The organism is Bradyrhizobium sp. Ce-3 (assembly GCF_022835695.1).
Taxonomy (GTDB): domain Bacteria; phylum Pseudomonadota; class Alphaproteobacteria; order Rhizobiales; family Xanthobacteraceae; genus Bradyrhizobium.
This window is the reverse complement of the sequence record NZ_BQUV01000001.1, coordinates 1257253-1314704: the sequence shown is the minus strand read 5'-3', so window position 1 is coordinate 1314704 and position 57452 is coordinate 1257253. Positions and strand designations below refer to the sequence as shown.

Genomic DNA, 57452 nt, shown 5'->3' with positions numbered 1-57452 from the left:
CATGGCCTTGCGGTCGTATTTGCCGTTGGCGTTGCGGGGCAACCGGCTGCGGACGTGCCATCGTCGGGGCACCATGTAGTCCGGCAGCCGGGCGGCGACCGCTGCGCGAAGCGCGTCGAGATCCACCGGGCCGCCTTCGATCAGCACTTCGATGCCGCCATAGCCGCTCGCCGTGATGGGCCAGCCGATCGCCACCACGCCGTCGACGCCGGAGGCCTCGCGCACCACTGCCTCGACCTCGCCGAGCTCCACCCGGTGGCCGAGGACCTTCACCTGGGAATCCATGCGGCCGAGATGGGTGAGGGGGCTATCGCCGGTGGGCCGGCGCACCCGATCGCCGGTGCGGTAGAACACCTCCGTCCGTCCCGGCGGCACGACAAAGGCCGCTGCGGTCTTTGCGGGATCCTTCCAATAGCCGAGCGACATCTGCGGACCGCTCATCAGCAGTTCACCGTCCGCGCCCGGCCCAACCTCGTCCAGCTGCTCGTCGACGACGAGCACGTTCATGCCCGGGAATGGCGCGCCGATCGGCACGATACCCATCTCCGACTCGGCCGACGCATGCTTCGGTTCCCATCGGTAGCCGGTGCACGCGATGGTCAGCTCGGTGGGGCCGTAGATGTTCTCCACGACGCTGTTCGGCGCGGCCACCGTCCAGGCCTCGACGCTGCTGATCGGCAGCGGCTCGCCGCAGAACAGGCTCAGCCTCAGCGAGGGAAACCCTCCCGGCTTCAGCAGACCGCACTGCTTCATCAGCGCCACCATCGAGGGCACCGAGAACCAGACCGTCAGCCCTTGCTCGCGGATGAACCGGCCCGGATTGAGCAGCGTCTTCTGCGAGGGGCAGCACACGCACGCGCCGCGCTCCCACGCCACGAACATGTCGGACGCCGACAGGTCGAACGTCATGTCGAAGGTCTGCGAGACGATATCCTGTTCCGTGATGGCGAAGCGCTCCACGGCATGATCGACATAGGCCGTGACGTTGCGGTGCGCGACCATCACGCCTTTCGGGACTCCGGTGCTGCCGGACGTGAACAGCAGATAGGCGATCGCGTCCCGGCACGCGTCCGGCTCGCGCCAGTCGGCGTAGGCTTCGAGATCGGCGGCCCCGACCACGGCGTGCCGAGGCCATCGTTCGCGATAGGGGCGCGGGTCCTCGAGACCGGGCGCGATCACGAGCAGTGGTTCGTCCACGCCCTCCATGAGCGCGTCCATCTGCGGCAGGGATTCCGCGTCGACGATGATCGAGCGGCATTCCGACCGGACCAACATCGACCTGCTGCGTTCGACCGGGAACGTGCGGTTCAGCGGCACGTAGCCGTGTCCGGCCAGCAGCGATCCGAGTACGCCGGCAAATGCGGTCGTGCTGCGATGCGCGAACACCGCGGTGAGAGGCGTCCATGATGCTTCGCGATGGGCCTGGATGCAGGCCGCGACGCGCACGGCAATCGCGCGAAGCTGCCGGTACGACAGCGATCCGCCCTGCGCCACGACGGCAGGACGGTCGGGAAACAGCGTCGCCGAGCGCAGGAAGCCCGTCCACAACCCCCGCCGTGATCCGTCCGCGCGCAACTCCATCGACCGATCCTCGTCTGGCCTAGCCTGCAAGGCCCGGACGCGCCGGATCGCGAAGCGCGAACGACTTCAGACGCCGGGCCTTCGTCAGCGCCAACCGGAAGACCTCGCCCGTATGGATCAGTTCCTCGCGGCTGGGCGGGATGTCCAGGATGAACGTTTCGTAGCCGACCGCGCCGTAGCGTGCGAGCTCGTCGGAGACGACCTCGTAGTCGCCGACCAGATACGGGCAGAACGTCTTGTAGTTCTCGAACGGCACCAGCCAATAGGGCGTGTCCTGCGCGGCCGTCTCGGCCGCGAGATCGGACATCTGCTTGTGCCACGCCGAATCCGAGACCTTCATGGCGAGCTTGTGCGCCAGCTGCCCCTTCCTGTCGGTCGGGAAGCGCGCATGCGCGACCTGCCAGGCCTCCTCGGCGCTGGCGCGGGCGATGATGCCGACGCGGATGCCCGAGCCGGTGCAGTCGGCGGCATCCGCCTGGCCGTACTCCGCGGCCGGCTTCGGATATCTCACCGGCGTCGCGCCGAGCGCCTTGGCGGCCGCGAGCCCTGCTTCCGAGGAGCCCGACACGAACACGCCGGGCTGCAGCTCCGGCGGCAGCTGTGGCGTCATCCTGAGATTGCGGATGACGTGGGATTCCCCTTCGAATGTCACCGGCTCGGTGTTCTCGAGCAGCAGCTTGATGATGCCGGTGTACTCGACGAGCCTGGCGTATCGCTTGTCGTGCGGCGTCGCATCGCCGAGCGCCGCAAGCTCGGTCGTATACCCGCCCGCGACCATGTTCAGATAGAGCCGGCGTCCGTACATATGCGCGAGCGAACTCACCATCTTGGCGACGCTGTATGGATGCATGTAGACCGGCTGCACTGCGACCAGCGGACAGAGCTCCCTGGTGCTCTGCAGGATGACCTGCGAGACCAGCCAGGGATCGACCAGCGAATTCTCGGTATAGACCAGGATCCCCTTGCAGCCCGCCTCTTCACTCCAGCGGGCGACGGCCTGCACCCGTTCGACATAGTCCGCGGCTGGGACTGCGCTGGATTGCGGGCACGTACTGAAGACTTCGAACCGAACATCGGACAGCGCGTCCATCGTCCACCTCCATGTGAAAGGCGTCCGAACGCCGTGATTTGGCGGAAAACCGTGTCACGGTAGCAGATGCGTTCGGCAGCTCACCCGGCGCAAAGGTGGTACTCCGTCAAGCGGATGGGGATCGATGCGCCGCCGACTATTCCGGGGCGGCGGCACTGCGCTTTTGCGGACCTTGATTTCCCCGGTCTGTCTGCAACGATGCTGCGGAACCTGCTCGAATTTCCCTTGAGCGTGATCCGTCCAGGGGTTGTTGAATATGGCGAATGTAATAGGCATCAGTGGATTCGAGAGCTCGATCCCGTTCAAGAAGACGCACTGGCCGGGTTTGGAAGAACGCGAATACCGGATCTCCCAGGGCCACGATTCCGCGGCGGTGCTGGTGGTCGACGGCAGGATCGTCGCCGGCGCCGCCGAAGAGCGTTTCAACCGCAGGAAACATAGCGGCGACTTCCCGATCGGCGCGATCAATTACTGCCTGGAAAGCGCCGGTCTGAAGCCGGCCGACATCGACGCGATCTCCCACGGCTTCGACTATTCGCCCTACAAAGCCGCGTTCATGCTGGATCCGACCTCCGCGCGACAATACCGGGAAGTGTTCTCGCGCGAAAAACTGCTCTCGCAGGTCGATCAGCACCTGCCCGGATTTCCCGCCGGCAAGGTTCATCACGTCAACCATCATCTGTCCCACGCCGCCAGCGCCTACTACACCTCCGGATGGGACGAATGCCTGGTGGTGGTGCTCGACGGCATGGGCGAGGTCCACGCCGTCACCGTCTATCACGCGCACGACAACGCGCTCGACAAGCTCGCCGAAATCACCGCCCAGGATTCGATCGGCATCCTCTATTCGACCCTGACGCTGCATCTCGGCTTCGATTTCAATTCCGACGAATACAAGATCATGGGGCTCGCTCCCTACGGCGACCCCGCCCGCCACCGTCGCTTCTTCGAGCGGACCGTGGAGCTGCGCGACGACGGCCTGATCAGGATTCCTCTGCTCCGCCTCAACACCGATCGCCGCGATCGCGAGACCTATGGCGCGACGCGACGCCATCTCGACGATAATCTGATCCCGGCCCGCGCGCCCGATCGCGACGTCACCGACAACCATCGCGACGTCGCCGCGGCGTTGCAGGAATGCCTCGACAGGGTCATGCTTCACATCTGCGGCCATTTCGGCCGCAGCACCGGGCTGCGCAGGCTCGCGATGGCGGGCGGCGTCGCGCTCAACTGCACCGCCAACGGCCGCCTGCTCCAGTCCGGCCTGTTCGACGACATCTACATTCAACCGGCCGCCGGCGATGACGGCTCCGCGCTCGGCGCTGCGCTCTGGTCGGCATCGCGCGACGGCGGCGTGGAGAACGTCAGGATGCCGGTCCCGTTTCTCGGCCCCGCGCACGCCCAGACCGAGATCGACCGGGCGCTCGCCGACACCGCCGGACCCATCGAGATCACGCGCTTTGCGGATCTCGAGCAGACCTGCGCGGTGGCGGCCAGGCTGATCGCGGCCGGACGCGTGCTCGGCTGGTACCGCGGACGCATGGAATTCGGCCCCCGCGCGCTGGGACACCGCAGCATCCTGGCCGATCCCGGTCATCCCGACATGCGTGACCGCATCAATGCGATGGTCAAGATGCGCGAAGCCTTCCGCCCGTTCGCGCCGGCGGTCAGTCTCGAGCAGGTGCAGGACTGGTTCGAGGTGCCGAAGGGTCTCGCGCTTCCCTACATGATCATGACCGCCGACGTGCGCCCCGAGCATCGCACAGCGTTGCCGGCGATCACCCATGTCAACGGCTCGGCCCGCGTGCAGACGGTCGACGTCCGCGACAATCCGGAATTCCACACGCTGCTGCGCGCCGTCGGCCGGGTGACGGGCCGCGAAATGGTGCTGAATACGAGCTTCAACGTGAAGGGTCAGCCGATCGTCAACACTCCGCGGGAGGCGATCGATACCTTCCTCGGCACCGGTATCGAGTATCTCTTCCTCGATAATTTGCTGGTCCGCCGCTTGGGCGAAAAAGGGTGAGGGGGCCGAAGCCCCCTCGCGAATGATCAGCGCCGGTGTCCGCCGTGATGTCCGCCGCCGTGATGGCCGCCTCCATGATGTCCGCCTCCATGATGGCCGCCGTGATGGCGGTACCCCTGGTGATGATGGCGATGGTGGAAGTGCGGACGATGATGCCAGCCGTGATGGCGCGGTCCGTAGCCGTAGCCCGGTTGCCAGTAGCAGCGGCCCCAGCGATCGCAGACCTGGCGCACCTTGTCGACATTGGACGTTTCGCCTGCGATGTGGCTGGCCTGCGGAAGCCCGTTCGGCAGCGCCGATGCCGCGCCGGACATCAACGCTGCGCTTCCGAGCGCGGCCAGTCCAATAACGGCAAGCTTGATATTCATTGAAGTCTCCTTGGTTGAAGCCTGAAAACGTCGATGCGGCCACTTCGTTGCTGCGACAAAAAAGACCGGCAGGTGCACCTGGTTTGGCGATGCTCCTTCAACGCAGGAATTGCGGGAGTTGTGAGGTCGCGCATCGCGCCGGTGACAATTGGCCGCGCGACAGAATGGCGACGCATCGTGCGCGCACGCGCCGCATGAGATGCGCAGCCTGTGCGCGAGCCGGAAGGGTCCGTGCTCACGCACAGCGGCGCGCGCGAAGCTCGTTCAGCTCGAGATGCGGCCATGAGGCAATGCCTGCTCGCGACCGCGTAGTCGGAGCGGCGCGCTGCAGCGCTTGCCCGGATCACAAATTTTTGAGGAGCTGTCGCAGTCAAAGAAAAAGCGCTGCCATCGCTGATGGCAGCGCTTCGACATCTCCCGGCCCGACCGGCGCGTGGCGATCGTGGCGACCGGCCTGCGGCCGATCCCTGCGGCATGGTGGATCGCGTTCGCGGCGTCGCGATCCGGTCCGCGGCTCAGTCTTCGTTGGCGGCGATCGATTCCATCAGCGAGACCAGCTGGCGCTGCACGGTCTGATCCTTGATCTTGCTGTAGGCGCGCAGCAACCGGAGGCTGAACGCGCTGTCGAGGAACAGCAGGCTCTCGACTTCGCGGGCCTTGTTGTCGCCGTCGTAGAAGAAGGTGACCGGCACGTCGAGCGCGGTCGCGATCTGCTGCAGGCGGGCGGCGCCGACACGGTTGACGCCCTTCTCGTACTTCTGAACCTGCTGGAAGCTGACGCCGAGCTTGTCGCCGAGTTCAGCCTGCGAGATCTTCTGCTCGACACGGCGCAGGCGAATCCGCTTGCCCAACTCAATGTCCGGCTTGCCGGCACTGCGCTGCTTCATCTTCTTTGCTGCTGATCTGTTCATTCTTGTGACCCGTCCTTCAAATCGAGAATCCCTGGCCCGGTCGGGTCAGGGACACGTTGATGATGTACCGCGTTAAGCTCGAGTGGATCGTCAGTTCATCCGAACAACGAAATCCAGGAAGATCGCGGGATGGTATCCAAACGCAATTGCGCATTGGAAGCACCCTAGTACCGACTCGGACGACTACCTGAAGTCGACCGCGCCGAGGTGTCTATCAACACCCCGCCCTCTACATTTGGCAAAATATTGACCAAACCACAACTAGCGCGAGTTTGATCGACACAGATTTTGCGCGCATGCTTACTGGGCGGCAATGCACTGCGCCCGTAGTTCTACGGGCAGCCAATATTGTACGGGCGTATTAGGATGGATGCAACCCCAGCTAGTGCAGCCAGAGGTCGCGGAGACGCTCTTCGGTTGCTTGACTGCAACGCTGCCGATGCGAAAACTTTGACGTAAGTCCAAGTCGGGCTTTCGGAATGTTGCTGGACAATTGCCCAAAAGTTCTGAATCATCTGGAACAAATCTGTGCCTATTTGAAGCCGGCGAACTCTGGCGGGAGAGGCCAATGAAGCGAAAGAGGGGAAGGCCCCGACTCTACCTCGCGGCTTCGGGAGTGGAAGATATGCCAGTCGCAAACACGGAAGAACGGTTGCTGGCGCTGCTTGCAACCCTGGAGGAATGTCAGGCCTTTCTGACCGACCGGGCGAATACGGAGACGGCGCGGCTGTTATCGCTTGCCATCCTCGAGCTTCGGATGGAGCTGCACAAGGTGACCGATTCCGAGCTGAAGGCGCTGTGTGACATGATCGCGTCGGACGAGCCGCTGCAGGAACCGGCGACGACACGGCAATTGCCGCCGTATCTGAGGCTGGTCAAGTAAGCCTGCGCCCCGCGCCACGCGCGGGACGCATCTGGTCTTGTGCCGCGCGCTTCAGCCCGCGGTGACGTCGACCGCATCGGTGCCCTCGAGCACGCGCCGCGCCTTGTCGCGGTCCAGATCACCTTCCCAAGCCGCGACCACGACGGTGGCGACGCAGTTGCCGATCAGATTGCCGACGGCGCGCGCCATGCCGATGAACCAGTCGACCGAGAGCACCAGCACGAGGCCGATCGCCGGGATGCTCGGCACGGCGTTGAGCGTCGCCGCCAGGATGACGATCGCCGAGCCCGGCACGCCATGCGCGCCCTTCGAGGTGATCAGCGACACGCCGAGCACCAGCAACAGGTCGCCGAACGACAGCGGCGTGTTGGTCGCCTGTGCGATGAACACCACCGCCAGCGTCAGATAGATCGAGAACGCATCGAGGTTGAAGGAATAGCCGGTCGGGATCACGAGGCCGACCACCGAATCCTTGACGCCGAAATGCTCCAGCTTGCGCATGACCTGGGGCAGCACCGCGTCGGAGGAGGCGGTGGCGACCACGATCGTCAATTCCTCGCGCAGGTAGCCGAGGAATTTGAGGATATTGATGCCGGCAAGCGCCATCACGCCGCCGAGCACGCCGAGCACGAAGATCGCGACCGAGACGTAGAACAGCGCGACCAGCGACAGCAGCTGCTTCAGCGAGCCGACACCGTATTTGCCGACCGTGTAAGCGACGGCGCCGAGCACGCCGATCGGCGCGAAGCGCACGATCAGGCCCATGGCGCGGAACAGCACGCTGGAGACCGCGTCGATGAAGGAGGAGATCCGCTCGCCTTTCTCGCCGCCGACCAGCGCCAGGCTGACGCCGAAGATGATGGCGAAGAACAGCACTTGCAGCACGTCATTGCGCGACAGCGCGTCGAACGAGGTGGTCGGGATGATGTTGAGCAGGAAGCTGCCGATGCCTTCGCCCTTCAGCTTCTGCGCGTTGCTGGCGTAGTTGCCGAGCGCCTTGGGATCCAGTGTCGAGGCGTCGATGTTCATGCCGTGCCCGGGCCCGAACAGGTAGGCCAGGATCAGACCGACCACGAGCGCGACCGTCGTCATCGCCTCGAAATAGACCAGCGCCTTGACGCCGACCCGTCCGACCTTCTTGAGGTCGCCGGCACCGGCGATGCCGTGCACGACGACGCAGAACACGATCGGCGCCACGATCATCGAGATCAGCTTCAGGAAGGCATCGCTGAAGATCTTCAGCCCGACCGCGAAATCGGGCGCGGCCACGCCGATGACGATGCCGAGCAGCAGCGCGACGAGCACCTGCACGAACAGTGATGTGTAGAGCGGCTTTCGTGCCACGGTGGCTTCCGCTGCGATGGTCGACATAAACTCCCCCTGTTTCTTGCCGGCGGTCTTGCCGGCCGAACCCGCCCCATCTTAGCAACTTGCGTGCCAAGATGTCGCAGGATTGGGTCCGGTTTGCCCGGTTACTCGCCGGTTTCGAGGCTGCTGGTCACCGTGTAGACGACGCCGTGGGGCAGGAAATCGACCGTGGCCTCGCCGCCGAGCTGGTCGCGGGCGCTGCGCTCGATCAGCCGGGAGCCGAAGCCGCGCTGGACCGGCGCTGTGACCTCGGGGCCGCCGGCCTCGGTCCAGATCATCCGCAGCTTCGGTCCGGGGCCTTCCTCGAGGATCTCCCAATCCAGCGTCACCGTGCCGGTGTCGTTGGACAGAGCGCCGTACTTGGCGGCGTTGGTCGCCATCTCGTGCAGGAGCATCGACAGCACCAGGGCCAGCCTGGGCGACAGCGGCACGCGCGGTCCGAACATCCTGACCCGCTCGGAGGTGTTCAGCAGATAGGGCCGCAGCACGCGGCTGACCACGTCCTGCAGGTCGGAGCCCTGCCATTTGTCGGTCGAGAGCAGATTGTGCGCCTCGGCCAGCGCGCCGAGCCGTCCCTCGAATTTGTCGCGCTCGGCGCGGCTCGCGCTGCGGAAGGTCTGCGTGGCGATCGATTGCAGGATCGCCAGCGTGTTCTTGACGCGGTGGTTGAGCTCCTCGATCAGCAGGTCGTGCAGCATCTCGCCGCGCGCGATCGTGGTCGCCATCCGCACCGCAAAGCCGAGGCCGACCATGAGCAGCACGCCGCCGATCACGCTGGTGATCGCAAGCGACCGCCACAGCGGTGCCACCAGCGAGTTCTCGGCGATCCCGGCGGCAACGGTCCAGCCGGTGACGCGCGAGCGGGTGAAGCCGGTGATCAGCGCTACGCCTTCCAGCGAGACCGTCGGCAGCGTTGCCTCGCCGCTGCGGAACATCTCGGCGAGCAGCGATGGCGAGGCGCGTTGCCCGATGGTCGCCTGCGGATTTGGCACGCGCGCCAGGTTGACGCCGTCGCTGTCGAAGATCGAGATGGTCCAGTCCTGGTTCAGGCGCTGCTTCTCGATGATGGTCTGGAAGACCTCGATCGGCGGACTGAAGGAGATGTCGTAGAGCACCTCACCGTCGCGCATCACCGGCACCTCGACGGTGATGATCAGGCGCTGCTTCACCGCGCCGAAGAACAGGTTGGAATATTGCGGCTGCCGGGTCGTGAACACCTTCTCGAGCATCTCGAGATTGTTGCGCGGCGGCAGGCTCGCGGTGTCCTTGGTCAGCGAGGAGAACGCCTGCCGTCCCGCGCGGTCGGCCACCAGCACCACGCCGTCCTTGCCGTACTGGTCGATGAAGCCGGCCGCGACGCGGCGGAAATTCTCGAACTCGCTGTTGCGCAGCGAGTTGGTCAGCGCCAGCACCTGCAGCCCGCCGGTCATGCGCTGCATTTCGGCATCGAGCAGCAGGCGGATGCTGCGCGCGGTCTCCAGCACGCGCTGCGTCGCGGCCTGGCGGTCCCGCTGATAATTGTGAAACACGATCCCGACCGCGAAAACGATCAGCGGCAACATCGTCCCCGCGACCAGAAGCGCGAGACGCACTGGCAATGTCAGTTTCGGCACAATGTCCCCGGGTCGGTGCCCGTTTGCGGTCAGCTTAGGGGAAGCGGGAAAAGTCCGCCAAAGGAAATGACTGGTAGTCTGAAAGATTCCGCGGCGCACAGAGCGCAATCCGGAAAACTGCGGCGCGGCTTTCCGGATGGATTTTGCTCAGAACGAGTTGTGCGCCGCGGAATGGCGTCGTGTCAGAGATTGCTCTCGGTGATCGCGGCGTAGACCATGGTGCGCAGCTCGCGCCGCAGCGGGTAGGCGCTCGACGGCAGCACCTGGGTCATGAAGATGGTGATCAGCTCCTCGGCCGGATCGATGAAGAACGACGTCGTCGCGGCGCCGCCCCAGTTGAATTCGCCCGGGCTGCCGGCGATCAGCGTCTGCGCCGGGTGCATGGTGACGGCGAAGCCGAGGCCGAAGCCGATGCCGTTATAGGCGGCTTCGGCGAACATCGAGCGCGACATCGCCGGCAGGTCGACGCCGCCGGGCAGGTGGTTCGAGGCCATCAGCTTCAGCGTCTTCGGGCCGAGCAGGCGGACGCCGCCGAGCTCGCCGCCATTGAGCAGCGCCCGGCAGAAGGTCAGATAGTCGGCCGCGGTCGAGCACAGTCCGCCACCGCCCGAGACCAGCGAGGGCGGTGACAGGAACGAGCTGGTGGTCGGATCGTCCTGCAAGGTCAGCGTGCCCTTGCGCTCGGCGGCGAGCGGGTTGAAGCCGCCTTGCGGGTCGGCCGAATAGCAGGCGGCAAAGCGGTGCGCCTTGTCCGAAGGCACGAAGAAGTCGGTATCGTTCATGCCGAGCGGCCTGAAGATGCGCTCCTTCAGGAACTGCTCGAACGGCATGCCGGAAATCTTGCCGACGAGATAGCCGAGCACGTCGGTCGAGACCGAGTAATTCCAGGCTTCGCCCGGCGAGAACTCCAGCGGGATCTTGGCCAGATCCTCGATCATGCTGTCGAGCGTGCCGGCCTTGATGACCTCGCCGATCTTCTTCTCGCGATAGGCGGCGTCGACATTGGAGCGCTGCTGGAAGCCGTAGGTAAGGCCCGAGGTATGACGCAGCAGGTCGACGATCAGCATCGGCCGGCTCGGCGGGCGGGTCAGGAAGGCGGGCGCAATGCCGGCGACGAACACCCCGAGGTTCTTCCATTCCGGAATGTACTTTGCGACCGGCTCGTCGAGCGCGACCTTGCCTTCCTCGACCAGCATCATGAAGGCGACCGACGTGATCGGCTTGGTCATCGAATAGATGCGGAAGATGGTATCGTCCTTGACCGGCACCTTGCGCTCGAGATCGGCAAAGCCCTGGACGGTGGAATGCACGATCTTGCCGCGGCGGTAGATCAGGACCTGGGTGCCGGGAAAGCGGCCGGAGTCGATATAGCGGCTCTTCAGATGTGCTTCGAGGCGGTTCAGCGCTGTGGTCGACATTCCCGCGGATTCGGGCGAGGCAGGCGTGGGGGCTAGCATCAGGCGTTTCTCCGGCTTGCAAGGCAGCCTTGATAGCCGAAAAGTGTCCGTTCCACCAACCGGCCGCCGCTTACCGGCACAGGGCCGGTGGTGTACGGTCGCCGCTGCAATCGCGCCCTAAAGGGCCCTCAAGGGAAACGCCGAGATGACCCAGTTCAACGAAACCGAGCTCACCACAGCCGTCATCCGCAGCTTCGACCAGACGCCCGATCCGCGGGCCAAGTTCCTGCTGCAGGAACTGGTGAAGTCGCTGCACGATTATGTGCGCAGGACGGACCTGACCTTCGAGGAGTGGGACCACGCGATCGGTTTCCTGACCCGCACCGGGCAGATGTGCACCGACATCCGCCAGGAGTTCATCCTGCTGTCCGACGTGCTCGGCGTGTCGATGCTGGTCGACGCGGTCAACCACAGGGATCGCGACGGCGCGACCGAGACCACGGTGCTCGGCCCGTTCTATGTCGGCGAGCACAAGGTGACGCCGCACGGCACCGACGTCTCGGCAAGCCTGCCCGGCGAGCGCATGTTCGTGCAAAGCCGCGTCACCGATCTCGACGGCAAGCCGCTCGCCAACGTGCCGGTCGATATCTGGCACGCCGACGACGACGGGTTCTATGACTCGCAGAAGCCGAGCTATGCCACCGAAGGTCCGTCGTCGCGGGCGCGGTTCGTCACCGATGCCGATGGCCGCTTCTTCTTCCGCACCATCGTGCCGTGCAGCTATCCTATCCCGACCGACGGTCCGGTCGGGCAGATGATCACGCAGACCAACCGTCACCCGATGCGGCCGGCGCATATCCACTTCCTGGTCAACGCCAAGGGCTATGAGCCGCTGATCACGCATGTGTTCGTCGAAGGCGACAAGTACATCGATTCCGATGTGGTGTTCGGCGTGAAGGACGAACTGATCGCCAAGGTCGAGCAGCGCACCGATGCCGTGATGCCGGATGGCCAGCGGTCGGATGGTCCGTGGAGCCTGATGAGCTACGAATTCCGCGTGAAGCCCGGTGGCGGAATGGCGCCGGCGCCGCTCGGCACCAAGGTCGCCGAAGTCGCCTGATCGCGATCATCGAAGGTGCCTGCCCAATTCTTGTGCGGCGCACAAGATTTGAGCGAATCGCAATTTTTGGCAGCGCGCGCAGGCTTTGTGCGCGCTGCGACATGTTGCGCAAGACTTTGCAATAAAATCGATTTTTGCACTGCGGTAGCTTGGCACAAGGCTTGAATAGTCAGCTGTCGACGCCATTGAAGCCGTCCCTCGAGGCCACCCCATCGGATTTCTGACGCCGCCAGTCCGGGGCCTCCCCGGTGCATGCCCTTTTGCGCCCTGCGCGCGTCGCCACCCGACTGACGGTGCTCGACGCACAGACGCAACACCGCAACGACGCAAAGGACGACCGATGACCAAGCCCAGCAACACGCCCCCGAGCCGTGCGATCAGCCGTCGCCGGCTGCTGAAGGCAACCAGTGGCGCCGCAGCGCTGCTCGCCGCGGCCAAGCTCAACTTTCCCGCTGGTGCATTCGCGCAAGGCGCAGGGCCCGAGGTGAAGGGCGCCAAGCTCGGCTTCATCGCGCTCACCGACGCCTCGCCGCTGTTCGTCGCCAAGGAGAAGGGCATCTTCGCCAAATACGGCATGCCCGACGTCGAGGTGCAGAAGCAGGCCTCGTGGGGCACCACGCGCGACAATCTCGTGCTCGGCTCCGAGGGCAACGGCATCGACGGCGCGCACATCCTGACCCCGATGCCGTACCTGATCTCGGCCGGCAAGGTGACGCAGAACAATCAGCCGACGCCGATGTACATCATGGCGCGGCTCAATCTGAACGGCCAGTGCATCTCGGTGGCCAAGGAATATGCCGATCTGAAGATCGGCGTCGACACCACGCCGTTCAAGGCGGCGCTTGAGAAGAAGAAGGCCGGCGGCAAGGCCGTGAAGGCTGCGATGACCTTCCCGGGCGGCACGCATGACCTCTGGATCCGCTACTGGCTCGCCGCCGGCGGCATCGATCCCGACAAGGACATCGAGACCATCGTGGTGCCGCCCGCGCAGATGGTGGCCAACATGAAGGTCGGCACGATGGACTGCTTCTGCGTCTGCGAGCCCTGGAACCTGCAGCTGATCCATCAGGACATCGGCTACACCGCGATCACCACCGGCGAGCTCTGGGACAAGCATCCGGAGAAGTCGTTCGGCCTGCGTGCCGCCTGGGTCGACAAGAACCCGAAGGCCGCGAAAGCGCTGCTGATGGCTGTCATGGAAGCCCAGCAGTGGTGCGAGAAGGCCGAGAACCGCGAGGAGACCGCCGCGATCTGCGGCAAGCGGCAGTGGATCAACTGCCCGGTCGAGGACATCACCGACCGCATGAAGGGCAAGTTCGACTACGGCACCGGCCGCGTGGTCGAGAACTCGCCGCAGCAGATGCGGTTCTGGAAAGACAACGCGTCCTATCCCTATCAGAGCCACGACCTCTGGTTTCTCACCGAGGATATCAGGTGGGGCAAGTATGAGGCGGGCTTCGACACCAAGGCGCTGATCGCCAAGGTGAACCGCGAGGATCTCTGGAAGGAGGCCGCCAAGGAGCTTGGCGTGTCTGACATTCCGGCCTCGACCTCGCGCGGCAAGGAGACCTTCTTCGACGGCAAGGTGTTCGATCCGGCCGATCCTGCCGCCTACCTGAAGTCGCTGTCCATCAAGCGTGTCGATGTCTGATTTGAGCGAACCGCGCCTCGCGCGCGGTTCTCCCTTTTCCACGGAGATTGTTTGTCAATGTCGATGCCTGCCATGAATACCGAAGTATCGGCGGTGGTGATCCCGCCGGCCGCTGCTGCGGCGCCGGTCGTGATCATGACGCCGAAGCGCACTCCGCGCGCCGAGACCTATGCCAGGATGGCGAAAGAGACCGCGGCGCGCGTGGTGCCGCCGCTGATCGTGATTGCGCTGCTGCTGGTGGTGTGGGAGCTGATCTGCCGGCGCGCCGGCTCCAGCCTGCCGCCGCCGTCAAAAGTGTTCACGGACACCAGGGAGCTGATCCTCAATCCGTTCTTCGACCATGGCGGCATCGACAAGGGGCTGTTCTGGCATCTCTCCGCCAGCCTGCAGCGCGTTGCCTACGGCTATTCGCTGGCGGCGATCGCGGGCATCGCGCTCGGCACGCTGGTCGGACAGTCGGTCTGGGCGATGCGCGGGCTCGATCCGCTGTTCCAGGTGCTGCGCACCATCCCGCCGCTGGCCTGGCTGCCGCTGTCGCTCGCCGCGTTCCGCGACGGCCAGCCCTCGGCGATCTTCGTGATCTTCATCACCTCGGTGTGGCCGATCATCATCAACACTGCGGTCGGCATCCGCAACATCCCGCAGGACTACCGCAACGTCGCCGCGGTCGTGCAGCTCAATCCGCTGGAGTTCTTCACCAAGATCATGATCCCGGCGGCCGCGCCCTACATGTTCACCGGCCTGCGCATCGGCATCGGCCTGTCGTGGCTTGCGATCGTCGCCGCGGAAATGCTGATCGGCGGCGTCGGCATCGGCTTCTTCATCTGGGATGCGTGGAATTCCTCGCACATCAGCGAGATCATCCTGGCGCTGTTCTATGTCGGCATCATCGGCTTCGTGCTCGACCGGCTGATCGCGGCGCTGGGCAAGATCGTCACCCGCGGCACGGCTGCGAACTGAGGGGACAAGTCATGCAGGCTTATCTGAAGCTCGATCACATCGACAAGATCTTCACCCGCGGCAATGCCAGCACGGAGGTTCTGAAGGACATCAACCTGACGATCGAGAAGGGCGAATACGTCTCGATCATCGGCCATTCCGGTTGCGGCAAGTCGACCCTGCTCAACATCGTGGCCGGTCTCACCGGCGCCACCAATGGCGGCGTGCTGCTGGAGAACCGCGAGGTCAATTCGCCGGGGCCGGATCGCGCCGTGGTGTTCCAGAACCACAGCCTGCTGCCGTGGCTGACCGTCTACGAGAACGTCAAGCTCGGCGTCGACAAGGTGTTCGCCAGGACCAAGAGCAGGGCCGAGCGCGACGCCTGGGTGATGCACAATCTCAGCCTGGTGCAGATGGCGCATGCCAAGGACAAGCGGCCGAGCGAGATTTCCGGCGGCATGAAGCAGCGCGTCGGCATCGCGCGTGCGCTCGCCATGGAGCCGAAGGTGCTGCTGCTCGACGAGCCGTTCGGCGCGCTCGATGCGCTGACCCGGGCGCATCTGCAGGATTCGGTGATGGCGCTGCACCAGAAGCTCGGCAACACCATCCTGATGATCACCCACGACGTCGACGAGGCCGTGCTGCTGTCGGACCGCATCGTCATGATGACCAACGGCCCGAGCGCGCGGATCGGCGAGGTGCTCGAGGTACCCCTTGCGCGCCCGCGCAAGCGGCTCGAGCTCGCGACCAACCCCGGCTATCTGAAGTGCCGGCAGCGCGTGCTCGAATTCCTCTACGAGCGCCACAGCTTCGTCGAGGCGGCATGAAGATCATGTAGATGTCGGGCGCTGCGGCCTTGAACCGGAGCGCAGTGATCCACGACCAATGCTCGCATTTTCCAAAGTCGTTTCAGAAGCAAGGAGCGTTGAGATGAATCCGTCCCAAATCAAGCTGGTGCAAGACAGCTTCGGCAAGGTCGCGCCGATCTCGGAGCAAGCCGCGGTCTTGTTTTACGATCGCCTCTTCGAGGTCGCGCCCGCCGTCAAGGCGATGTTTCCGCCTGATATGAAAGAGCAGCGCAAGAAGCTGATGACAACGCTCGCCGTCGTCGTCAACGGGTTGAGCAATCTCGATACGATCCTGCCCGCCGCGAGCGCGCTCGCCAAGCGCCATGTCGGCTATGGCGCGAGGCCCGAGCATTATCCGGTGGTCGGCGGCGCATTGCTGTGGACATTGGAGAAAGGCCTCGGCGAAGCCTGGACGCCTGACGTTGCCGCCGCGTGGACCGCGGCCTACGGCACGCTGTCCGGCTACATGATTTCGGAAGCCTATGGCAACGCGCAGGCGGCGGAGTAGGGCGTTCGTCGGAGCTTGCCGCGGAACATCGGTTTCGCTGCGAGCGGAACCTCTATCCACGTCATTGCGAGCCACCCGGTCGGCGCGTAGCGCCGCCGGATGACAGGCTCCGCGAAGCAATCCATACCTCCGCCTGTCGAGAGATGGATTGCTTCGCTTCGCTCGCAATGACGAATGGATCGATCTATGGTCCGCCCGTTCCGTCAACGGGTGAACCAACAATGATGTTCCTGGAAACGCCGCCGAAACTGATCCCGACCGAAATCTTCTCCGCCGTGCCGGCCGAATTCCGCCGCAAGGTGGCGAGCGAATGGGCCGATGCCAACCGGCCGGGCGCGGTGACCGACTGCTTCATCGAAGGGCCGTCGTTCGATGCGGCGGGCAATCTCTACATCGTCGACATTCCGTTCGGCCGCATCTTCAGGATCGCGCCGGACAAGTCATGGACGCAGGTCGCCGAATATGACGGCTGGCCCAACGGGCTGAAGATCGACGTGATGGGCCGCATCCTGCTCGCCGATTACCGTCACGGGCTGATGGAGCTCGACCCGAGATCGGGCCAGGTCACGCCGCTGCTGCGCTCGCGCAATTCGGAATCGTTCCGCGGCTGCAACGATCTGCACATCGCCTCGAACGGCGACATCTATTTCACCGACCAGGGCCAGACCGGGCTGCACGATCCGACCGGCCGGGTCTATCGGCTACGCACGAGCGGCGCGCTCGATTGCCTGATCGACACCGGCATCAGCCCCAACGGCCTGGTGCTCGATCCGCACGAGGCCGTGCTGTTCGTCGCCATGACGCGCGACAATGCGGTGTGGCGCGCGCCCTTCATGAAGGACGGCAGCGTCTCCAAGGTCGGACGCTTCTGCTCGCTGTTCGGCCCGAGCGGGCCCGACGGCATGACGATGGACCGTGCAGGGCGGCTGTTCGTCGCCCACGCCTCGCTCGGCCATGTCTTCGTGTTTGCGCCGAACGGCGAGTGCATTGCGCGGATCAAATCCTGCGCCGGGCCAAGCTGCACAAATGTCGCGATCGGCGGCGCCAACCGCGATCGGCTCTACATCACGGAATCGGTGACCGGTTCGGTGTTGGTCGCCGACATCAGCGGGCTCGGCTAGAGCGTTTTCGAGCGAAGCGGATACCGGTTCGCGCAAGGAAAACGCGTCAGAACAAGAATCTAGAGCCCTGTTCCGATTCCATTGGAACGGGAAGGGCTCTAGGCCGCGACACGTGGCCTTTCAGGAAACGGAGAGCCGTACAGCCAGGCCAGATTGTCGCAGAACTTCTCGAGGCTGGTCTCGCGGATCAGCTGGTTGCGCAGCAGCGCGTGTACGCCGGCCGGGTGATAGACGTGGGTGCCGAGTTCGCGGGCCTGCAGCTGGACCCGCGCCGTGCGGATCAGCCGAGCCTGCCGGTACTTTTCCAGCGCATGATCGAAGCGGTCGGGCGTCTCGCCCAGCAGTTCGGCGAGCCAGACCGCGTCCTCCAGCGCCATGCAGGCGCCCTGGGCGAAATATTGCAGCATCGGATGCGCGGCATCGCCGAGCAGGACGGCGCGGCCGTCGACCCAGCGCTCGGTGGGATCGCGATCGCAGGTTACCCAGGCCTTCCAGTCCTTGCCGTGGTGAATGATCGCCTTGGCGCGGGGATGGACGTCGCGAAAGCCCTCCAGCACCTCCTCGTGGGTCACCGGCTTGGCGGCGAAAGCTTCCGCCGGATCGTTATGGCAGGTGATGGCGAGGTTGAAGACCTTCCAGCCCGAGAGCGGATAGTGCACCAGATGGCATTTGGCGCCGGCCCATAGGGTCGCGGCGTTCCAGCGCAGATCCTCCGGCATCTGTTCGGTCGGGATCACCGATCGATAGGTGGTATGGCCGGCGATGCGCGGCGGGCCGTCGTCGACCATCTGCTGGCGGATCCGCGACCTGAGCCCGTCGGCGCCGATCAGGAGGCAGCCCTTGACACGCTCGCCGGATTTCAGCCGCGCGACGACGGCCTCGCCGTCCTGCAGATATCCGACGACCTCGCAATCGCTGCGCAGCGTGATGAGGGGATGCGCCTCGCAGGCGCGCACGAAGATGCCGTGCAGATCGCCGCGATGCACCACCGCATAGGGATTGCCGAAGCGCTGGCGGAAATAGCTGGTGAGATCGATGCTGGTGATCTCCTCGGCGGAGATCGCATCCATCAGCCGCAACTGGTCGATGAACACCGCAATCGCGCGGGCGGCATCGCCGAGCCCGAGATGGTCGAAGGCATGGAAGGCGTTCGGGCCGAGCTGGATGCCGGCGCCGATCTCCTGATAGCGCGGCGCGCGCTCCAGCACGGTGACCTGGAATCCCTTGCGGGTCAGCGCGACTGCCGCGGCCAGTCCGCCGATGCCGCCGCCTGCAATGATGATCGGATCCCTGCGCATGTCGTCTCCCCGATGCTGCTATTTCCTCGGTATTTTGCGCCGGCGGCCGGCGTTGCCTTCGACCTTCTCGCGCGGCTCTTTCGGCTGCGCCGCCGAGGGCACCACGATCTGGCCGGCTTCAACCTCTTGCTCGAGCCGGTCGAGATTCCCGTAGAGCTCGACCAGCACCCGCTTCAGCTCGGCGGCTTCCTTCGCCGACATCGCGCCGGTCGCGACCTCCTCGTAATATTGGGCGATCGGCATCAGCCGGGCCGCGAGCTCGGCACCCTTGGGCGTCAGCGCGACCTGAAGGCTGCGCTGGTCGTTCTCCGGCCGGTCGCGGGTCAGCAGCCCGGCGCGGCTCATGTCGGCGACGATGCGCGACAGCGTCGAGACGTCGGCCGACGTCAGCTCGGCGATTTCACCGAGCCGCAGCGGATGTCCCTGCTCGGACAGCGCGGCGAGCACGCGATACATCGGCAGCGTCAACTTCTCGTGACGGATCACGCGGACGAACAAATCGCCCATCCGCACGCCGAGTCTCGCGAGCAGATAGGGCAGCGAATTCGAAAATCGGTACATGGGCTTAGGTCCGGGCTCGATTCCAGGCGGGAGACATCCGCCCGGAATAGCCGCCGGTCCTCGCACCGACAACAGTTGCATTCCAATCATTTGCATTTGCAACTTTCTCATTGACAAATATCTGGACCGGATGTCTTGTCCTGTCAACACGGAAACGAGGGCAGGCGCCCGAAGGGAGCAACCGATGCAGGGCAAGATCGCGCTGGAGGAGCACTTCGCCATCGAAGAGACCGTGCGGGACAGCGCCGGCTTCTCGCCGGCCGACGACTGGGTCGAGCTCAAGGCCCGGCTGCTCGACATCCAGCACCGCCGTCTCGCCGAGATGGATGCGCACGGCATCGAGCTGATGCTGCTGTCGCTCAACGCGCCGGCGATCCAGGCCATTCCTGATCGCAACCGCGCGCTGGAGCTGGCGCGCCGCGCCAATGACTTCCTGGCCGAGCAGGTCGCGCGCCGGCCGCAGCGCTTCCAGGGCCTCGCCGCACTGCCGATGCAGGATCCGGAAGCCGCCGCGCGCGAGCTCGACCGCTGCGTCAGCGCCTTGAAATTCCGTGGCGCACTGGTCAACGGCTTCAGCGAAGTCGAAGGCCACGACGGCGCCGTCTACTATGATCGCAAGGAGTTCTGGCCGTTCTGGTCCGAGGTCGAGCGGCTCGACGTTCCCTTCTATCTGCACCCGCGCAATCCGCTGGCGAAGGACGCCGCGATCTACGAGGGTCATCGCTGGCTGATGGGGCCGACCTGGGCGTTCGGTCAGGAGACCGCGGTGCATGCGCTGCGCCTGATGGGTTCGGGCCTGTTCGATGCCCATCCGCGGCTGCAGATCGTCATCGGCCATATGGGCGAGGGCCTGCCCTATTCGATGTGGCGGGTCGACAACCACAACAAGTGGATGCGCGCGCAGAACGTCTATCCCGCGAAGCGCAAGATCGCTGATTACTTCCGGGAAAATTTCTACATCACGACCTCAGGCAATTTCCGCACCCAGACGCTGATCGACGCAATGCTGGAGATCGGTGCCGACCGCATCCTGTTCTCGGCCGATTGGCCGTTCGAGAACATCGATCACGCCGCCGCATGGTTCGACACCGCGACGATCGCCGAAGGCGACCGCATCAAGATCGGCCGCGACAACGCCCGCAGCCTGTTCAAGCTCTAACGACATGCCGCGCAAACCTGCCGCAGAGCGGGGCGCATCATTTGTTGCAAGGGAGGAAACCGTGAGCACTTCGCCTGACATCGACGTGCATGAGGAACTGTCGAATGCGGCCGTCGGACGGTTGCACATCATGCTCGGCATCCTGATCACGCTCATCACGCTGTTCGATGGTTATGACACGTTCAATCCGGCCTACGTCATCCACTACGTGGCAAAGCCCTGGGGGTTGTCGCCGAGCCAGGCGGGGCTGCTGGTGAGCTCGGGACTGGTCGGGTTCCTGTTCGGCGCGGTCGGTCACGGCTCGGTCGCCGACCGGCTTGGCCGGCGTGGCACGCTGCTGGCCGGGCTCTGGGTCGTCAACGTCTTCACGCTGCTGACCGCCACGGTCGCCAACGACTTCTGGAGCTTCTGCGCGCTGCGCTTCGCGACCGGCCTCGGTCTCGGCGTGCTGCTGCCGCTGGGCACGACCTTCGTCAACGAACTGGCGCCGCGCCGGGTCAGCAACGCGTTCTCATTGTGGGGCGTGACGCTGGGCTGGTCGCTCGGCGGCGTCTGTGCCGGGCTCGTCGGCGTCTATCTGACGCCGCATTACGGCTGGCAGATCCTCTATTACCTCGGCGCGCTGTCGATCCCGCTCACCTTCGTCGCGCACGCGGTGCTACCCGAAAGCCCGCAATTCCTGGCGGCGCGGCGCCGCACCGAAGAGCTGCGCGCATTGCTGGCTCGGCTTCGCCCGGAACGGGCCGCCGTCTATCGCAACGCAAGCTTCGTCTCCGCAGATGCCGGCAGCGTGCCGAGCCCGATCGCGGCGCTGCTCAGCCCGCGCTATCGCCGCGTCTCGCTGACGATCTGGATCACCGCATTCCTCAGCCTGTTCGCGATCTTCGGCCTGACCGGCTGGATCCCGACCGTGATGCAGAAGCGCGGCGAGACGTTTGCGGCCTCGTTCGGCTTCGGCGCGCTGATGCAGGCGATGTCGTTCGTCGGCGGGCTGACGCTCGCGATGCTGGCCGACCGCAGGATGTCGCTGACGCCGCGCTACCTCGCCACATGGTGGCTCGCCGGCGGCATCGCGGTGCTGGCGCTGGTGTTCGTCAGCGGTCACGGCGTCAATCTGGCGATCGTCGCGATCGCCGGGTTCTGCATCATCGGCGCCCAGCACGTGCTGAACAACTTCACCGCCGGCTCGTACGAGACCCTGCTGCGCGCCAGCGGCGTCGGCATGGAATTGGGCGTCGGCCGGGTCGGCGCCATCCTCGGGCCCTATGTGATCGGACTGCTGCAGCAGGTGACCGGCGGGCCCGACATCGTGTTCTGGGTGATCGGCGGTGCCGCGATCACCGGCGCGTTTGCGATCGGCTCGCTCGGACTGGCTGCTGCGGTCCGGCCCGCGGCCGTCGACGCGGCGCCTGCGGAGTGATGCTTCATCATGCGTGATTTCGACGAGCACAACATCACCGAGGCGGTGATCGACAGCATGGCGCAGGCAAAGGATGCGCGCCTCAGGGCCGTCATGACCAGCCTGGTGCGTCACCTGCATGACTTCGTCCGCGACGTCGAGCTCGGCTTCGACGAATGGAACGCCGCGATCGATGTCCTGACCCGGACCGGACAGACGTGCAGCGACAAGCGGCAGGAGTTCATCCTGCTGTCCGACACACTCGGCGTCTCGATGCTGGTCGATGCGATCAACCACCGGATGCCTGAGGGCGCGACCGAGACCACCGTGCTGGGACCGTTCTTCGTTGCCGCCGCACCTGAGTTGCCGTCCGGCGCCGACATTTCCGGCGGCATCGAAGGTGAGCGGCTCGATGTGAACGGCGTTGTTTGCTCGCCCGATGGCCGGCCGCTGGCGAACGCAACCGTCGACGTGTGGCATGCCGACGATGACGGCTATTACGATGTGCAGCAGCCCGGCCTGCAATCGCTCGTGATGCGGGCGCGGTTCCGGACCGACCGCGAAGGGCGGTTTTCCTTCACCTCGATCATGCCGGCCTACTATCCGATCCCGCATGACGGTCCGGTCGGCGAGATGCTGCAGGCGCTCGGCCGGCACCCGTACCGCCCGGCGCATGTCCACTTCATGATCGCCGCCGACGGCCACGAGACGCTGATCACCCACATCTTCGATGCCGAAAGCCCGTACCTCGATTCCGATGCGGTGTTCGGCGTCAAGAACTCGCTGATCGCGAATTTTCCCCGCGATGACCGCTCCGGACAACCGCAGCGCTCCCTCACATACCGGTTTGGCCTGAAGCCGCTCGGCCACGCCGTGCCATCAGATCGATTGACGATTTCGACGAAAGGAAACCTCTGATGTCCAGCTCCATCCATGCCGCCGCGGATAGCGGTGCGGCGCGACTGCCGGATTCGCTGGTGTTGCTGTTTGCTCGGCTGGCGATAGCGCCGCTGTTCCTCTACAGCGGCATCGGCAAGGCGATGGCGTTCTCGGCAACCGCTGCGCGCCTCGGCGCGGCCGACGGCCTCGGCGCCGTGCTCGCGGGCGGTGCGATGGCGGTCGAGCTCGGCTGCGGCATTGCGCTCGTGCTCGGCCTGTTCGCACGGCCCGCCGCCGTGATCCTGTTCCTGTTCACGATCGCGGCGACGCTGATGTTCCACAATTTCTGGGCCGCACCGGAAGCGCAGGTCGTGACCCAGACCATCAACTTCCTGAAGAACCTCGGCCTGCTCGGTGCGCTCGCGATGATCGCAAGCTTTGGGCCCGGCAGCTATGCGGTGAATGCGGGCAAATAGGCCGGGTGCGAGCTCCTGATTGCGATAGCCGGCAGCGAAGCTCGGTGGCTCACGATCCCGCGCTGGAACGAAGCACGCTGTCGCCTGGTGCGATCGACAACAGCCAGTCCCCGAACACCTGCTCGGCTTGCGCAGCGACCGGCCTCGCCAGCGCCTGCGTCGCTGCGCGCAGTTCGGGGATCGCAATTTTCGCCGCCGACAGTTCGGCGGCGTGGCCGACATACCATTCCTCGAGCTGCCGCGGATCGGCTTCGAGATGGAATTGCAGCGCCAGCGCGTTGCGGCCCCAGGCGAAGGCCTGGTTCTCGTAATTGGCATTCGACGCCAGCCGCACCGCATCGCTCGGCAGGTCGAACGTGTCGCCGTGCCAGTGCAGCACTTTGCTGTGCAGGTTGCGCAGGCAGGATGATTTGCCGTCCGCCGTCAGTTCGACCGGGCCCCAGCCGATCTCCTTGACCTTGCCCGGGAACACGCGGCCGCCGAGCGCCTGCGCCATCAGCTGCGCGCCGAGGCAGATGCCGAGCGTCGGCAGTCCGCGGCGCAGCCGCTGCTCCAGCAGCGCGATCTCGGTCGAAAGAAACGGATAGGTCTCGGTCTCGTAGACCCCGATCGGGCCGCCCAGCACGATCAGCAGGTCCGCATCCCTGACCGCGCGATCGGAGAGGTCGTCGACCGGCGCATCGCAGAACGACACGCTCCAGCCGGCGCGCTCCATGATCGGGGCCAGCAGCCCGAGATCCTCGAACGCCACATGGCGGATGGCAATGGCGGAGCGCGGTGGTCGCATCGGCAACGTCCAGTGTTTTCGCTATATAATCTCAAATATAGCGCAGCGGATCGCGGCGAGTCCAGCCGCCGTCTTGCGGGGCTGCTCAGCGGTCGGAATGCAGCTTCTCGAGAAACTCCTTCACGCCGCTGACGGCGCCGGTGTGCGAGGCGACATAGCCAGGAAGGGCGCCCACCGCCTTGTGAAACTCGCTGCTCTTCATGATGTCGAGCACGCGCTGCATCGGTTCGGTTTCCAGGAACGCGCGCTTGCAGACGAAGAAGTAATCTTCCGTCAGCAGGCGGATGAAATCGAGGCCGAACTGCCGCGCGGCAGCCTCGACGCCGAAGCTCGCATCCGCCATGCCGCTCGCGACATAGGCGGCGACCGCGGCGTGGGTGAACTCCATCTGCTGGGCGCCGTTGATCCGGCTTTGCGGAATCTTGTGCAGCGCCAGCAACTGATCGAACAGCAGCCGCGTGCCGGAATCATGGTCGCGGTTGACGAAGCGGGCCTTGCGCTCAACCAGATCCTTCAGCGTCGTGATCTTCAGCGGGTTGCCGCGCTTGACCATCAGGCCCATCTCGCGGGTGACGAAATTGATCACGCGGTCCTCGCGCGGATCGAGCCATTCGCGGCAGGCCTTGATGCCCTGCGCCCGCAACTCGCCGCGCGGCAGATGCACGCCGGAGAGATCGCAGGCGCCCTGCGCCAGCGACACCAGCGAGTTCTGGTTCGAGACATAGCGCAGATCGACGCCGACACCGCCGGCGCGATCGAGGAACTCGCGCAGCTTCGACACCGCAAAGCCGTGGCTGGCATGGACCCGGATCACCTGCGGCCGCTGCTCGAGGAACGGCTTGATCTCGGTGACCAGTTCCTGCGCGAGGTTCTCGAGCTGCAGGCCGAGCCGTGCCTGCATGCGCTCGCCGGCCCACACCAATTTCTCGCCGAACGGCGTCAGCTTCGAGCCCTTGCCGCGCTGCGTCTCCACCAGCGGCACGCCGAAGAACGCGGACCATTGCTCGATCAGGTTCCAGACATGGCGATAGGACAGATGCGCGTCGCTGGCGGCGCTGGTGATCTTCCCGGTCTTCCTGATCTCGTTGAGGATGCCGAGCATCACGACCGCGGTCTGCGGTGAGTTCTCTTTCCGAAAGCGCCAGACGGTCTCGATCTCGATCTGCAGCATCGTGGTCACCGCTTATGAAGTCGACTTCATATCCTGGTATGCCAATAGGCACAAGATATCATATTTACTGCGCATGAAAGCCTCTTAGGTTTAAGGGCAACACCAGGAGGAAATATGATGTCGGTTGCATATGACTATGAGCGCGATTTCAGCCGCCCCGCGACCATCCGGGACGAATTGCTGCTGATCGACGGCGCCCGCGTCCGCTCGCTGTCCGGTAAAACCTTCAAGTCCCTCAACCCCGCCACCGAGCAGGTGATCGCTGTCGTCGCCGAAGGCAACGAAGCCGATGTCGACCGTGCGGTCGCTGCCGCGCGCCGCGCCTTCGAAGGCCCTTGGCGCACCATGCGCGCCGCCGAGCGCGGCCACATCCTGTTGAAATGGGCCGAGCTGCTGAAGCAGCATGCCGACGAGATCGTGGCGCTGGAAAGTCTCGATGCCGGCAAGCCGATCGCGGGCGTGCTGCGCCAGGATTTTCCGGCGGCCGTCGACACGCTGACCTATTACGCCGGTTGGGCCGACAAGATCAGCGGCGATGTGGTCTCGACGCGCGACGACGCGCTGACCTACACGGTGCGCGAGCCGGTCGGCGTGGTTGCCGCGATCGTACCGTGGAATTTCCCGCTGATGATCGGCATGTGGAAGCTCGCGCCGGCGCTGGCCTGCGGCTGCACGATCGTGATGAAGCCGGCCGAGCTGACCTCGCTGTCGGCGCTGCGGATCGGCGAGCTCGCGCTCGAGGCCGGGCTGCCGAAGGGCGTGCTCAACATCGTGACCGGACCTGGCCGCGTCGTCGGCGACGCGCTGGTCAATCACCCCGATGTCGACAAGGTCACCTTCACCGGCTCGCCCGGCGTCGGCCGCGGCATCATGAAGGGCGCTGCCGGCAACTTCAAACGCGTCTCGCTCGAGCTCGGCGGCAAGTCCGCCAATGTGATCTTCGACGATGCCAATCTCGAAGCCGCCGCCAAGGCCGCGGCCGCCGGCATCTTCTTCAATGCCGGGCAGGTCTGCTCGGCCGGCTCGCGCGTGCTGGTGCAGGAGAAGGCCTATGACGAGGTGGTCGAGCGCCTGGTCGCCCGCGCAGAGAGCCTGCGCATCGGCGATCCCGCCGATCGCGCCACCGCGCTCGGGCCGGTGATCTCCGAGAAGCAGATGCGCTCGATCCTCGACTATGTCGAGATCGGCAGGAACGAGGGCGCGCGGCTCGCCACCGGCGGCGCACGCGTCGGCGATCGCGGCTACTTCATCAGCCCCGCGGTATTCGCCAATGTCGCGCACGAGATGCGGATCTCGCAGGAGGAGATCTTCGGTCCCGTCGTCAGCGTGATCAAGTTCAAGGACGAGGCCGACGCGCTGCGCATCGCCAACGGCACCGCCTACAGCCTCGCCGCCGGCGTCTGGAGCGCCGATATGGGCCGCGTGCAGCGTTTCGCCAAGAAGGCCCGCGCCGGCACGGTGTGGATCAACACCTATGGCTACACCGACGTGCGGCTGCCGTGGGGCGGCGAGCGCGACTCCGGCCTGGGCCGCGAACACGGCACTGCCGCGCTCGACAATTTCACCGAGCCGAAGGCAGTGTGGATGAATCTCAACGTGTGACCGCGCGTAACGCGGCAACACGGGCGCGGATCGGAGGAACCGCGCTGACGGGGTTTTGCGTGAATGCGCCGCATAACAGGCGTCGTCCCGGCTTTCGCCGGGACGACGATGTGGAGACACGACGACCTGTTTCCTCTATCGTTCTGCGCGGGGCCAATAGCGACCCACGCAGAACGAGGCGATCGTGCAGACAAAAAAATTCGGCAACAACGGCCCGCAGGTCTCGGTGATCGGGCAGGGCACCTGGTATCTCGATCGCGGTGACCGCAAGGCGGCCGTCGCTGCGTTGAAGCGCGGCATCGATGCCGGCATGACGCATATCGATACGGCCGAGATGTACGGCGACGCCGAGCTCGTGATCGCGGACGCGATCGCCGGCCGTCGCGACGAGCTGTTCCTGGTCTCGAAGGTCCTGCCGAGCAACGCCTCGCGGCGCGGCACCATCACCGCATGCGAGCGCTCGCTGAAGCGGCTGAAGACCGACCGGCTCGATTGCTATCTGTTGCACTGGCGCGGAACTTATCCGCTCGCCGAGACGGTCGCGGCGTTCGACGAATTGATCGCGGCGGGCAAGATCCGCGCCTGGGGCGTCAGCAATTTCGACACCGAGGATCTCGACGAACTGCTCGATGTCGCCGGTGAGGGCAAGATCGCCTGCAACCAGGTGCTCTACCATCTGCAGGAGCGCGCCATCGAACACGCCGTGATTCCGTGGTGCGAGCAGCACGGCGTTGCGGTCGTCGCCTATTCGCCGTTCGGCCACAATGATTTCCCCTCACTGTCGACCAGGGCCGGCACGGTGCTGCAACAGGTCGCGCAGGCGCACAAGGCGACGCCGCGCCAGGTCGCGCTGAGCTTCCTCACGCGGCTGCCGTCGGTGCTCGCGATTCCGAAGGCGTCGAATGCGGACCATGCGGCGGAGAATGCAGCCGCAGGCACGCTGAAGCTCAGCGGCGACGAACTCACGGCGCTCGACAACGCGTTCGCGCGCGGGCCGAAGCCGCGTTCGCTGCCGATGCTCTAAGCGAGAGCGTTTTCAAGCGAAGTGGATACCGGTTCGCGTGAAGGAAACGCGTCAAACAAGAATCCGGGCCCCGGATATCGTCGAGATCTGCACCGTCTCCACTCCACACAGTTCTTAACAAACTGTTGCAGTTGCAGCCGCATGCGGGCTGCGGCGGGCGGTCGCGCACGCTGGTGCATATCGGAGTCCCGTTTTCGGGCATTGTTCTCACGGCGGAATTGGCGTTCTGTAACAGCAGCAGATTCCCCTTATTTTGCCTTCGAGATTGCCGTGACACCGCCCCCCGCCGCCGTAGCCGCCAGGCTGGACAGCGTTCCTCTTGCATTGCCCGCAAAAGCCACTTCAGCGCGCAAGGCGCCGGCCCGTACCGATCGGCCGTTCAAGGGCATCGCGCTGATCCTGCTGTCGACGGTGTTCCTGGGCACGTCCGACATCACCGCAAAATATCTGTCGTCCACGCTGCCCTCGATCGAGATCGCCTGGATCCGCTTCCTGGTGTTCGCGATGATCATGACGCCGGCGATGCTGCCGGGCTCGCCGCTGTTCGCGCTGCGCAGCAGCCGCCCCGGCCTGCACGTGCTGCGTGGCGCCGCGCTGCTCGGTTCTTCCCTGATCTTCATCACGGGGCTCGGCTTCCTGCCGATCGCCGAGGCCTCGGCGACGAGCTTCGTCTCGCCGCTGTTCGTCACCGCGCTGTCGATCGCCTTCCTCGGCGAGAAAGTCGGTATGCGACGCTGGATCGCGACCGCGGTCGGCCTCGCCGGTGTGTTCATCATCCTGCGGCCGGGCACCAGTGCCTTCCATCCCGCCGCGGTCTTTCCGCTCGTCTCGGCGCTGGCCTGGGCCGGCACGCTGATCCTGACGCGCATGATGAGCGGCAGCGAGCGTCCGGTCGCGGTGATGACCTATTCGTCCATCGTCGGCGTCGCCATCGTCAGCGCGCTGGTGCCGTTCGTCTGGGTCACGCCGACCTGGCACGACATCATGTTCGGCATCCTGATCGGCGTTGCGTCCACCGTCGGACAGTGGATCGTGGTGCTGGCGTTCCGCTATGGCGATGCCTCGGTGCTCGCGCCGTTCTCCTACACGCAGCTGCTGTGGGTCAGCATCCTCGGCTTCCTGATCTTCGGCGAAGTGCCCGACAGCTGGACCATCCTCGGCGCCGGCTTCATCGTCGCCTCGGGCCTCTACACCGCGCATCGCGAGCGCGTCAGGCGGTCGCAGTTGCTGGCCGTGGCCAACGAGCCTTCGCCGAACGCCTGACCCGGGTACCGAGAATCGTGCGCCGGTTGCGAAACCAACCTCCGCTAGCGTTGCGCGTGTACAACAGTCGGGTCGAAATTTCGATCTCGGGAAGCTGAATCGAAGGATTTCGGAAACAATCGGCAATCGCGCGTTTGGCTGCATGCTAATCTCGCCCCAAGAGCGCCGTAGAGCGTTTGGGGGCCGTACACGTGCATTTTGGTTGGTCGTTTTTCTCGTTTGGTCAGCGGTTTCGCGGTGTGCTGGCTTCCGCAGTCTGCGTCTCGGCGGCTGCGTGCCTGTTGCCGTGCAGTTCGGCACAGGCCCAGAGCTACACCTGGGGCGGCAGCGGCAGCACGACGAGCAGCCCCGACTACCAGCTGCCGAGCAACTGGTCGACGACGTCGGCCGGCGCGCCGCCGATCCTCCCGAGCCAATCCGCGATTTTCGATTCGACGGGATCGCCGACGGTCACGATCGGCGGTCCGATGCTGCCGGACTCCTGGACTTTCACCGCCAATTCGCAGTCGTACACGATCAGCGGCAATCCGGTTATCTTCGCCCTGACGGGGCCGAGCGGCGGCCTGATCAACCGGGCCAACAGCGGCCAGACCATCACCATCAGCGCCAGCATCCACGGGCTTGCGCCCGGCGTGATGGTGCAACAGCTCGGCAACAGCACGCTGGTGCTCGCAGGCGCCAACAGCTACGCCGGCGGCACGCTGATTTCGGCCGGCACCGTGCAGGCGACCAATGCGGATTCGGTCGGCACCGGCACCATCACGCTCAACGGCGGCACCTTCCAGATGCAGTCGCCGACCGTATCGACCATCGCCTTCTCCAACAGCATCGCGGTCAACGCGGCCGGCGGCACGGTCGATGCGAACGGTGCCCAGGTCAATCTCCAGGGCGTGATCGCCGACGGCGCCGGCGGCGGTGTGCTGCGCCTGATCGATTCGTCCGCCTCGGGGTTCTCCAACGTCCAGCTCTCGGGTGCGAACACCTACAGCGGCGGCACGCAGGTGGTCGATACCACCGTTGTCGTCACCAACAACAAGTCGGTCGGGTCAGGCGCGGTCACGCTCGACAATGCCGTGTTCCAGGCCGATGGCCTCGGCAACCTGACCTTCGGCAACAATTTCAAGATCAACGCATCGGCGATCGGCAGCGCGATCGACGCCAACGGCGTGACGCTCACGATCGCCGGCAACATCGCCGACGGCAACGGCCCCGGCAAGCTGACGGTGCTGGATAATTCGGGCGGTCTCGGCCGCGTGGTGCTGTTGGGCACCAACACCTATACCGGCGGCACTTCGATCTGCGATTGCGCGACGCTGCAGCTCGGCGACGCCGGCCACACCGCCTCGATCGTCGGCGAGGTCGCCGTCGACGGCAAGCTCGACATCGTCAATGCCAACACGGCTGGAATCACCAAGATCGTCAACGACGGCTTCAACGGAATTGCCACCACGACGTTCTACAATTCCACGACGGCGTCGACGGCGACCATCATCAACCAGAATTTCGGCCTCACGGAGTTTCGCGACAGCAGCACCGCGGGCAACGCGACCGTGAGCAATACCAACGGTGCGTTCACGATCTTCCGCGATGCCAGTTCCGCCGGCAATGCCACGTTCACCAACAGCACTGGCGGCGCCGTGGTGTTCGGCGACGCGCTTGGTCTTCCCGGCGGCACCGACACCAGCACGGCCGGCAAGGCCGTGATCGACAACCATAGCGGCGGCAACGCAGTGTTCCTCGGCCATACCGATGCGGGCCAGGCGACCATCATCAATCGCGATAGCGGTTTGACCCAGTTCTTCGAATTCTCGTCGGCCGCGTCGGCGACGATTATTACGGAAGCCAATGGTGCTCTCGGCTTTGTCCAGCACAGCACTGCGGCGAACGCGACGATCGACAACAGCGGTGTAACCATTTTCGGTGGGTTCAGCGTTGGTGTGGATGCGCCGACTGCCGGTAACGCGAACATCACCAACCGTTCCGGCGGCATGCTGATCTTTCAGGCCTATTCGACGGCGGGCAACGCCACCATCACGACCGAGAGCGGCGCCCACGTTCTCATTTCCGGCAATTCGACAGGCGGCACCGCGCAGTTCATTACGCAGGGAACCGGCTATGTTGACTTCGGTGCTGGCGTTGGGCCGAACGGCGACGGGCGCATCACGGCAGGTTCGATCGCAGGGTCGGGTTCCTACTACATCGGTGGCGGCGTTACGCTTACCGTCGGCGGCAACAATCTCTCGACCAATGTCAGCGGCGTGATCTCCGAGTTCAAGCCGTGTGGCTGCGGCTCGCTCGCGGAAGGCAATCTGGAGAAGACCGGCAGCGGCACGCTGACGCTGTCGGGCTTCAATACCTATTCGGGCACCACCACGGTCAATGGTGGCGTTCTGCAGGTCGACGGCGGGATCGCGTCGTCGTACCTCACCACCGTGAATGCCGGCGGCACACTTTCCGGCATCGGCACCGTCGGCAACACGACGATCGCGAGCGGCGGCATCCTGCTGCCCGGCAATGCGACGCCCGGCTCCTATTTGACCGTGGGAGGCAATCTCGCGTTCCAGTCCGGAGCGCTGTATCTGGTGAGCATCAGCTCGACGGCGTCGACCTACGCCAAGGTGACGGGCACCGCGACGCTGGCGGGTTCGGTCGGCGTCAGCGCCACAGCCGGCAGCACGATTGCCAAGCAGTACACCATCCTGACCGCGGTCGGCGGCCGCAGCGGAACGTTTGCCGGGGTCGATTCAACCGGGCTGCCGTCCAATCTCGTGGCGACGCTCGGCTACGACACGAACAACGCTTATCTCAATTTCGCGCTCGATTACGGCGCGAAATCGACGCTCAACATCAACCAGAGCAACGTCGCCACCACGCTGCAGAACTTCTTCAACGCCAATGGCGGCATTGGCGCGGCCTTTGCCGGGCTGTCGCCGAACGGCCTGACGCAGGTGTCGGGCGAGGGAGCAACCGGCTCGCAGCAGGCGACGTTCAACGCGATGGGACTGTTCCTCGGCCTGTTGACGGACCCGTTCGTCGCCGGACGCGATGGCGCTGCCGATGGTGGCGCAAGCGCCACGCCGTTTGCCGAGGAGGGCGCTTCGCTCGCCACCGCGGCGCGCAAGACCGAGCCGCGCGATGCGTTGGCCGCGATCTATGCCAAGGCGCCACCGCGTCAGCTCGACTTCGAGCAGCGCTGGAGCGTGTGGGCGGCGGGCTATGGCGGCTCGCAGACCACCAGCGGCAATGCGGTGCTGGGCTCCAACAACACCAGCAGCAGCCTCTATGGCACCGCGGCCGGCGCGGACTATCGTTTGTCACCGAATACCATCGCCGGCTTTGCGCTGGCCGGCGGCGCCACCAGCTTCAGCGTCAACGGTCTCGGCTGGGGCCGCTCGGATCTGTTCCAGGCCGGCGCGTTCGTCCGCCACACCGTCGGCGCGGCGTATGTGAGCGCAGCGCTCGCCTATGGCTGGCAGGACATCACCACCGATCGCATCGTCACCGCCGCGGGCGCCGATCATCTGCGCGCCAACTTCAATGCCAACGCCTGGTCGGGCCGGCTCGAGGGTGGCTATCGCACCGCGACACCCTGGATCGGGCTGACGCCTTACGCGGCGGCGCAGTTCACCAGCTTCGAGCTGCCGAGCTATGCGGAAAGCGTGGTTTCCGGCGGCGGCGCCTTCGCGCTGAATTATGCGGCGAAGAGCGTCACCGACGTCAGGAGCGAACTCGGCCTGCGCTCCGACAAATCCTTTGCAGTCGACAGCGGTCTCGTGACTCTGCGCGGCCGCGTCGCCTGGGCGCACGACTTCAACCCAGATCGCAGCGCCGCTGCCGTGTTCCAGACGCTGCCGGGCGCGGCCTTCGTGGTCAACGGTGCGGCGCAGGCCAGCGACTCCGCGTTGACGACGGCCTCGCTCGAGATGAAGTGGCGGGGCGGGTGGTCGGCGGCCGCGACCTTCGAGGGCGAATTCTCCAACGTCAGCCAGTCCTACGCCGGCAAAGGCGTTATGCGCTATACGTGGTGACCCTCCGTGCTATAGCCTCGCGCAGCGAAAGCGTGTCCCGGACCTGATCCGCGACAGTGTATTTCGCGAGACGAAATACGCATCAAAATGAGTGGGACCAAACCCACGCGGGAGGGAACATGCGCGCAGCGATCTTCAGAAACGGCGAGATTGTCGTCGACCAGATGCCGGAGCCGAAGCCGGGCGCCGGCCAGGTGCTGGTCAAATCGCTCGCCTGCGGCATCTGCGGGTCCGACCTGCACGCACGCAAGCACGCCCACCGCATGGTGGAGCTGAGCAAGTTCCTGCCCGGCCGCACGCCGATGGATCTGTCGCGCGACGTCGTGTTCGGCCATGAGTTCTGCTGCGAGATCCTCGATTACGGCCCGGGCACCACGCGCAAGCTGAAGCCCGGCACGCGCGTCTGCTCGCTGCCGGCGCTGCTGACGCCGGAGGGTCCGAAGGGCATCGGCTATTCCAACGAATATGCCGGCGCCTATGCCGAGCAGATGCTGCTCAGCGAGCCGCTGTTGCTCGAAGTGCCGAACGGCCTTGCCGCCGAGCACGCCGCGCTCACCGAGCCGCTCGCGGTCGGCGTGCACGCGGTGGCAATGGCCAATATCAAAGGTGGCGAGGTGCCGCTGGTGATCGGTTGCGGGCCGGTCGGGCTCGCGGTGATCGCCGCGCTGAAGATCAAGGGGCTCGGCCCGATCGTCGCTGCCGATTACTCGCCGGCGCGGCGCCTGCTCGCCGAGAAGATGGGCGCCGATGTCGTGGTCGATCCAGCCAGGACACAGCCCTATGCGAGCTGGGCCGAGCACGCCCAGATGACCGAGGCGGAGAAGGCGGCGCGGCCGCCGATGCAGGCGCTGCTGCCGCCGCTGAAGCCCGCGCTGATCTTTGAATGCGTCGGCGTGCCCGGCGTGTTGCAGCAGGTGTTCGAGGGCGCGCCGCGCGGCGCCCGCGTCGTCGTGGTCGGCGTCTGCATGGAGACCGACAAGTCCGAGCCGATGCTCGGCATCATCAAGGAGCTCAACGTCCAGTACGTGCTCGGCTACACGCCGGAGGAGTTCGCCTATTCGCTGCGCCTGATCGCGGAAGGCCAGGTTGATGCCGCCTCGCTGGTCACCGGCCGTGTCGGCATCGACGGCGTCGCGCAGGCCTTTGCCGATCTCGCCAATCCCGAGGCGCACACCAAGATCCTGGTCGAGCCGTGGCGGTGAGCTGACGCCGGCGTAGCGCGGTTTGCATTTCGTGACACCGAACCTATAGTTCGCTGTCCTCTGAAAGCATCCACCGCATGCGCGTTTCAATCATCACGGGAGGCGGCTCCGGCATCGGCGCGGCGGTTGCACGCCGGCTCGCCGGCCCCGATCAATCCCTGATGCTGCACGGGCAGGGCACTGATGCCGCAGGTCTCGCGCGGCTGAACTCGGTTGCGGAGGAGTGCCGCAGCAATGGCGCGAAGGTCGCGGTCGCGACCGGCGATCTTGCCGCGGCCGGCGCGGGGACCACGCTGGTCGAGGCCGCGCGCGCTGCATTCGGGCCGATCGATGCGATCGTGCACGCCGCGGGCTTTGCCGACCGCCGCGAATTTGCCAGCCTGCCGCGCGAAGCGCTGGAGCGCGCCTTCGCGGTGATGGCGGCGGCCTTCCATGAAATCGCGGCCGCGGCGCTGCCCGACCTGATGCGCAGCGCGCGGAGCCGCGTCGTCGCGGTCTCGAGCTTCGGGCCGCATCGCTTCGTGCCTGGCGCCACCTATCCGGGATCGGCCGCGGCCAAGGCCGCGCTCGAAGTGCTGGTCAAGTCGCTCGCGATCGAGCTCGCCGCGTCCGGCGCCACCGCCAACGCCGTGATGCCCGGCTACACCCGCAAGGATTCCGGCTTGTTCGGCGCGCTTGATACCGCGACCTGGGAGCGCGTGGCAAAAGCCAATCCGATGCAGCGGCTGGCCGAGCCCGACGAGGTCGCCGCCGTGGTCGCGTTCCTGCTGTCGCCGGACGCGGGCCATCTCACCGGCGCCACGCTGCCGGTCGATGGCGGCCTGACCTTGATGTGACGGCATGAGCGAGGGCGTGCCGGTACAACAGGCTGATGTCGTCGTGCTCGGCGCCGGCATGGTCGGCGTCTCAGCCGGCCTCGCCGCGCGGCAGCGCGGATTGTCCGTCGTCATCGTCGACCGCCGCGAGCCCGGCAGCGAGACCTCCTACGGCAATGCCGGCATCATCTCGTCCGGCTCGATCCTGCCGCTCAATACGCCGTCGCTGCTGAAGAACCTGCCGAAATATCTCACCAACACGCATCCGGCGCTGCGTTGGAATCTTCCCTGGGCGCTCGCCAATGCCGGCTGGGTGATCCGCTTCCTCGCCGCGGCGACACCGTCGCAGACCAGGCCGCGCGCCGCCGCGCTGCACGGCCTGATCGGAACGTCGCTGACGCTGCATCGCGACTGGATCGTGCAGGCCGGCGCCGGCCATCGCATCCGCGAGACCGGCTGGCTCAAGGCCTGGCGCGGCGATGGGCTCTCGACCGCCAGGGCCGAGCAGGCGGCGCTCGCCGAATTCGGCATCAAGAGCGAGGTGCTCGATCGCCAGGCGATCTCGGCGCTCGAGCCCAACATCATTCCTGTCTATCGTGTCGGCCTGCTGCACAGCCAGACGGCATCGGTCGATTCACCCGGCGCGGTGGTGAAGGCCTATGCGCAGATGCTCGCTGCCAGCGGCGGCACGGTGCGGCAATCCGAGATCCGGCGGATCGAGCAACAGAACGACGGCTGGCACGTGCACCTTGCCGACGGCGAGATCGCCGCGCGCCATGTCGTGGTCGCACTCGGGCCGTGGGCGGCCGAATTGCTGCGGCCGCTCGGCTATCGCGTGCCGCTGGCGTTCGAGCGCGGCTATCACCAGCATTTCGTGCCGAACCCGGCACGCAAATTGCTGCGCCCGATCCATGACGCGGAAGGCAGCTTTCTGATGACGCCGATGGAGCAGGGCATTCGCGTCACCAGCGGCGTCGAGCTCACCGCGCGCGACGCGCCGTCGAATGATGCGCAGCTCGATTTCGTGGTGCCGATGGCGCGCGGCGTGGTCGAGTTCGGCGACGCGGTCGGCGAGCGCTGGCGCGGCGCGCGGCCGACGTTGCCCGACAGCCTGCCGATGATCGGGCCGGCGCCACGGCATCGCGGGCTCTGGCTCGCCTTCGGCAACCAGCATATCGGCTTCACCACCGGCCCCGGAACGGGTGCCGCGGTTGCGGCGATGATCGCAGGTGCTGCGCCGCCATTCGACGTCAAGGCATTTTCGCCGGACCGGTATATCGCGTGACACACGCGAGGCCGCCTGCGATGCTGGGAGTCGGGTGCGTCACGCGCGGCAACCGAGGGGCAGGATGAACTACGTCTGGGATTTCGGCATCCTCGCCAAGTACAGCCATCTGTTCTGGCTCGGGCTCGGCTGGACCATGGCCTACACGATCGGCACCATCATCCTGGGGACCTTGATCGGCCTGATCGTCGGCATGCTGCGGCTGCGCCGCATTCCCGTGATCGACTGGCTGCTGATCGCCTATATCGAGCTATTCCGCTGCACGCCGCTGCTGGTGCAGATCATCTGGTTCTACTACGCGTTTCCGGTGGTGATCGGGGTCAACATCCCGGCGCATGTCGCGGCCGTCAGTGTGCTCTCGCTCTATGGCGGCGCGTTCTATGCCGAGATCGTGCGCGGCTCGATCGAGAGCGTGCCGGTCGGGCAGTGGGATGCCGCCAAGGCGCTCGGCCTCCGCGGCTGGCATCTGATGCGGCTCGTGATCCTGCCGCAGGCGCTGAAGCCGATGATGGCGCCCTATGTCAACCAGTCGGTGACGCAGCTGAAGAACACCTCGCTGGTCTCGATCATCGCGGTGCCCGACCTGGTCTACAACGCGACCCTGATCAACGCCGACACCTACCGGCCGCTCGAGGTCTACACCATCGTGGCGCTGATCTATTTTGCCATTCTGTTCCCGTCGACGCTGGTGGCGCGCCGGCTGGAGCGCGGGCTGACCTACGACAAGGTGTGATCTTTCTTCTCCCTCGTCCCGCTCTTGCGGGGTCGAGACAAGCGAAGCTTGCTCTTGGAGGGTCGGGGTGAGGGGCTTCTATCCGGCGAGCAGTTCGGTGCTTGTTGAGCAATGTGCTTTGCCTCTCACCCGGATCGGATCTTCGATGCGATCCGATCTCTCCAGGCGGCAGGGCTATCGCATATGCCTGCCGGGCATGAGGACGCGGAAACGTCGGTTACGCAAACACGCAATACCCCACGCCCGTGGGCGAGCGTAGGTCTGCCGGATTTCTGAATATTAGAAGAATACCCCTGAGTTGCCCGACGTGTCAAGTCGCCTCGTCGAACGCCGGCCACCGCCGGCTACTTTGCATGGGGTTGTTTTCGATATTTTGGTAACGCCTCCCCCCGCAAGTGCCGCAGGCGGGGAGAGGTTAGGGAGCTTCACGTCAGATATTCAGCTCCACCGGCACGTCCTCCGCCTTGACGCCGGCGAGGCCGAGGCCCTTGACGAACCATTCGCGCATCTGGCCGATGCCGCGGTTGTAGTCGACCCACACCGACAGGAAATCGCGCCAGCGCTTGTCCTGCTCGCGCCGCACCGCCATGCCGCTCGCGATCGTCACCGAGGGCGAGGCCAGGATCTTGTAGGTGCCGAGGTTCGGGTTCTTGGCGATCGCGGTCAGCCCGAGCACCAGCGCGTTGACCACGCAATCGACGCGGCCCGAGGACATCTCCAGCATCACCTCGTCGCGCGACTTCAGCGACTTGATGGTGGCGTTCGGCGCAAAGCGCCGCGCCACCGCCTCGTTGGCCGAGCCGACGTCGACCGCGATCTTGACCTCGGGCTTGTTGATGTCGGCCCAGGTCTTGGCCTCCAGCCCCTTCTTCAGCATCGCGCCGAACGGATGCGGGAACACCAGATTGGTGAAGTCCACCACCAGCGCGCGCTGCGGCGTCGGGTTGAGCGCAAAGCCGAGATCGATCTTGTTGGCCTGCAGATCGAGAATCGAATTGCCATAGGTCGACTCGACATATTCCAGCTTGACGTCGAGCAGCTTGGCGAGGTCGTTGGCCATCTCGATCGAGAAGCCGGACCAGGTGCCGGTGGCGAGGTCCTTGTTGAAATAGGGCAGCTCGCCCGGCAGCACCGCGATCCGCAGCACCTTGTTGGCGCGGATGCGGTCCAGCGTGTTGTCGGCGGTCTGCGCCGAGGCCGGGGTGGCCATCGCGGCCGCGAGCGCCGCGCCGCCGCCGATCCCGAGTGCATAGCGCAGCGCGTCACGGCGTTCTTCGGAAATTTTGATGTCGTCGGATTGAGTCAAGCGGGCCTCCCTGCACCAGATCGGGGAAGCCTAGCGTCGGTATCCGATGCCAGCAAGTCCGCGCGCCTGCGCCATTGGTAGGCGAGGTGCCCAGCTCTTCACCTCTCCCCGCGACGAAGGGCGGGGAGAGGTGGTGCAGTTCGATCAATACCGTCCCGGCACGTACATCTCCGGCGGGATCGGGCCGCGGTGATAGTCGGGGTTGCGCACCCGCGGCGGCAGCACCACCGGCTGGTGGGTGACCGCCTGGTAGGGGATCTGGCTCAGGAAATGCGAGATGCAGTTGAGCCGGGCGCGCTTCTTGTCGACGGCATCGACGATCCACCACGGCGAGTCGGGCAGATGAGTGCGCTCCAGCATCGTCTCCTTGGCCTTGGTGTAGAGCTCCCAGCGGGTCCGCGCCTCGACGTCCATCGGGCTCAGCTTCCACTGCTTCAGCGGATCCTGGATCCGCATCGAGAAGCGGAACGCCTGCTCGTCGTCGGTGATCGAGAACCAGTATTTCAAGAGGATGGTGCCGGAGCGGATCAGCATCCGCTCGAATTCGGGCACCGAGTTGAAGAACTCCTCATACTGCTCGTCGTTGCAGAACCCCATCACCTTCTCGACGCCGGCGCGGTTGTACCAGCTGCGGTCGAACAGCACGATCTCGCCGCCGGCCGGCAGATGCGAGACATAGCGCTGGAAGTACCATTGCGTGCGTTCGCGCTCATTCGGCGCCGGCAGCGCCGCGATCCGGCAGACGCGCGGGTTGAGCCGCTGGGTGATGCGCTTGATGACGCCGCCCTTGCCGGCGGAATCGCGGCCCTCGAACAGCACCACGACCTTCTTCTTCTCGTGCTGCACCCAGTCCTGCAGCTTGACCAGCTCGCCCTGCAGCCGCAGCAATTCGCGGAAGTAGAACTTGCGGTCGATCGACGGCTTGCCGGCGGCTCCGTCGTGATCGAGCTCGTCGAGCCTCATATCGTCGAGCTCGAGCTCGAGTTCCTCGTCGAGGCTGTCGGCCATCTCCTGATGGATGCGGGCGCGCAGTGCCTCGTCGCGCAAGGCTTCGTCCCGGGCGGCTTCGTCGGTGAGGGCGGAGGTCGTCATGAAGGTCCGTCTTTCAGTGTGTTAGATGGATCGGACGGCAGCATTGACGGGCGATGTTACCCCTCTATGACAATGTCATGACCGCTGTTTCACGCCGCCGGGCGGACTGTGCTAACAAGCGCCGACAAAACCAAAGGGAGTCGCTGATGATTTCGCTCACGCCAAAAGACGTCCTGCCGCAGGACGGCACCGCCGGCACGCTGGTCGGACGGGTCTGGCTGCCGCAGGCGGGTGGGCCGGCCGTGGTCGCGGTGCGGGGCGACGGTGTATTCGACATCACCGCGCGCTTCCCGACCGTAAGCGCGCTGTGCGAGGAGGCCGATCCCGCGGCGGCGCTGCGTGCGACCAAGGGCGAGCGGATCGGCGATTTCGAGGCCATTCTTGCCAACACGCCGCCCGATAACCGCGACAAGGCCAGACCGCATCTGCTCGCGCCGGTCGACCTCCAGGTGCTGAAGGCCGCCGGCGTCACCTTCGCGATCTCGATGCTGGAGCGCGTGATCGAGGAGCGGGCGCGCGGCAACCCGTCGTCGGCGGACGCGATCCGCAAGGAGGTGGTGCGCCTGGTCGGCGACGATCTCTCCAAGCTGAAGCCTGGCTCCGAGCAGGCGATGCGGCTGAAGCAGGTGCTGATCGACCAGAACGCCTGGAGCCAGTATCTGGAGGTCGGCATCGGCCCCGACGCCGAGGTGTTCACCAAGGCGCCGACGCTGTCCTCGGTCGGCACCGGCATGGATGCCGGGCTGCATCCGAAATCGACCTGGAACAATCCGGAGCCGGAGGTCGTGCTGATCGTCTCCGGCGCCGGCAAGATCGTCGGCGCGGCGCTCGGCAACGACGTCAACCTGCGCGACTTCGAGGGCCGCTCAGCGCTCTTGCTGTCGAAGGCCAAGGACAACAACGCCTCCTGCGCGATCGGCCCGCTGCTGCGGCTGTTCGATGCGACCTTCTCGCTCGACGACGTCAGGAAGATGGATGTCGGCCTCACGGTGAAGGGTGCCGACGGCTTCGTGCTCGAAGGCCATTCCTCGATCTCCAAGATCAGCCGCGATCCGACCGATCTTGTGGCGCAGACGATCGGGCCCGTGCATCAATATCCCGACGGCTTTGCGCTGTTCCTCGGCACCATGTTCGCGCCGGTGAAGGACCGCGACGCCAAGGGCGAGGGCTTCACGCACAAGCGCGACGACATCGTCACCATCGATGCGCCGCAGCTCGGCAAGCTCGTCAACCGCATGCGGGGCAGCGACGAATGCGAGCCCTGGACCTTCGGCGTTGGCGCGCTGATGAAGAATCTGGCGCAGCGCAAGGTGCTGTGAGGAAGGGCATTGGCGGGGCGGACGGCTCGCGCTGATCCGCGCTCGCTTGCTGCGCGCGGCGCGATGATGTGCTAGTGTTCGCTGCTGCCGCCTTCGTTGTCGAACATGTTCAGAAACCTGGGCGGCAGATCAATCGCATGCCGCAACTTGTGCGCGCGCAGATGCGCGAAATTCGGAGCGACCGCTTGTCGCGCCGTTATGTGAACCAGTTCATCCTTGTTCGCGCCGATCCGTTTCAGCATGTTGGCTCGACGCGAACAGAAGGAGTCGCGGACATGAGCGAGCAGCCATCAAATGGAATGCCCGATTGGCTCACGACGGACGTGCTGGTGATCGCCGTCGCACTGGTGATCATCGTGATGGGCATCTGGATCGCGCCATAGCTGCCGCGGGTGCGCGGCGATGACGTGCCTTACAGGCCGATCATCCGGAAGATCATGCCTCCGATATTCGGACCATGATGGTGGTGGCGGCGATGACGGCCTCGCGGAGGTTCCTCGTTGCTCGCGGCCATCGTGGTCCTGCCGCCGTTTCGCTCGGGGCCGACCGCGTCGAACGCGGCCTTCTGCTCGTCGCTCAGGGCGGCGTAGAAGGTGTCCAGCGCCGGGCGCACCGTGCCGATCGCCTGCAGCATCGTGTCGAGTCGTGCTTCGACCGCCGCAAGGCGTGCCGGTGGCGTGCGCGCCTCGGCGGGCGGGCAGGACGATTTCAAGGTGTCCTCGGCCTTTGTCGCCGCATCCCGCAAGGCGTCGAGGCTCGCCCGCTGCGCGTCGGTTGGCTTGACACTGCGTTCGATGACGTCGCCGGGCCATGCGATGGCGGCAGGCTGCGCCGCGTTGCAGTTGGCGTTGTCCGGCGCTGCCTCGCGCTGGCCGCGGTGCTGATCCGCCACCAGCGCAGTCACCTTCGCCTTCTGATCGTCGGTCAACAATCCATAGAACTTCTCGAGCGCCGGTTGCAGGATGCCGACCGCGTCGCGCATCGCCTGCAGGCGCTGCTGCATCGCGGCGAGGCGGCTCGGTGCGGTCAGCGGCACGTCCTTGGGACATGAATCAAGAATCGTCGCGGACGCCTTCTGCGATGTGCCGGCGAGGTCGTCGAGCGCCGCGCTTTGCTCCGTATTGGGCTGAATGGCGCTGCGGAATTGCTCGATCGGGAAGCCCGCGATGTCGCTTCGGTCGCTGCCGCACATGTCGGCAAGGGTGGCTGCCTGGCCGGTGCGCGATCGGCCCGTGCTCGGCGGCCGGGGACCGGCATAGCCGGGCAGGTAAAAGGCATAGCCGCTCAACGCATCATAGTCGTACGGACCGAACAGGCCGGCATAGAGATCGTTGTAGCCGTAATCCCAGAAGTACGGATCATAGCCCGCGCCCCACCAGGTGTAATCATAGAGATCGTAATAGGCGTAGGGCCAGAACACCGGGCCGACCCAGCCATAGCCGCCATTCGCATGACGCCACCATCCATCGCCATTGCGATAGCCCAACGCGGCTCCGGCGGCGGCTGTCGTGATGGCCGCGCGCGTCATCGGGTTGCGCAGCCCGCCCGGTCTGCCCATTGCGGTCCTGATCTGGCGCGAGGCCAGCGAGCGTCCGACGACGTTCGCATTGTGCCGCATCGCGGCGGGTGAGGCGGCAACTCGACCGGCTCGACCGGCGGCTACGCTCGGCGCGGTGCGCGCGGCGGGACGGAATTGGGAATGGCGTGCGGCTGAGCCGCCGCCGGGCCTCGCCCCGGCTCTTGCTGCGGGACGAATGGTGTGAAAGCCGCCGCCGCGCGGAGCGCTGGCGTGAAACCCGCCGCCATGAAACCCACCTCCGCCACCGCGAAATCCGCCGCCACCGTGGAAACCGCCGCCACCATGAAATCCGCCGCCACCACCATGGAAGCCGCCACCGCCATGACCGCCACCTCCGCCGCCATGGCCTCCGCCGCCGCGAGCGGCATCGGCACGACCTGCGAACAGCGCTGTCGACGCCGCCACCGCGATGATCGCGGCGAACGCCAACACGGCGTATTTGCTGCGGGCGGCCGTCAGCATGGGTGTCACCCTCCGGATACTCAGTGATGCCTGACGACAACATCGCACGCCGCCGCCGGGTTCCAGCGGGGATGTTCATTGCAATGATTTAATTTGCAGCGATCTCGCAGCGAGAACGTCCGCCGTGCGACCCACCGGCCGAACCACATATTCGGTGTCGTCCCGGCGAAAGCCGGGATCCATACGCCGCTGCAGCTGTTGTGAGAGGGACTCGTCGTTCCAGCTTCGCGCAACAATTTGGATTTGGGGTTGTGGGTCCCGGCCTTCGCCGGGACGACGGTGCATATTTTGGCGCGACCGATGGCACCATTCAGGTGCAGGCAACCACCACCCTACACCGGCAGCGCCGTCGAATACTTCACCTGGCTCAGCGCGAAGCTCGACTCGATCGAGGCGATGCCGTCGAGCCGGGTCAGCTTGTTCTTCAGGAATGCCTCATAGGAGGAGAGGTCTGCGGCGACGACGCGCAACAGATAGTCGCGGTTGCCGGTCATCAGATAGCACTCGAGCACCTCGTCCCATTTGGAGATCGCGCGCGCGAAGCGGTTGAGGTCTTCCTCCTTCTGCCGCGCCAGCTTGATCGAGATGAAGACCGAGACATGCAGTCCGATCGACTTCTGGTCGACGGTCGCGATGTAACGGGAGATCACGCCGCGCTCCTCGAGCAGCTTGACCCGGCGGTGGCAGGGCGACACCGACAGCCCGACCTTGTCGGCGAGCTCTTGCATGGTCATGCGGCTGTCGGTCTGGAGCAGGGACAGGATCTTGCGGTCGATGGCATCGAGGGCAGGCATTGGGATGAACTCGTCAGTTGAGGCCGGATCGTGGGAATTTATCCCAATTTTTCCTGCGCTGTCGCGCGGAATTGAGATTTTCGGCGGCCGCCGCAGCAGTAACATCGGGAATACCGCCCGGAGCCTCGCCAGGAAACATCGCCATGGGTATTGCGCCTGAACGCCTCGACATGCTCGCAGCCTTGGCCCGCAAGGTGCTGTGGCTGTCGTCGTGGACCATCCATCACGCCAACCATGTGCGGCCCTCGACCGACGGCCTCAAGGTCGGCGGCCACCAGGCCTCGTCGGCCTCGCTCGCGAACATCATGTCGGCGCTTTATTTCTCGGTGCTGCGGCCGCAGGACCGCGTCGCGGTCAAGCCGCATGCGAGCCCGGTGTTTCACGCGATCCAGTATCTGTTCGGCCACCAGACCCGCGACAAGCTCGAGAATTTCCGCGGCTACAAGGGCGCGCAGTCCTATCCCTCGCGCACCAAGGATGTCGACGACGTCGACTTCTCGACCGGTTCGGTCGGGCTCGGCGTGGCCCAGACGCTGTTCGCCTCGCTGGTGCAGGACTACGTCAAGGCGCATGGCTGGATGGGCGACCGGCCCGAAGGCCGCATGATCGCGCTGGTCGGCGACGCCGAGATGGACGAGGGCAATATCTTCGAGGCGCTGCTCGAGGGCTGGAAGCACGGCCTGCGCAACACCTGGTGGGTGGTCGACTATAACCGCCAGTCGCTCGACGCCGTGGTGCGCGAGGGGCTGTGGGCCAAGTTCGAGACCATGTTCCGCAATTTCGGCTGGGACGTGGTGATCGTGAAGTACGGCAAGCTGATGCTCGAGGCGTTCGCCGAGCCCGGCGGCGAAGCACTCAAGCGCTGGATCGACAATTGTCCGAACCAGATGTACGCGGCGCTGTGCTTCCAGGGCGGTGCGGCATTCCGCAAGCATCTGCGCGACGACATCGGCGATCAGGGCGAGGTGTCGGCGCTGATTGATCGCCGCAGCGACGACGAGTTGCTGGCGCTGATGTCGAATCTCGGCGGCCACGACATGGCGAGCATGATCGAGGCGTTCGAGGCGATCGACCATGATCGGCCGGTCTGCTTCATCGCCTACACCATCAAGGGCGTCGGCCTGCCGATGCAGGGCCACAAGGACAATCACGCCGGCCTGATGACGGTCGCGCAGATGGAGAAGTGGCGCGCCGCGCAGAACATCCGCCCGGGCCACGAATGGGACAAGTTCGAGGGCCTGTCGCAGGAGCCTGCCAAGCTTGAGGCGTTCCTGGCCGAGGCGCCGTTCAACCGCGAGGGCCGTCGCCGCCTCTCGGCGCCGGAAATCGAGGTGCCGGAGCGGCTGGCCTTCAAGGCCTCCGCGCAGATGTCGACGCAGCAGGGCTTTGGTCTCGTGCTGCATGAGCTCGCGCGCGGCGACAGCGAGCTTGCCTCGCGCATCGTCACCGTGTCGCCTGATGTCACCGTGTCGACCAATCTCGGCGCCTGGGTCAACCGCCGCGGCCTGTTCGCCAAGGCGGAGAACCATGACCTGTTCCGGCAGGAGAAGATCCCGTCGGCCTACACCTGGGAATATTCACCGAAGGGACAGCATCTCGAGCTCGGCATCGCCGAGATGAATCTGTTCATCATGCTGTCGGCACTCGGCCTGTCGCAGCAGATCAATGGCGCGCGGCTGTTGCCGGTCGGCACGCTGTACGATCCTTTCATCGAGCGCGGCCTCGATGCGCTGAACTATGCCTGCTACCAGGATGCGCGCTTCATGGTGGCGGCGACGCCGTCCGGCATCTCGCTGGCGCCGGAAGGCGGCGCGCATCAGTCGATCAAGACGCCCTTGATCGGCATAGGGCAGGATGGGCTCGCCTCGTTCGATCCGGCCTTCGTCGATGAACTTGCCGTGATCATGGGCTGGGGCTTTGGCCACATGCAGCGCGAGGGCGCCGAGGGTGGTTCGGTTTACCTGCGACTCTCGACCCGGACGCTGGAGCAGCCGCAACGGATCATGACTCCCGACCTGCAGCGCGACATCACCGAGGGCGCCTACTGGATGCGCAAGCCGGGCCCGAACTGCGACATCGTGATCGCGTATACCGGCACCGTCGCGCCGGAGGCGATCGAGGCGGTCGGCCTGATCGGCGAGAGCCACCGCGATGTCGGTCTGCTGGCGGTAACCTCGGCCGACCGGCTCTATGCCGGTTGGTCCGCGGCGCGGAATTTGCGTCGCGACCGCCGCGGCGCGCAGCATTTGAGTCATATCGAGCGCATGCTGGCACCGCTCGGCCGCGACTGCGGCATTGTGACCGTGATCGACGGCCATCCAGCCGCGCTCGGCTGGCTCGGCAGCGTGCGCGGCCACCGCCTCGAGGCGCTCGGCGTCGAGCATTTCGGCCAGACCGGCACGATCGGCGACCTCTACCGCCACTACGGCATCGACGCCAACGCCATCATCGATGCGGCGGAAAGCGTCTCGGCCGGCGCCCCGGTGCGGCACCGCAAGATGGCGGTGTAGTTTCACCCTCCCCTGGAGGGGGAGGGTCGTTGCGCATGAAGCGCAGCGGAATGCGCAACGGGGTGGGGTGATCTCTCCACTCGGGTACTGCTGGATGAGGAGAGACCGGCACCCCACCCCGCCGCTCATTGCATTCGCGTCGACCCTCCCCCTCCAGGGGAGGGTGAAGAAGTCTTGTCACTCGCGTGATGGCGACCTTATATCCCGTGGGCGTGCACGAGCCGCGCCCCGCATATGGCGGGTTCAATTCGCCCTGCTTTCGTGCAAGGATGCCTGCCGAACGCTTTCCGTTCCCCTTATCCATACGCCCCCTACAAGAGGTTTCCGATGGTCAATCGCATGCAATTCTACATCGACGGCGCCTGGGTCGATCCGGTCGTCAAAGGCAAGTCCACCCCCGTCGTCAATCCGGCGACTGAAGAAGCGATGTATGAGATTGCGCTCGGCTCCAAGGCCGATGTCGACAAGGCAGTCGCCGCCGCCAAGCGCGCGTTCGAGAGCTATTCGAAGACCAGCCGCGAGGAGCGCATCGCGCTGCTCACCAAGGTCGTCGAGGTCTACAAGGGCCGCATGAAGGAGATCGGCGCTGCCGTCTCCGACGAGATGGGCGCGCCGCTGCCGATGGCCGAGAAGCTGCAGGCCGGCGCCGGCCTCGGCCACCTCATGAACACCCTCGAAGTGCTCAAGAAGTACGAGTTCGAGGAGACCATGGGCACCGCCGTGATCGTGCGCGAGCCGGTCGGTGTCGTCGGCATGATCACGCCCTGGAACTGGCCGCTCAACCAGATCGCCTGTAAGGTTGCGCCCGCGCTCGCCGCCGGCTGCACCATGATCCTGAAGCCGTCGGAGTTCACCCCGACCTCGGCGCTGATCTTCGCGGAAATCCTCCATGAAGCCGGCGTGCCGAAGGGCGTGTTCAACCTCCTCAACGGCCTCGGCCCGGAGGTGGGTGCTGCGATGAGCGAGCACCCGGACATCGACATGATCTCGTTCACCGGCTCGACCCGCGCCGGCGTCGACGTCGCCAAGCGTGCGGCGCCGACCGTCAAGCGCGTCAGCCAGGAGCTGGGCGGCAAGTCGCCGAACGTGATCCTCGACGGCGCCGATCTCGCCAAGGCGGTGACCGGCGGCGTGATGCACATGTTCAACAACTCGGGCCAGTCCTGCAACGCGCCGTCGCGCATGATCGTGCCGCTCTCCAAGATGAAGGAAGTGGCCGCGATCGCGAAGGGCGTCGCCGACAAGACCAAGGCCGGCGATCCGCGTGCTGACGGCACCACGATCGGCCCGGTGGTCAACCGCGGTCAGTGGGACAAGATCCAGGCGCTGATCCAGAAGGGCATCGATGAGGGCGCAACGCTCGTCGCCGGCGGTCCGGGCTTGCCCGAGGGCGTCAACAAGGGCTTCTATGTCCGTCCGACCATCTTCGCCGACGTCACCAACGACATGACGATTGCCCGCGAGGAAATCTTCGGACCGGTGCTGACCATTCTCGGCGCCAAGGACGAAGCCGAAGCGGTGAAGATCGCCAACGACACGCCCTATGGTCTCGCCGGTTACGTCTCGGCCGACAGCGTGGAAACCGCGCGCCGCGTCGGCCGCCAGATCCGCGCCGGCAACGTCAACCTGCAGGGCGTGCCGAACGAGCGCACCGCACCGTTCGGTGGCTACAAGCAGTCCGGCAACGGCCGCGAGTGGGGCCGCTACGGACTGGAGGAATATCTCGAGGCCAAGGCGGTCGCCGGCTACAACGCCGCGTAAGCCGAACTGCGAGAGACGAAATACTGGCGCCGGGGCGGGTCACCGCTCCGGCGTCAGGCATTTTGGAGGATGCTTACTCATCGTCGTCCCGGCCCCCCGTGCGCAATTGCGCACTAGGCCGGGACGACGAAAACTAACCCCCGAGCGCGCCCTGGGTGTTGACGTAGAGCGCATAGATCGACTGGCTCGCCGCCATGAACAGGCGGTTGCGCTTGACGCCGCCGAAGGCGAGGTTGGCGCAGCGCTCCGGCAGCGCGATGCGGCCGATCATGACACCGTCGGGCGCGAACACCACGACGCCGTCGAGCTCGGGATCGCCCATGCCCCAACCGCACCACAGATTGCCGTCGATGTCGCAGCGCATGCCGTCCGGCGTGCCGCGGCCGGCATCGATGAACACGCGCTTGTTGGAGATCGTCTTGCCGTCGGCTGCGACGTCATAGGCCAGGATCTTGCGGTTCGGCTCGCCGCGCGATTCCACGACGTAGAGGATCTTCTCGTCCGGCGAGAAGCACAGCCCGTTCGGGCCGAGCACGCCCTCGGCGACGATGCTGGCCTTGCCGGTTTCGGGATCGAACCGGTAGACATTGGGCTCGATCTCCGGATCGGCCTTGTAGCCCTCGTAATTGCCGAGCAGGCCGAAGGTCGGATCGGTGAACCAGATCGAACCGTCGGATTTCACCACGACGTCGTTCGGCGAGTTCAGCCGCTTGCCGCCGAAGCTGTCGATCAGCACCGTAATCGATCCGTCATATTCGGTGCGCACCACGCGGCGGCCGCCATGCTCGCAGGTGATCAGCCGGCCCTGGCGGTCGCGGGTGTTGCCGTTGGCGAAGTTCGACGGCTTGCGGAAGATGCTCACCGCGCCGGTCTCTTCTTCCCATTTGAGGATGCGCTGGTTCGGGATGTCGCTGCACAGGAGATAGCGGCCGTCGCCGAACCACACCGGACCTTCGGCCCAGCGCAGGCCGGTGGCGATGCGCTCAACGGCGGAGAGTTTTAGCCAGTACTTCTCGAAGCGCGGATCGAGCGCGTGGATTGCGGGATCGGGGTAACAGGTCGCGGGACGCCAGCCGGCGGAATGAACATCGGACATTTGCTGTTCTCGTTGTTGTGTTTCGATGGTGTTTCCTTGAGCGCATGGTTTGCTATCATTGTCGGCCAGCGACCGCAATTCGGCTGCAGCAAACAGGAAAGACGAGGGACGGCATGCCACGCATATTGATGACCGGCGCATCGGGGGGAATCGGAACAAGCCTGCGCAAGCTGCTGCCGCCGATCTATCCGGACCTCTTGCTGAGCGACATCAAGCCGCCCTCCGATCTCCGCAGCGACGAGACATTCAAGGCCGCCGATCTTGCCGACCTCGCACAGGTCGAGGCGATCTGCGAAGGCGTCGACGGCATCCTGCATTTCGGCGGCTATTCGGTCGAAGGCTCGTGGGACGCGATCCTGCAGGCCAACATCATCGGCGGCTACAATCTGTTCGAGGCGGCGCGCAAGCAGGGCGTCAAGCGCGTGATCTTCGCCTCGTCCAATCACGCGGTCGGCTTCTATCCGCGCCATCACCGCATCGGCACCGACGTCACCGCGCGGCCGGACAGCCGTTACGGGGTCAGCAAGGTGTTCGGCGAGGGCGTCGGCGCGCTCTATGCCGACAAGCACGGCATCAAGGTGACCTGCATCCGGATCGGCAATTTCGGCGAGGCGCCGCTCGATCACCGCAGGCTCTCGATCTGGCTCAAGCCGGAAGACCTGGTTCAGCTCTGCCGCATCGGGCTGGAGCACCCGGACATCCATTTCGAGGTGCTGTACGGCGCCTCCTACAACGAGCGCTCGTGGTGGGACAATCACCGCGCCTACGATCTCGGCTATCGCCCGACCGGGCGTGGCGAAGACTTCCGCGAGCATGCGATGGCCGAGCAGGCCAAGCTGCCGCCGGATCCGGTCGGCGATTACTACCAGGGCGGCACGTTCTGCAGCATGGAGTTCGACGGCGACCGGACGAGGGTGATCGACTGGAAGAAGTGATCAGTCGTCGCACTGCGGCAGCTGCTTCACCGCCTCGGTGTGCTCGCGCTGCGGCTCGTTCGCGCTCTTCCCGGAAGCCTTGGGTGAGCTTCCGGGCCCGTCATAGGTCTGGGAAAAGTGGCTGAGCGGGAAGCTGAGGCTGATCTTCTGCCCGGTCAGGTTCTTGGCTTCCACCGCGATCGTCTGCGCGTGCTTCAGCCGTTCGATCAGCTCGCCATTGGCCTCCAGCGTGCCGCCGCAGCCAAGCGTGTAGCAGTGCGTCCTCGCGATCTGCATCGGCTCGTCCTGATCGATCTTGAGGCTGATCGTGCCTTCCAGCATGGTCCGCGTGCCGACATTGGCGGTGAGCAGCGCGCGCGTGCTGGTCTGCGGCGAGATGCTGATGGTGCCGCCCGACGGCACGCACTGGCCGCGCGCGGACGCCGCGACGAAGCAACTCGCCTCAGTCAGGCAAGTCTTGCTCCAGGGCTCGTAGGTGAGCTCGGTGGCGCGCTGATCGGCCGCCTCAGCAATTCCGCCGAGCACAGGCTGCACGGCGAACGATCCGATCAACAAGGCCACATAGCGCATCGCCGTCTCCTTCACGAGGGGGCCGCGTATCGCGCTATTGCGGCTTTTTGTCGTTGGAGATGCGGACGAGATAGTCCGCCTTGCTGTACTGCATGTGATCGACGCAGAGCTGCGCCAGCGCCCAGCTGTCGCGGCCCTTCAGCAGTTCGATCATCAATTCGTGCTGGCGGCGCGACAGCGCAAGGCCTTCGCGGTCGGCGAGGTTCTTGGCGCGCATCGGCAGCGTCAGGTTCATGTAGTCCTGCAGCGAGCGGACCAGGTAGGGATTGCCGCACGCGGAGAACAGCGCGAGGTGGAACGCATCGTTGGTCTCGTGGATGCCGCGCATGTCCTGCGCGTCGGCCTTGAGGCAGTAATGCCGTTGCAGCTCGCTCAATTGCTCGATCAGGCCGTCCGGCGCGGGCAGGGCAATCATCAGCGCGGCCTGGCGCGTCAGCATCTCGCGCACCTCGTAAATCTGCCGCACTTCCTCAGCCGAATAGAACCGCACCGTGGCGCCGACATTCTTCTCGCGCAGCACGATGCCCTGGCGCTCGAGCTGGAACAGCGCCTGGCGGACGAAATGCCGGCTCGCGCCGTAGCGCTGCATCAGGGTATCCTCGACCAGCCGCAGGCCGGGCGCGAAGCGGCCGAAGATGATGTCCTCCTCCATCCGGCGGATCACCTCCGCCTGTTCCTCCTCACGCGAGAGGGTCTGGAGTTCGGGCAATGTGGGCTCGGCTGTCATGCGCCCTCGGCTTCGGATCGACGCCGGAGGTCAGCATGACGCCAGGGCCATTGTCAATAATGGGGGCGATTTTGCCGCAGAGCAGCCCCGCTGCCGCGTCAGATTATCTCATATTGACAATAATTCCGGTCGCTCCTTAAGTGCGGCCGGACAACCACGGGATCAAAGAGTATGGCCGACGGACTTCGCAAGGGACTGACCAGCTATGGTGACGCCGGCTTCTCACTGTTCCTGCGCAAGGCGTTCATCAAGGCGATGGGCTATTCGGATGATGCGCTCAATCGTCCGATCGTCGGCATCACCAACACCTACAGCGACTACAATCCCTGCCACGGCAACGTTCCGCAGATCATCGAGGCCGTGAAGCGCGGCGTGATGCTGTCGGGGGCGATGCCGTTCGTGTTTCCGACCATCTCGATCGCCGAGAGCTTCGCGCATCCGACCTCGATGTATCTGCGCAACCTGATGGCGATGGATACCGAGGAGATGATCCGCGCCCAGCCGATGGATTCGGTGATCGTGATCGGGGGCTGCGACAAGACCCTGCCGGCACAGCTCATGGCGGCGATCAGCGCCGATCTGCCGACCGTGGTGATTCCGGTCGGGCCGATGGTGGTCGGTCATCACAAGGGCGAGGTGCTCGGTGCCTGCACCGATTGCCGCAGGTTGTGGGGCAAGTATCGCGCCGGCGAGATCGACGACAACGAGATCGAGGCGGTGAACGGGCGCCTTGCGCCGTCCGTCGGCACCTGCATGGTGATGGGCACGGCCTCCACCATGGCCTGCATCACCGAGGCGCTCGGGCTGTCGCTGCCGATGAGCGCGACCATCCCGGCGCCGCATGCCGAACGCTTCCGCTCCGCGGAGGCCAGCGGTCGCGTCGCCGCCGAAATGGCCAAGACCAAGGGACCGAAGCCAAGCGAGATCCTGACGCCGGCTTCGTTCCGCAACGCCCAGGTCGTGATGCAGGCGATCGGCGGCTCGACCAACGGGCTGATCCACCTCACCGCCATCGCCAACCGTTCGCCGTACAAGATCGATCTTGAGGCGTTCGACAGGCTCGGCCGCGAGGTGCCCGTGCTGGTCGACCTCAAGCCGTCGGGCGAGCACTACATGGAGCATTTCCATCATGCCGGAGGCGTGCCGAAGCTGATGGCGCAACTCGGCGACCTCATCGACCTCGATGCCAAGACCATCACCGGACAGACCCTGCGTGAGGTCGTCGCCGGCGCAGAGGACGTGCCGGGGCAGGATGCGATCCGCTCCAAGGCGAACCCGATCAAGTCCGAAGGCGCGATGGCGATCCTGCACGGCAATCTCGCGCCGCGCGGTGCCGTGATCAAGCAGTCGGCGGCGAGCCCAAAACTGCTGCAGCACACCGGCCGTGCCGTGGTGTTCGAGTCGGTCGAGGACATGACGCTGCGGGTCGACGATCCCGCGCTCGATGTGACCGCCGACGACGTGCTGGTGCTGCGCAACGCCGGCCCCAAGGGCGCGCCGGGCATGCCGGAAGCGGGCTACCTGCCGATCCCGAAGAAGCTTGCGCGCACCGGCGTCAAGGACATGGTCCGCATCTCGGATGCGCGAATGAGCGGCACGGCGTTCGGCACCATCGTGCTGCACATCACGCCGGAGTCCGCCGTCGGCGGTCCGCTCGGGCTGGTGCGCAACGGCGACATGATCCGGCTCGACGTCGCCAAGCGCAGCATCGATCTGCTGGTCGACGAGGCAGAATTGCAGAAGCGGCGCGCGGCACTGGCACCGGCCGGCACGCCGGATTGGGCCAGGCGCGGCTACGCGCATCTTTTCAACGAGACCATCCTGCAAGCCGACGAGGGCTGCGATTTCGACTTCATGCGCGCCAAGGGGAAGTAGCCGACGTCGTTCGGCGTGCTAGCCGAATTGTCGATAATTTCGGCAGCGCGGCGCTCGATAGCGGCGACGATCGTCTGATTCCTTCTGTTTTATTGACAATCCCGCGGGACTGGTGGGATGATCGGGTCAATCAAAAACAGGGGGAACGTCGCGATGGGCTATTCAGCCAAGATCGTCGGGATCGCCATGGCCGCTGCCGCGTTGCTGCTGCCCGCGCGTGCCGGCGCGCAGGAGGTCAAGCACTTCCGCTTCGCCTATGACCAGCCGCGCAACACCGGCTACTCGGTCGCCGGCGATCTGTTTGCCGAGAAGCTCAAGGAATTGAGCAAGGGGACGTTGATCGTCGATCAATATCCCGGCGCGCAACTCGGCCAGGAGCCGCAGCTGCTGCAGCTCGTCAAATCGGGCGATATCGAGTTCGCGATCATCTCCTCCGCCAACACCGCGACGATCTCGCCGCAGGCCGGCGTGATGTCGCTGCATTTCCTGTTTCGCAACGATGCCCATGTGATCAAGGCGCTGGCGGACCCGCAGGTGTTCGACGCCATCAAGACCATGATCGACGAGACCGCCCAGGGCCTGCATGTGATCGGCACCGGCTCGCAGGGCGTGCGCCACATCTACAGCAAGCGGGAAATCCACAATGTCGGCGACCTCAAGGGCATGAAGGTCCGGGTGCAGGCGACCGCGACCGAGGACACCATGTTCCCGGCCTATGGCGCGCAGACCGTCCACATGCCGTTCGGCAGCGTCTACACCTCGCTGCAAACCGGCGTGGTCGATGCCGCCGAGAACAGCATCAATGTCTATCTCGTCAACAAGCACTATGAGGTCGCGCCGGTGCTGTCGATCACCGAGCACGAGGCCAACAACGCGCTGCTGTTCGTCTCCGACAAGCTCTGGCAGAGCCTCTCCGCCGAGCAGAAGCAGTGGGTGCAGGCTGCGGCCAACGAGGTCAGTGCCAAGGAGCCGCAGAAAGCCTTCGAGCTGGAGCGCAATGCGCTGACCAAGCTGAAATCGTTCGGCGTCAAGGTGGTCGAGGACGTCGACAAGAAGAGCTTTACCGCGATTGCCGATCCCTATCTCGACAAGCTCGCCAAGGATCTCGGGCCTCATGCGGAGAAGATCAAGAATTTGATCCGCGCGATCAATTAGCCAGCGTCGTCCCGGCCTAGTGCGCAATTGCGCACGGGGGCCGGAACCCATACGCCGCGGCCCTACAGTTGAGCGATAAGGTCGCCGACTTTCTGCAAGCAACTCGCGCCGGGGGTATGGGTCCCGGCCTTCGCCGGGACGACGGGGAATTTCGGGCATGGCCATCGCCGACAAACTGGTGCTGCAACGGCAGCGGCATCTGAAATGGCGGGCGCTCGACCGGCTCGAGCTGATCCTGATGATGCTGTGCGGCCTGCTGTGCTTCGGCTTCTCGCTCTCGGTCACGGCCGACATCGTCACGCGCACCATCGGTCATCCCTGGCTGTGGCTGCAGGAGGTGACCTCGACGCTGTTCATCTATGCGATCTTCATCGGCGCCGCGGTCGCGACCCGGCGTAACGATCATCTCTATCTCACGGCGATCTCGGAGGCGATGCACGGCAGGTCGCGGACATTCGTCGAGATCGTCATTCGCGTTGTCGTGCTGGGCGTCGCCTTCTGCCTGGTCTGGTATGGCTACCAGAACTACCTGCGCGGCTTCGGCAGTTTCCGCCTGCCGTCGGGCACGCCGATCGCCTCGCTCTATGCGGTGATCCCGCTGTCGGGCATCCTGATCGGCCTGTTCACGATCGAGCAACTCGTCAACGGCGTCCGCAACGGCTTTGATCATCCGGAACCGCCGGATGACGATCTTCCAATTCCCGCGATCAACACCAGCGCAACCTCGGGAGTGCAGCCGTGAGCGCACCGGTCGTGCTTGCGCTGATGTCGTTCTGCTTCCTGTTCTTCGGCTATCTCGGCGTGCCGGTGCCGTTCTCGCTGATGGCCGGCGTGTTCGTCGGCGCGATTCTGTCTGATGTCTCGCTGGCGGCGATCATCCAGAAGATCTTCGACGGGGTCGATTCCGAGGCACTGCTTGCGATCCCCTTCTTCCTCTTGGTCGGCGAGCTCATGAGTTCGGCGAATGTCGTGGTTCGTATCGCCAATCTGTCGGTGTCGCTGGTCGGCCATATCAGGGGCGGGCTGTCGCAGGTCGTGGTCGTGTTCAGCATGTTCTTCTCGGAAATGTCGGGCTCGACCACCGCCGACGTCGCGGTGATGAGCCGGGCGCTCGGCGGGCCGATGAAGCGCGAAGGCTACGAGCCCGCCTTCATCGCCGCGATCATCGCCTCGGCCTCGACGATCGCGGCGCTGGTGCCGCCGAGCATCACGGCGGTGGTCTATGGCGCGGTCGGCAATGTCTCGATCGCCGGCCTGTTCATGGCCGGCGTGGTCCCCGGCCTGATGATCGGCTTCGGGCTGATGATCTATTGCTACTTCTTCGGGCCCTCGGGCTTGCGCAAGCCGCGGGCGCCGCTGCGCCAGGTCGTCTTCGCTGCCGGCGACGCCGCGCTGCCGCTGATGATCCCGGTGATCCTGCTCGGCGGCATCCTGACCGGATGGTTCACGCCGACCGAGGCCGGCGTGGTCGCGGTCGCCTACATCATCATCGTGGTGATCCCGGCGCTGAACCGCGGGCACCTGAAAAAGATCCCGTACGATTTCTGCCTCGCCGGTCTCATTTTCTCGCTGCCGCTGATCACGATCGGCGCGGCGAACGCGTTCGGCTGGATGCTGGCCTATCTGCGCGGCGCGATCTACATCGCCGACTGGATCACCTCGATCGCCGGCAACGATCCGCATCTCATCATGCTGCTGATGGTGCTGCTGTTCACCGTGGTCGGCGATTTCATCGAGCCGGTGCCGACCATCATCATCTTCATGCCGCTGGTGAATGCGCTGACCCAGGCCGGCGACATCAACGGCGTGCATATGGGCGTGGTGCTGATCGCGACGCTGGCTTTCGGCCTGATCACGCCGCCCTACGGGCTGGTGCTGCTGATGGCGTCGAAATTCGTCGGCATCAGCTTTGCGAAGGCGCTGCGCGCGGCGTTGCCGATCTATGTCGTGTTCCTGGTCACGATCTGCTTCACGATCTACTTCCCGAAGGTCGTGCTCTGGCTGCCGAAGCAGGTGATCCCGGAATCGGTCGGGTGCTTCAAGGCACCCGGCGGCACGGGATACATCTGCCCGAATTAGCTAGACCTTTATTTCGACTTGCTGGTGAACTTCTTCACGGCGACGCGGAAGTCGTCGGTATGCATGGTCGCGATGATCTTGTGCTCCTCGGCGTCGAGCTGCTGCCTGGTCGGCGTGGTGGCGGCCTGATAGACCAGCGACTTGGTTGCCGCGATCGCTGCGGGCGGATTCTTTGCCAGGCGTTCGGCGAGCTGCCGGGTGGCCGCCTTCAGCTCGGTCGCGGGGACGGTCTTGACCACCAGCCCCCATTCATAGGCCTGCTGCGCGGTGAAGCCGTCTTCGGCGAGGAAGATCTGCAGCGCGCGGCGGGTCCCGACCGTACCGACGATGCCGACCGTGCTGCCGCCGTCCGGCGACACGCCGATCTTGGCATAGGCGGGCGTGAAGCGGGCATCGTCCGCGGCGATGCAGAGGTCGGTCACGAAGGCGAGGCCCATGCCGGCGCCGGCCGCCGAACCATGCACGCTGGACAGCACGATCTTCGGCATCCGCCGCACCGTCTCGATGAAGGCGTGGTAGTGGTGCAGCATCTCGCCGACCACGGGGGTGACGTTGTTGGCTTCGGTCGCGGCGCCGATGGTCTGCAGGTCGCCACCGGCGCAGAACGCGCGGCCTTCGCCCTCGATGATTATGACGCGGACATCCTTGTTGGCTTCGACCTCGGCGCTGAGCTGCTCGAGCTTCTTGGCGATCGTCAGGTCGATCGCATTGAACGCGGCCGGCCGGTTCAGCGTGATGGTAGCGATGGCGCCGTCGATGCGGAGCAAAGCGGGGTCGTTGGCGGAGGCGGGTGCTGGCATATTGAAGACCTTGGGCTTGTTATTTCCGGGCATTTAAGGCCTTGGCGGGAGCCGTGGCAATCCGGCACGGCCGCCGGAGGCGCGGTATCGGGTGGCCGGAATTGCCGGAGACCCCTTGCATCAGCGCGAGCCATGAGGCCAAATGCCCGCCAGCCTTCGGTACGCAGACACGAGCGCTGTGGGGACGGGCAAGCAAGCTAACATCAACAAGAGGAAACGGCATGGGTCACTCCTGCTCGCGCGCATTTGGGTTGTTCCGATGACAGGCTCCGTCATCATCGTCGGC

The 57452-nt window shown here is 65.3% G+C and carries 49 protein-coding genes (2 of these 49 only partly in view); 30 read left to right on the top strand and 19 right to left on the bottom strand.

The annotated features are described in order from the left end of the window. Both BRSPCE3_RS05950 and BRSPCE3_RS05945 read right to left on the bottom strand, forming a co-directional pair. On the bottom strand, positions 1–1581 hold the 5' portion of the coding sequence (locus BRSPCE3_RS05950) for an amino acid adenylation domain-containing protein (protein ID WP_244064828.1). The gene continues 27 nt to the left of window position 1, outside the view; 1581 of the gene's 1608 nt are visible here — the first part of the coding sequence; its start codon is at positions 1579–1581; the stop codon falls past the left edge of the window. 19 nt (positions 1582–1600) lie between these two features. Next, on the bottom strand, positions 1601–2671 hold the full coding sequence (locus BRSPCE3_RS05945; protein ID WP_244064826.1) for an LLM class flavin-dependent oxidoreductase: 1071 nt from the start codon (positions 2669–2671) through the stop codon (positions 1601–1603). Positions 2672–2927: 256 nt separating this feature from the next. On the opposite strand from BRSPCE3_RS05945, the gene BRSPCE3_RS05940 reads away from it, so the two are divergent. Further along, positions 2928–4697, top strand: coding sequence for a carbamoyltransferase C-terminal domain-containing protein (locus BRSPCE3_RS05940; RefSeq protein WP_244064824.1), 1770 nt, complete (start codon positions 2928–2930; stop codon positions 4695–4697). 26 nt (positions 4698–4723) lie between these two features. Here the strand turns inward: BRSPCE3_RS05940 and BRSPCE3_RS05935 are convergent, their stop codons facing one another. Both BRSPCE3_RS05935 and BRSPCE3_RS05930 read right to left on the bottom strand, forming a co-directional pair. Continuing rightward, positions 4724–5065: a hypothetical protein gene (locus BRSPCE3_RS05935; RefSeq protein WP_244064822.1), complete on the bottom strand. Its 342-nt coding sequence runs from the start codon at positions 5063–5065 to the stop codon at positions 4724–4726. A 515-nt stretch (positions 5066–5580) separates the two neighbouring features. Further along, a complete protein-coding gene (locus BRSPCE3_RS05930; protein ID WP_016844123.1) occupies positions 5581–5976 on the bottom strand; it encodes a helix-turn-helix domain-containing protein in 396 nt (131 codons plus the stop codon). Between the two features lie 568 nt (positions 5977–6544). On the opposite strand from BRSPCE3_RS05930, the gene BRSPCE3_RS05925 reads away from it, so the two are divergent. Next, on the top strand, positions 6545–6859 hold the full coding sequence (locus tag BRSPCE3_RS05925; protein ID WP_244064820.1) for a hypothetical protein: 315 nt from the start codon (positions 6545–6547) through the stop codon (positions 6857–6859). A gap of 51 nt (positions 6860–6910) precedes the next feature. Here the strand turns inward: BRSPCE3_RS05925 and BRSPCE3_RS05920 are convergent, their stop codons facing one another. The 3 genes from BRSPCE3_RS05920 to BRSPCE3_RS05910 all read right to left on the bottom strand — a co-directional run bounded on the left by BRSPCE3_RS05920 (position 6911) and on the right by BRSPCE3_RS05910 (position 11297). Further along, entirely contained in the window at positions 6911–8230 is a 1320-nt protein-coding gene (locus BRSPCE3_RS05920) for a dicarboxylate/amino acid:cation symporter (RefSeq protein ID WP_244064819.1), read from the bottom strand. Between the two features lie 101 nt (positions 8231–8331). After that, positions 8332–9840, bottom strand: a complete 1509-nt coding sequence (locus BRSPCE3_RS05915; RefSeq protein WP_244064817.1) for a sensor histidine kinase — start codon at positions 9838–9840, stop codon at positions 8332–8334. Positions 9841–10022: 182 nt separating this feature from the next. Next, entirely contained in the window at positions 10023–11297 is a 1275-nt protein-coding gene (locus tag BRSPCE3_RS05910; RefSeq protein ID WP_244064815.1) for a serine hydrolase, read from the bottom strand. A gap of 145 nt (positions 11298–11442) precedes the next feature. Here BRSPCE3_RS05910 and BRSPCE3_RS05905 point away from each other — a divergent pair, with 145 nt between their 5' ends. From BRSPCE3_RS05905 to BRSPCE3_RS05880, 6 genes are all read left to right on the top strand, one after another. Next, positions 11443–12357, top strand: a complete 915-nt coding sequence (locus BRSPCE3_RS05905) for an intradiol ring-cleavage dioxygenase (protein ID WP_244064813.1) — start codon at positions 11443–11445, stop codon at positions 12355–12357. Positions 12358–12697: 340 nt separating this feature from the next. Continuing rightward, positions 12698–14008 carry a CmpA/NrtA family ABC transporter substrate-binding protein gene (locus tag BRSPCE3_RS05900; protein WP_244064811.1) on the top strand — a complete coding sequence of 437 codons (1311 nt, stop codon included), beginning with the start codon at positions 12698–12700 and terminating at the stop codon, positions 14006–14008. Positions 14009–14065: 57 nt separating this feature from the next. Then, entirely contained in the window at positions 14066–14968 is a 903-nt protein-coding gene (ntrB, locus tag BRSPCE3_RS05895) for a nitrate ABC transporter permease (RefSeq protein ID WP_244064809.1), read from the top strand. Between the two features lie 11 nt (positions 14969–14979). Continuing rightward, complete coding sequence (locus BRSPCE3_RS05890) at positions 14980–15774, top strand: ABC transporter ATP-binding protein (RefSeq protein WP_244064807.1); 795 nt, start codon at positions 14980–14982, stop codon at positions 15772–15774. Between the two features lie 103 nt (positions 15775–15877). Next, the gene (locus tag BRSPCE3_RS05885; protein WP_244064805.1) at positions 15878–16303 is read left to right on the top strand and encodes a globin family protein; all 426 of its coding nucleotides are present in this window, start codon (positions 15878–15880) and stop codon (positions 16301–16303) included. Positions 16304–16524: 221 nt separating this feature from the next. Beyond that, positions 16525–17424, top strand: coding sequence for an SMP-30/gluconolactonase/LRE family protein (locus BRSPCE3_RS05880; protein WP_244064803.1), 900 nt, complete (start codon positions 16525–16527; stop codon positions 17422–17424). A gap of 98 nt (positions 17425–17522) precedes the next feature. On the opposite strand, the gene BRSPCE3_RS05875 is transcribed toward BRSPCE3_RS05880, so the two are convergent. After that, on the bottom strand, positions 17523–18722 hold the full coding sequence (locus BRSPCE3_RS05875; RefSeq protein WP_244064802.1) for a 3-hydroxybenzoate 6-monooxygenase: 1200 nt from the start codon (positions 18720–18722) through the stop codon (positions 17523–17525). Positions 18723–18740: 18 nt separating this feature from the next. Then, positions 18741–19283 (bottom strand): MarR family winged helix-turn-helix transcriptional regulator, encoded by a 543-nt coding sequence (locus BRSPCE3_RS05870; protein WP_244064800.1) that lies wholly within the window; start codon positions 19281–19283, stop codon positions 18741–18743. Positions 19284–19467: 184 nt separating this feature from the next. Here BRSPCE3_RS05870 and BRSPCE3_RS05865 point away from each other — a divergent pair, with 184 nt between their 5' ends. From BRSPCE3_RS05865 to BRSPCE3_RS05850, 4 genes are all read left to right on the top strand, one after another. Then, entirely contained in the window at positions 19468–20442 is a 975-nt protein-coding gene (locus tag BRSPCE3_RS05865) for an amidohydrolase family protein (RefSeq protein ID WP_244064798.1), read from the top strand. Positions 20443–20503: 61 nt separating this feature from the next. Then, positions 20504–21862: an MFS transporter gene (locus BRSPCE3_RS05860; RefSeq protein WP_244064796.1), complete on the top strand. Its 1359-nt coding sequence runs from the start codon at positions 20504–20506 to the stop codon at positions 21860–21862. Positions 21863–21871: 9 nt separating this feature from the next. After that, positions 21872–22759, top strand: coding sequence for an intradiol ring-cleavage dioxygenase (locus tag BRSPCE3_RS05855; protein ID WP_244064794.1), 888 nt, complete (start codon positions 21872–21874; stop codon positions 22757–22759). Continuing rightward, entirely contained in the window at positions 22759–23196 is a 438-nt protein-coding gene (locus tag BRSPCE3_RS05850; protein ID WP_244064792.1) for a DoxX family protein, read from the top strand. The genes BRSPCE3_RS05855 and BRSPCE3_RS05850 overlap by 1 nt, the downstream gene beginning before the upstream one ends. Before the next feature lie 49 nt (positions 23197–23245). Here BRSPCE3_RS05850 and BRSPCE3_RS05845 read toward each other — a convergent pair whose 3' ends face one another. Next, complete coding sequence (locus BRSPCE3_RS05845; RefSeq protein WP_244064791.1) at positions 23246–23983, bottom strand: glutamine amidotransferase; 738 nt, start codon at positions 23981–23983, stop codon at positions 23246–23248. 85 nt (positions 23984–24068) lie between these two features. Continuing rightward, a complete protein-coding gene (locus BRSPCE3_RS05840; RefSeq protein ID WP_244064788.1) occupies positions 24069–25154 on the bottom strand; it encodes a substrate-binding domain-containing protein in 1086 nt (361 codons plus the stop codon). Between the two features lie 117 nt (positions 25155–25271). Between BRSPCE3_RS05840 and BRSPCE3_RS05835 the strand changes: the two genes are divergently transcribed. From BRSPCE3_RS05835 to BRSPCE3_RS05800, 8 genes are all read left to right on the top strand, one after another. After that, positions 25272–26756, top strand: coding sequence for an aldehyde dehydrogenase family protein (locus tag BRSPCE3_RS05835; RefSeq protein WP_244064787.1), 1485 nt, complete (start codon positions 25272–25274; stop codon positions 26754–26756). Between the two features lie 184 nt (positions 26757–26940). Next, positions 26941–27780, top strand: a complete 840-nt coding sequence (locus tag BRSPCE3_RS05830) for an aldo/keto reductase (RefSeq protein ID WP_244064785.1) — start codon at positions 26941–26943, stop codon at positions 27778–27780. Between the two features lie 270 nt (positions 27781–28050). Further along, positions 28051–29043 (top strand): DMT family transporter, encoded by a 993-nt coding sequence (locus tag BRSPCE3_RS05825; protein ID WP_244064783.1) that lies wholly within the window; start codon positions 28051–28053, stop codon positions 29041–29043. Positions 29044–29285: 242 nt separating this feature from the next. Continuing rightward, positions 29286–33071 carry an autotransporter domain-containing protein gene (locus BRSPCE3_RS05820; protein ID WP_375709869.1) on the top strand — a complete coding sequence of 1262 codons (3786 nt, stop codon included), beginning with the start codon at positions 29286–29288 and terminating at the stop codon, positions 33069–33071. A 119-nt stretch (positions 33072–33190) separates the two neighbouring features. Then, complete coding sequence (locus tag BRSPCE3_RS05815) at positions 33191–34273, top strand: zinc-binding dehydrogenase (protein ID WP_244064780.1); 1083 nt, start codon at positions 33191–33193, stop codon at positions 34271–34273. Between the two features lie 77 nt (positions 34274–34350). Beyond that, positions 34351–35109: an SDR family NAD(P)-dependent oxidoreductase gene (locus BRSPCE3_RS05810; protein WP_244064779.1), complete on the top strand. Its 759-nt coding sequence runs from the start codon at positions 34351–34353 to the stop codon at positions 35107–35109. A 4-nt stretch (positions 35110–35113) separates the two neighbouring features. Continuing rightward, positions 35114–36373: an FAD-binding oxidoreductase gene (locus BRSPCE3_RS05805; protein ID WP_244064777.1), complete on the top strand. Its 1260-nt coding sequence runs from the start codon at positions 35114–35116 to the stop codon at positions 36371–36373. Positions 36374–36437: 64 nt separating this feature from the next. After that, positions 36438–37106 carry an amino acid ABC transporter permease gene (locus BRSPCE3_RS05800; protein WP_244064775.1) on the top strand — a complete coding sequence of 223 codons (669 nt, stop codon included), beginning with the start codon at positions 36438–36440 and terminating at the stop codon, positions 37104–37106. Between the two features lie 430 nt (positions 37107–37536). Here BRSPCE3_RS05800 and BRSPCE3_RS05795 read toward each other — a convergent pair whose 3' ends face one another. Both BRSPCE3_RS05795 and ppk2 read right to left on the bottom strand, forming a co-directional pair. Further along, complete coding sequence (locus tag BRSPCE3_RS05795; protein ID WP_244064774.1) at positions 37537–38412, bottom strand: transporter substrate-binding domain-containing protein; 876 nt, start codon at positions 38410–38412, stop codon at positions 37537–37539. Positions 38413–38556: 144 nt separating this feature from the next. Next, entirely contained in the window at positions 38557–39504 is a 948-nt protein-coding gene (gene ppk2, locus BRSPCE3_RS05790) for a polyphosphate kinase 2 (protein ID WP_244064771.1), read from the bottom strand. A 146-nt stretch (positions 39505–39650) separates the two neighbouring features. On the opposite strand from ppk2, the gene BRSPCE3_RS05785 reads away from it, so the two are divergent. After that, the gene (locus BRSPCE3_RS05785; protein ID WP_244064770.1) at positions 39651–40823 is read left to right on the top strand and encodes a fumarylacetoacetate hydrolase family protein; all 1173 of its coding nucleotides are present in this window, start codon (positions 39651–39653) and stop codon (positions 40821–40823) included. Between the two features lie 74 nt (positions 40824–40897). Beyond that, entirely contained in the window at positions 40898–41206 is a 309-nt protein-coding gene (locus tag BRSPCE3_RS05780; protein WP_244064768.1) for a hypothetical protein, read from the top strand. 29 nt (positions 41207–41235) lie between these two features. Here BRSPCE3_RS05780 and BRSPCE3_RS35990 read toward each other — a convergent pair whose 3' ends face one another. Together BRSPCE3_RS35990 and BRSPCE3_RS05770 are read right to left on the bottom strand one after the other, a co-directional pair. Beyond that, a complete protein-coding gene (locus BRSPCE3_RS35990; protein ID WP_283843080.1) occupies positions 41236–42864 on the bottom strand; it encodes a Spy/CpxP family protein refolding chaperone in 1629 nt (542 codons plus the stop codon). A gap of 332 nt (positions 42865–43196) precedes the next feature. Continuing rightward, the gene (locus BRSPCE3_RS05770) at positions 43197–43658 is read right to left on the bottom strand and encodes an Lrp/AsnC family transcriptional regulator (RefSeq protein ID WP_016841346.1); all 462 of its coding nucleotides are present in this window, start codon (positions 43656–43658) and stop codon (positions 43197–43199) included. Between the two features lie 143 nt (positions 43659–43801). On the opposite strand from BRSPCE3_RS05770, the gene BRSPCE3_RS05765 reads away from it, so the two are divergent. Both BRSPCE3_RS05765 and BRSPCE3_RS05760 read left to right on the top strand, forming a co-directional pair. After that, the gene (locus tag BRSPCE3_RS05765) at positions 43802–46168 is read left to right on the top strand and encodes a transketolase (RefSeq protein ID WP_244064767.1); all 2367 of its coding nucleotides are present in this window, start codon (positions 43802–43804) and stop codon (positions 46166–46168) included. A 327-nt stretch (positions 46169–46495) separates the two neighbouring features. Next, positions 46496–47929, top strand: coding sequence for an aldehyde dehydrogenase family protein (locus BRSPCE3_RS05760; protein WP_244064765.1), 1434 nt, complete (start codon positions 46496–46498; stop codon positions 47927–47929). A gap of 133 nt (positions 47930–48062) precedes the next feature. Here the strand turns inward: BRSPCE3_RS05760 and BRSPCE3_RS05755 are convergent, their stop codons facing one another. Further along, the gene (locus BRSPCE3_RS05755; RefSeq protein ID WP_244064764.1) at positions 48063–49025 is read right to left on the bottom strand and encodes an SMP-30/gluconolactonase/LRE family protein; all 963 of its coding nucleotides are present in this window, start codon (positions 49023–49025) and stop codon (positions 48063–48065) included. A 113-nt stretch (positions 49026–49138) separates the two neighbouring features. Between BRSPCE3_RS05755 and BRSPCE3_RS05750 the strand changes: the two genes are divergently transcribed. After that, positions 49139–49960 (top strand): NAD(P)-dependent oxidoreductase, encoded by an 822-nt coding sequence (locus tag BRSPCE3_RS05750; RefSeq protein ID WP_244064763.1) that lies wholly within the window; start codon positions 49139–49141, stop codon positions 49958–49960. Here the strand turns inward: BRSPCE3_RS05750 and BRSPCE3_RS05745 are convergent, their stop codons facing one another. Further along, positions 49961–50530 (bottom strand): invasion associated locus B family protein, encoded by a 570-nt coding sequence (locus BRSPCE3_RS05745; RefSeq protein WP_244064761.1) that lies wholly within the window; start codon positions 50528–50530, stop codon positions 49961–49963. Positions 50531–50564: 34 nt separating this feature from the next. Further along, positions 50565–51257 (bottom strand): GntR family transcriptional regulator, encoded by a 693-nt coding sequence (locus BRSPCE3_RS05740; RefSeq protein ID WP_244064760.1) that lies wholly within the window; start codon positions 51255–51257, stop codon positions 50565–50567. Between the two features lie 171 nt (positions 51258–51428). On the opposite strand from BRSPCE3_RS05740, the gene BRSPCE3_RS05735 reads away from it, so the two are divergent. The 4 genes from BRSPCE3_RS05735 to BRSPCE3_RS05720 all read left to right on the top strand — a co-directional run bounded on the left by BRSPCE3_RS05735 (position 51429) and on the right by BRSPCE3_RS05720 (position 56366). After that, a complete protein-coding gene (locus BRSPCE3_RS05735; protein WP_244064759.1) occupies positions 51429–53132 on the top strand; it encodes an IlvD/Edd family dehydratase in 1704 nt (567 codons plus the stop codon). Positions 53133–53285: 153 nt separating this feature from the next. Continuing rightward, positions 53286–54287, top strand: coding sequence for a TRAP transporter substrate-binding protein (locus BRSPCE3_RS05730; RefSeq protein WP_375709861.1), 1002 nt, complete (start codon positions 53286–53288; stop codon positions 54285–54287). Positions 54288–54444: 157 nt separating this feature from the next. Continuing rightward, positions 54445–55029: a TRAP transporter small permease gene (locus BRSPCE3_RS05725; RefSeq protein WP_244064757.1), complete on the top strand. Its 585-nt coding sequence runs from the start codon at positions 54445–54447 to the stop codon at positions 55027–55029. After that, the gene (locus BRSPCE3_RS05720; RefSeq protein ID WP_244064755.1) at positions 55026–56366 is read left to right on the top strand and encodes a TRAP transporter large permease; all 1341 of its coding nucleotides are present in this window, start codon (positions 55026–55028) and stop codon (positions 56364–56366) included. The genes BRSPCE3_RS05725 and BRSPCE3_RS05720 overlap by 4 nt, the downstream gene beginning before the upstream one ends. Positions 56367–56374: 8 nt before the next feature. Here the strand turns inward: BRSPCE3_RS05720 and BRSPCE3_RS05715 are convergent, their stop codons facing one another. After that, positions 56375–57166, bottom strand: coding sequence for an enoyl-CoA hydratase/isomerase family protein (locus BRSPCE3_RS05715; protein WP_244064754.1), 792 nt, complete (start codon positions 57164–57166; stop codon positions 56375–56377). Between the two features lie 259 nt (positions 57167–57425). Between BRSPCE3_RS05715 and BRSPCE3_RS05710 the strand changes: the two genes are divergently transcribed. Then, a protein-coding gene (locus tag BRSPCE3_RS05710; protein ID WP_244064753.1) for an NAD(P)/FAD-dependent oxidoreductase crosses the window boundary here: on the top strand, positions 57426–57452 show its start. The gene runs 1197 nt beyond the window's last position; the window shows 27 of its 1224 coding nt (coding positions 1–27); its start codon is at positions 57426–57428; its stop codon lies off the right edge, out of view.

Coding starts and splice junctions, on each gene's coding strand:
- BRSPCE3_RS05735 (WP_244064759.1), top strand. CDS start 51,429: ATGGCCGACGGACTTCGCAAGGGACTGACCAGCTATGGTGACGCCGGC.
- BRSPCE3_RS05805 (WP_244064777.1), top strand. CDS start 35,114: ATGAGCGAGGGCGTGCCGGTACAACAGGCTGATGTCGTCGTGCTCGGC.
- BRSPCE3_RS05880 (WP_244064803.1), top strand. CDS start 16,525: ATGATGTTCCTGGAAACGCCGCCGAAACTGATCCCGACCGAAATCTTC.
- BRSPCE3_RS05935 (WP_244064822.1), bottom strand. CDS start 5,065: ATGAATATCAAGCTTGCCGTTATTGGACTGGCCGCGCTCGGAAGCGCA.
- BRSPCE3_RS05855 (WP_244064794.1), top strand. CDS start 21,872: ATGCGTGATTTCGACGAGCACAACATCACCGAGGCGGTGATCGACAGC.
- BRSPCE3_RS05910 (WP_244064815.1), bottom strand. CDS start 11,297: ATGCTAGCCCCCACGCCTGCCTCGCCCGAATCCGCGGGAATGTCGACC.
- BRSPCE3_RS05890 (WP_244064807.1), top strand. CDS start 14,980: ATGCAGGCTTATCTGAAGCTCGATCACATCGACAAGATCTTCACCCGC.
- BRSPCE3_RS05875 (WP_244064802.1), bottom strand. CDS start 18,722: ATGCGCAGGGATCCGATCATCATTGCAGGCGGCGGCATCGGCGGACTG.
- BRSPCE3_RS05885 (WP_244064805.1), top strand. CDS start 15,878: ATGAATCCGTCCCAAATCAAGCTGGTGCAAGACAGCTTCGGCAAGGTC.
- BRSPCE3_RS05925 (WP_244064820.1), top strand. CDS start 6,545: ATGAAGCGAAAGAGGGGAAGGCCCCGACTCTACCTCGCGGCTTCGGGA.
- BRSPCE3_RS05850 (WP_244064792.1), top strand. CDS start 22,759: ATGTCCAGCTCCATCCATGCCGCCGCGGATAGCGGTGCGGCGCGACTG.
- BRSPCE3_RS05865 (WP_244064798.1), top strand. CDS start 19,468: ATGCAGGGCAAGATCGCGCTGGAGGAGCACTTCGCCATCGAAGAGACC.
- BRSPCE3_RS05835 (WP_244064787.1), top strand. CDS start 25,272: ATGTCGGTTGCATATGACTATGAGCGCGATTTCAGCCGCCCCGCGACC.
- BRSPCE3_RS05785 (WP_244064770.1), top strand. CDS start 39,651: ATGATTTCGCTCACGCCAAAAGACGTCCTGCCGCAGGACGGCACCGCC.
- BRSPCE3_RS05840 (WP_244064788.1), bottom strand. CDS start 25,154: ATGCTGCAGATCGAGATCGAGACCGTCTGGCGCTTTCGGAAAGAGAAC.
- BRSPCE3_RS05760 (WP_244064765.1), top strand. CDS start 46,496: ATGGTCAATCGCATGCAATTCTACATCGACGGCGCCTGGGTCGATCCG.
- BRSPCE3_RS05755 (WP_244064764.1), bottom strand. CDS start 49,025: ATGTCCGATGTTCATTCCGCCGGCTGGCGTCCCGCGACCTGTTACCCC.
- BRSPCE3_RS05725 (WP_244064757.1), top strand. CDS start 54,445: ATGGCCATCGCCGACAAACTGGTGCTGCAACGGCAGCGGCATCTGAAA.
- BRSPCE3_RS05730 (WP_375709861.1), top strand. CDS start 53,286: ATGGGCTATTCAGCCAAGATCGTCGGGATCGCCATGGCCGCTGCCGCG.
- BRSPCE3_RS05940 (WP_244064824.1), top strand. CDS start 2,928: ATGGCGAATGTAATAGGCATCAGTGGATTCGAGAGCTCGATCCCGTTC.
- BRSPCE3_RS05715 (WP_244064754.1), bottom strand. CDS start 57,166: ATGCCAGCACCCGCCTCCGCCAACGACCCCGCTTTGCTCCGCATCGAC.
- BRSPCE3_RS05945 (WP_244064826.1), bottom strand. CDS start 2,671: ATGGACGCGCTGTCCGATGTTCGGTTCGAAGTCTTCAGTACGTGCCCG.
- BRSPCE3_RS35990 (WP_283843080.1), bottom strand. CDS start 42,864: ATGCTGACGGCCGCCCGCAGCAAATACGCCGTGTTGGCGTTCGCCGCG.
- BRSPCE3_RS05800 (WP_244064775.1), top strand. CDS start 36,438: ATGAACTACGTCTGGGATTTCGGCATCCTCGCCAAGTACAGCCATCTG.
- BRSPCE3_RS05905 (WP_244064813.1), top strand. CDS start 11,443: ATGACCCAGTTCAACGAAACCGAGCTCACCACAGCCGTCATCCGCAGC.
- BRSPCE3_RS05745 (WP_244064761.1), bottom strand. CDS start 50,530: ATGCGCTATGTGGCCTTGTTGATCGGATCGTTCGCCGTGCAGCCTGTG.
- BRSPCE3_RS05930 (WP_016844123.1), bottom strand. CDS start 5,976: ATGAACAGATCAGCAGCAAAGAAGATGAAGCAGCGCAGTGCCGGCAAG.
- BRSPCE3_RS05810 (WP_244064779.1), top strand. CDS start 34,351: ATGCGCGTTTCAATCATCACGGGAGGCGGCTCCGGCATCGGCGCGGCG.
- ntrB (WP_244064809.1), top strand. CDS start 14,066: ATGTCGATGCCTGCCATGAATACCGAAGTATCGGCGGTGGTGATCCCG.
- BRSPCE3_RS05815 (WP_244064780.1), top strand. CDS start 33,191: ATGCGCGCAGCGATCTTCAGAAACGGCGAGATTGTCGTCGACCAGATG.
- BRSPCE3_RS05750 (WP_244064763.1), top strand. CDS start 49,139: ATGCCACGCATATTGATGACCGGCGCATCGGGGGGAATCGGAACAAGC.
- BRSPCE3_RS05870 (WP_244064800.1), bottom strand. CDS start 19,283: ATGTACCGATTTTCGAATTCGCTGCCCTATCTGCTCGCGAGACTCGGC.
- BRSPCE3_RS05845 (WP_244064791.1), bottom strand. CDS start 23,983: ATGCGACCACCGCGCTCCGCCATTGCCATCCGCCATGTGGCGTTCGAG.
- BRSPCE3_RS05765 (WP_244064767.1), top strand. CDS start 43,802: ATGGGTATTGCGCCTGAACGCCTCGACATGCTCGCAGCCTTGGCCCGC.
- ppk2 (WP_244064771.1), bottom strand. CDS start 39,504: ATGACGACCTCCGCCCTCACCGACGAAGCCGCCCGGGACGAAGCCTTG.
- BRSPCE3_RS05770 (WP_016841346.1), bottom strand. CDS start 43,658: ATGCCTGCCCTCGATGCCATCGACCGCAAGATCCTGTCCCTGCTCCAG.
- BRSPCE3_RS05900 (WP_244064811.1), top strand. CDS start 12,698: ATGACCAAGCCCAGCAACACGCCCCCGAGCCGTGCGATCAGCCGTCGC.
- BRSPCE3_RS05740 (WP_244064760.1), bottom strand. CDS start 51,257: ATGACAGCCGAGCCCACATTGCCCGAACTCCAGACCCTCTCGCGTGAG.
- BRSPCE3_RS05920 (WP_244064819.1), bottom strand. CDS start 8,230: ATGTCGACCATCGCAGCGGAAGCCACCGTGGCACGAAAGCCGCTCTAC.